41 protein-coding genes (2 of these 41 cut by a window edge) are annotated in these 57,671 nt (G+C 67.7%); 36 read left to right on the top strand and 5 right to left on the bottom strand.

Features of this window, described 5'->3' with window-relative positions; all coding sequences use genetic code 11:
• A protein-coding gene (topA, locus tag KTC28_RS16445; protein WP_216709912.1) for a type I DNA topoisomerase crosses the window boundary here: on the bottom strand, positions 1-1,544 show its 5' portion. The gene continues 1,057 nt to the left of window position 1, outside the view; only the first 1,544 of its 2,601 coding nucleotides appear in the window; it begins with the start codon at positions 1,542-1,544; the stop codon falls past the left edge of the window.
• A gap of 390 nt (positions 1,545-1,934) precedes the next feature.
• On the opposite strand from topA, the gene KTC28_RS16440 reads away from it, so the two are divergent.
• Positions 1,935-2,207 carry a ribbon-helix-helix domain-containing protein gene (locus tag KTC28_RS16440; RefSeq protein WP_216709911.1) on the top strand — a complete coding sequence of 91 codons (273 nt, stop codon included), beginning with the start codon at positions 1,935-1,937 and terminating at the stop codon, positions 2,205-2,207.
• A gap of 143 nt (positions 2,208-2,350) precedes the next feature.
• Positions 2,351-2,509 carry a type II toxin-antitoxin system RelE/ParE family toxin gene (locus KTC28_RS23315; RefSeq protein WP_216709910.1) on the top strand — a complete coding sequence of 53 codons (159 nt, stop codon included), beginning with the start codon at positions 2,351-2,353 and terminating at the stop codon, positions 2,507-2,509.
• On the opposite strand, the gene dprA is transcribed toward KTC28_RS23315, so the two are convergent.
• Together dprA and plsY are read right to left on the bottom strand one after the other, a co-directional pair.
• The gene (gene dprA, locus KTC28_RS16430; protein WP_216709909.1) at positions 2,506-3,591 is read right to left on the bottom strand and encodes a DNA-processing protein DprA; all 1,086 of its coding nucleotides are present in this window, start codon (positions 3,589-3,591) and stop codon (positions 2,506-2,508) included. The two genes, KTC28_RS23315 and dprA, sit on opposite strands and share 4 nt — an antisense overlap.
• The gene (gene plsY / locus KTC28_RS16425; protein ID WP_216709908.1) at positions 3,588-4,268 is read right to left on the bottom strand and encodes a glycerol-3-phosphate 1-O-acyltransferase PlsY; all 681 of its coding nucleotides are present in this window, start codon (positions 4,266-4,268) and stop codon (positions 3,588-3,590) included. The genes dprA and plsY overlap by 4 nt, the downstream gene beginning before the upstream one ends.
• Positions 4,269-4,429: 161 nt before the next feature.
• On the opposite strand from plsY, the gene KTC28_RS16420 reads away from it, so the two are divergent.
• The 12 genes from KTC28_RS16420 to thiL all read left to right on the top strand — a co-directional run bounded on the left by KTC28_RS16420 (position 4,430) and on the right by thiL (position 15,368).
• Positions 4,430-5,428 (top strand): catalase family peroxidase, encoded by a 999-nt coding sequence (locus KTC28_RS16420; RefSeq protein ID WP_255602103.1) that lies wholly within the window; start codon positions 4,430-4,432, stop codon positions 5,426-5,428.
• A gap of 56 nt (positions 5,429-5,484) precedes the next feature.
• Positions 5,485-7,140 carry an NAD+ synthase gene (locus KTC28_RS16415; protein WP_216709907.1) on the top strand — a complete coding sequence of 552 codons (1,656 nt, stop codon included), beginning with the start codon at positions 5,485-5,487 and terminating at the stop codon, positions 7,138-7,140.
• A gap of 200 nt (positions 7,141-7,340) precedes the next feature.
• The gene (locus KTC28_RS16410; RefSeq protein WP_216709906.1) at positions 7,341-8,693 is read left to right on the top strand and encodes a glutamate--tRNA ligase; all 1,353 of its coding nucleotides are present in this window, start codon (positions 7,341-7,343) and stop codon (positions 8,691-8,693) included.
• A 6-nt stretch (positions 8,694-8,699) separates the two neighbouring features.
• Complete coding sequence (locus tag KTC28_RS16405) at positions 8,700-9,266, top strand: hypothetical protein (RefSeq protein ID WP_216709905.1); 567 nt, start codon at positions 8,700-8,702, stop codon at positions 9,264-9,266.
• On the top strand, positions 9,266-10,261 hold the full coding sequence (gene ribD, locus KTC28_RS16400; protein WP_216709973.1) for a bifunctional diaminohydroxyphosphoribosylaminopyrimidine deaminase/5-amino-6-(5-phosphoribosylamino)uracil reductase RibD: 996 nt from the start codon (positions 9,266-9,268) through the stop codon (positions 10,259-10,261). Before KTC28_RS16405 ends, ribD begins: the two co-directional genes overlap by 1 nt.
• 9 nt (positions 10,262-10,270) lie before the next feature.
• Complete coding sequence (locus KTC28_RS16395; protein ID WP_216709904.1) at positions 10,271-10,879, top strand: riboflavin synthase; 609 nt, start codon at positions 10,271-10,273, stop codon at positions 10,877-10,879.
• A gap of 40 nt (positions 10,880-10,919) precedes the next feature.
• A complete protein-coding gene (ribB, locus tag KTC28_RS16390; protein WP_216709903.1) occupies positions 10,920-12,194 on the top strand; it encodes a 3,4-dihydroxy-2-butanone-4-phosphate synthase in 1,275 nt (424 codons plus the stop codon).
• Positions 12,195-12,343: 149 nt separating this feature from the next.
• Positions 12,344-12,760, top strand: a complete 417-nt coding sequence (ribH, locus tag KTC28_RS16385; protein WP_216709902.1) for a 6,7-dimethyl-8-ribityllumazine synthase — start codon at positions 12,344-12,346, stop codon at positions 12,758-12,760.
• 42 nt (positions 12,761-12,802) lie between these two features.
• Complete coding sequence (locus tag KTC28_RS16380) at positions 12,803-13,723, top strand: aspartyl protease family protein (protein WP_216709901.1); 921 nt, start codon at positions 12,803-12,805, stop codon at positions 13,721-13,723.
• On the top strand, positions 13,720-13,938 hold the full coding sequence (locus KTC28_RS16375) for a hypothetical protein (RefSeq protein ID WP_216709900.1): 219 nt from the start codon (positions 13,720-13,722) through the stop codon (positions 13,936-13,938). The genes KTC28_RS16380 and KTC28_RS16375 overlap by 4 nt, the downstream gene beginning before the upstream one ends.
• Before the next feature lie 31 nt (positions 13,939-13,969).
• Positions 13,970-14,455: a transcription antitermination factor NusB gene (gene nusB, locus KTC28_RS16370; protein ID WP_216709899.1), complete on the top strand. Its 486-nt coding sequence runs from the start codon at positions 13,970-13,972 to the stop codon at positions 14,453-14,455.
• Positions 14,448-15,368, top strand: coding sequence for a thiamine-phosphate kinase (gene thiL, locus KTC28_RS16365; RefSeq protein WP_216709898.1), 921 nt, complete (start codon positions 14,448-14,450; stop codon positions 15,366-15,368). Before nusB ends, thiL begins: the two co-directional genes overlap by 8 nt.
• Before the next feature lies 1 nt (position 15,369).
• Here thiL and KTC28_RS16360 read toward each other — a convergent pair whose 3' ends face one another.
• A complete protein-coding gene (locus tag KTC28_RS16360; RefSeq protein WP_216709897.1) occupies positions 15,370-15,861 on the bottom strand; it encodes an outer membrane protein assembly factor BamE in 492 nt (163 codons plus the stop codon).
• A gap of 92 nt (positions 15,862-15,953) precedes the next feature.
• Between KTC28_RS16360 and KTC28_RS16355 the strand changes: the two genes are divergently transcribed.
• From KTC28_RS16355 to KTC28_RS16250, 22 genes are all read left to right on the top strand, one after another.
• The gene (locus tag KTC28_RS16355; protein WP_216709896.1) at positions 15,954-16,469 is read left to right on the top strand and encodes a ubiquinol-cytochrome C chaperone family protein; all 516 of its coding nucleotides are present in this window, start codon (positions 15,954-15,956) and stop codon (positions 16,467-16,469) included.
• Positions 16,466-16,999 carry a YceD family protein gene (locus tag KTC28_RS16350; protein WP_216709895.1) on the top strand — a complete coding sequence of 178 codons (534 nt, stop codon included), beginning with the start codon at positions 16,466-16,468 and terminating at the stop codon, positions 16,997-16,999. The genes KTC28_RS16355 and KTC28_RS16350 overlap by 4 nt, the downstream gene beginning before the upstream one ends.
• Before the next feature lie 9 nt (positions 17,000-17,008).
• A complete protein-coding gene (locus tag KTC28_RS16345) occupies positions 17,009-17,632 on the top strand; it encodes a YjbE family putative metal transport protein (RefSeq protein ID WP_216709894.1) in 624 nt (207 codons plus the stop codon).
• A gap of 188 nt (positions 17,633-17,820) precedes the next feature.
• Positions 17,821-18,396: an OmpA family protein gene (locus KTC28_RS16340; protein WP_216709893.1), complete on the top strand. Its 576-nt coding sequence runs from the start codon at positions 17,821-17,823 to the stop codon at positions 18,394-18,396.
• A gap of 195 nt (positions 18,397-18,591) precedes the next feature.
• Positions 18,592-20,400, top strand: a complete 1,809-nt coding sequence (locus KTC28_RS16335; protein WP_216709892.1) for a ShlB/FhaC/HecB family hemolysin secretion/activation protein — start codon at positions 18,592-18,594, stop codon at positions 20,398-20,400.
• A 12-nt stretch (positions 20,401-20,412) separates the two neighbouring features.
• The gene (locus tag KTC28_RS16330; protein ID WP_216709891.1) at positions 20,413-34,089 is read left to right on the top strand and encodes a beta strand repeat-containing protein; all 13,677 of its coding nucleotides are present in this window, start codon (positions 20,413-20,415) and stop codon (positions 34,087-34,089) included.
• Positions 34,086-37,241, top strand: a complete 3,156-nt coding sequence (locus KTC28_RS16325) for a CHAT domain-containing protein (protein WP_216709890.1) — start codon at positions 34,086-34,088, stop codon at positions 37,239-37,241. The genes KTC28_RS16330 and KTC28_RS16325 overlap by 4 nt, the downstream gene beginning before the upstream one ends.
• A gap of 15 nt (positions 37,242-37,256) precedes the next feature.
• Entirely contained in the window at positions 37,257-38,453 is a 1,197-nt protein-coding gene (locus KTC28_RS16320) for a type VI secretion system protein TssA (RefSeq protein WP_216709889.1), read from the top strand.
• A gap of 70 nt (positions 38,454-38,523) precedes the next feature.
• Positions 38,524-39,033, top strand: a complete 510-nt coding sequence (gene tssB, locus KTC28_RS16315; protein WP_216709888.1) for a type VI secretion system contractile sheath small subunit — start codon at positions 38,524-38,526, stop codon at positions 39,031-39,033.
• 16 nt (positions 39,034-39,049) lie between these two features.
• Entirely contained in the window at positions 39,050-40,546 is a 1,497-nt protein-coding gene (tssC, locus tag KTC28_RS16310) for a type VI secretion system contractile sheath large subunit (protein WP_216709887.1), read from the top strand.
• 48 nt (positions 40,547-40,594) lie between these two features.
• Positions 40,595-41,080 (top strand): Hcp family type VI secretion system effector, encoded by a 486-nt coding sequence (locus KTC28_RS16305; protein WP_216709886.1) that lies wholly within the window; start codon positions 40,595-40,597, stop codon positions 41,078-41,080.
• A 24-nt stretch (positions 41,081-41,104) separates the two neighbouring features.
• Positions 41,105-41,884 (top strand): type VI secretion system accessory protein TagJ, encoded by a 780-nt coding sequence (locus KTC28_RS16300; protein ID WP_216709885.1) that lies wholly within the window; start codon positions 41,105-41,107, stop codon positions 41,882-41,884.
• A gap of 154 nt (positions 41,885-42,038) precedes the next feature.
• Positions 42,039-42,398: a type VI secretion system baseplate subunit TssE gene (locus KTC28_RS16295; protein ID WP_223132257.1), complete on the top strand. Its 360-nt coding sequence runs from the start codon at positions 42,039-42,041 to the stop codon at positions 42,396-42,398.
• A complete protein-coding gene (gene tssF / locus KTC28_RS16290; protein WP_216709883.1) occupies positions 42,395-44,254 on the top strand; it encodes a type VI secretion system baseplate subunit TssF in 1,860 nt (619 codons plus the stop codon). Before KTC28_RS16295 ends, tssF begins: the two co-directional genes overlap by 4 nt.
• On the top strand, positions 44,227-45,270 hold the full coding sequence (gene tssG, locus KTC28_RS16285) for a type VI secretion system baseplate subunit TssG (RefSeq protein WP_216709882.1): 1,044 nt from the start codon (positions 44,227-44,229) through the stop codon (positions 45,268-45,270). The genes tssF and tssG overlap by 28 nt, the downstream gene beginning before the upstream one ends.
• A gap of 13 nt (positions 45,271-45,283) precedes the next feature.
• Positions 45,284-47,995, top strand: a complete 2,712-nt coding sequence (gene tssH / locus KTC28_RS16280; RefSeq protein ID WP_216709881.1) for a type VI secretion system ATPase TssH — start codon at positions 45,284-45,286, stop codon at positions 47,993-47,995.
• 30 nt (positions 47,996-48,025) lie between these two features.
• Positions 48,026-49,360 carry a type VI secretion system baseplate subunit TssK gene (tssK, locus tag KTC28_RS16275; RefSeq protein ID WP_216709880.1) on the top strand — a complete coding sequence of 445 codons (1,335 nt, stop codon included), beginning with the start codon at positions 48,026-48,028 and terminating at the stop codon, positions 49,358-49,360.
• Positions 49,357-50,799, top strand: a complete 1,443-nt coding sequence (gene icmH, locus KTC28_RS16270) for a type IVB secretion system protein IcmH/DotU (RefSeq protein WP_216709879.1) — start codon at positions 49,357-49,359, stop codon at positions 50,797-50,799. Before tssK ends, icmH begins: the two co-directional genes overlap by 4 nt.
• The gene (tssM, locus tag KTC28_RS16265; protein WP_216709878.1) at positions 50,799-54,245 is read left to right on the top strand and encodes a type VI secretion system membrane subunit TssM; all 3,447 of its coding nucleotides are present in this window, start codon (positions 50,799-50,801) and stop codon (positions 54,243-54,245) included. The genes icmH and tssM overlap by 1 nt, the downstream gene beginning before the upstream one ends.
• Positions 54,242-54,817: a type VI secretion system-associated protein TagF gene (gene tagF / locus KTC28_RS16260; RefSeq protein ID WP_216709877.1), complete on the top strand. Its 576-nt coding sequence runs from the start codon at positions 54,242-54,244 to the stop codon at positions 54,815-54,817. Before tssM ends, tagF begins: the two co-directional genes overlap by 4 nt.
• On the top strand, positions 54,814-55,554 hold the full coding sequence (locus tag KTC28_RS16255) for a PP2C family protein-serine/threonine phosphatase (protein ID WP_216709876.1): 741 nt from the start codon (positions 54,814-54,816) through the stop codon (positions 55,552-55,554). The genes tagF and KTC28_RS16255 overlap by 4 nt, the downstream gene beginning before the upstream one ends.
• Positions 55,551-57,545 (top strand): serine/threonine protein kinase, encoded by a 1,995-nt coding sequence (locus KTC28_RS16250; RefSeq protein ID WP_216709875.1) that lies wholly within the window; start codon positions 55,551-55,553, stop codon positions 57,543-57,545. Before KTC28_RS16255 ends, KTC28_RS16250 begins: the two co-directional genes overlap by 4 nt.
• A 24-nt stretch (positions 57,546-57,569) precedes the next feature.
• Here KTC28_RS16250 and KTC28_RS16245 read toward each other — a convergent pair whose 3' ends face one another.
• Positions 57,570-57,671, bottom strand: the 3' end of a protein-coding gene (locus KTC28_RS16245) for a PAAR domain-containing protein (protein WP_216709874.1). It continues 186 nt past the right edge of the window; the window shows 102 of its 288 coding nt (coding positions 187-288); its start codon lies off the right edge, out of view — the gene reads right to left on this strand; the stop codon is at positions 57,570-57,572.

Here is a 57,671-nt window from a genome sequence, read left to right as displayed (position 1 = left end):
GTCACCAGCCGCCCCTTTTCCTCGGCGAAGAAGCGGTTCTTCTCCATCCGGACATACAGCCGGTCGCGCAGCGTCTGGAGGATCGAGGCATAGGTCGACGGGCGGCCGATCCCGAGTTCTTCGAGGCGCTTAACCAGCGAGGCTTCCGAATAACGCGGGGGCGGCTCGGTGAAGTGCTGGTCGGCGCGCGCGGCGGTGACCTGCGGCTTCTCGCCCTGCACCAATTTGGGCAGGCGGCGCGTGTCGTCGGCGTCCTCACCGTCGACCGGGGCGTCGTCGCGGTCCTCGGTGTAGACCGCGAGGAAGCCGGGGTGGAGGATGACCTGCCCGCTCGCACGCAGCGTCGCCTTGCCCGCGGCGTCGGTCAGGTCGACCGCGGTCCGCTCCATCTTCGCCGACGCCATCTGCGACGCGATCGTCCGCTTCCAGATCAGCGCGTACAGCTTGCCATTGTCGCCCGAGATGCCGCTGCCCGGACGCCGGGTCAGGTCGGTCGGGCGGATCGCCTCATGCGCTTCCTGCGCGTTCTTTGCCTTGGTCGCATAGTGGCGCGGCTTGGCGGGCAGAACGTTCTCACCGCCGCCGAAATCCTCGGCGATGACTGCCCGCGCCTGCTCGATCGCCTCGCCTGCGACCTGGACGCCATCGGTCCGCATATAGGTGATGTGGCCGTCCTCGTAGAGCGACTGGGCGACGCGCATCGTGTGGCTGGCGGTGAAGCCGAGCTTGCGCGACGCCTCCTGCTGGAGCGTCGAGGTGGTGAACGGCGGGTAGGGGTTGCGCGTCGCGGGCTTGGTCTCGACCGCGCTGATGGTGAACTTGCCCGCCTCGACATCGGCGCGCGCCTGCTGCGCGGCGACGACTTCGGACAGGTCGAAACGGTCGAGCTTCTTGCCGTTCCAGTGCGTCAGCCGGGCGACGAACGATGCCCCGGCAACCGTCGCGAGGCTGGCCTCGACGGTCCAGTATTCGCGGTTGACGAAGGTCTCGATCTCGCGCTCGCGGTCGACGACGATGCGCAGCGCGACCGACTGGACACGGCCGGCGGACTTCGCGCCGGGCAGCTTGCGCCAGAGGACGGGGGAGAGGTTGAAGCCGACGAGGTAGTCGAGGGCGCGGCGGGCGCGGTAGGCATCGACGAGGTCGCCGTCGACTTCGCGCGGTCGGCCCATCGCGGCGAGGATCGCGGTCTTGGTGATCTCGTTGAAGGTGACGCGCGTCGCGCCGCCCTTCGGCATCAGGCCCTTCTTGCCCTTGATCCATTCGAGCAGGTGCCATGCGATCGCCTCGCCCTCGCGGTCGGGGTCGGTCGCGAGGATGACGTGGTCGGCCTTCTTGACCTCGTCCGAGATCGCCTTGAGCTGCTTGGCCTTGTCGCCGTACAACTCCCAGTGCATCGCGAAGCCATTCTCGGTTTCGACCGACCCGTCGCGCGGCGGCAGGTCGCGGACATGGCCATAGCTCGCGAGGACGACGTAGTTCGACCCGAGGTACTTGTTGATCGTTTTGGCCTTCGCGGGTGACTCGACGATCACGACGTCCATGCAATGTTCTCCCGGGCCAAACGCGGCGGCCCCTACGCGCTATATGGGGGCGGTGGCAAGGGGAGCGTACAATTACGGACATGATCTTTCGGTAAAGATTTTATTAACGGTCTGGTCGGTCGGCGCGAAAGGTCACACGAAGTTCACGGTTTTGAACATTGAAATCGCGATGACCAGCGTTTCGGGAACGATGTGGATAACGTCTGCACGGGGTGCGACCGTGGGGAGGCAGATGGCTGACGATGAGAAAGAGCGCGACCGCCGCCCGGTGGCGACTCGAAGGCTCGATCATATGCTGAACGTCGGGGTGTAGGACAGCAATGGTGATCGCCGCGTTGAGGCAGGGGCACTTACGATCTATGTTGGATCTTCGATCCGGAGGATGGCGCAATGGCAACCCAGGAATTCATCATCACGCTACCCAACGAGTTGGCGGAGAAGGTTCGCAACAAGGTCGCGACTGGGGAATACGATAGCCCGGGTGATGTCATCCTGGACGGTCTCGAAGTGTTGATGGGGCCAGATCTGCGGGTCGAGAGGTGGCTGCGCGAGAAGGTCGTCCCGGCGTGTGAGGCATGGCAGGCCGATCCGACGCACGTCTATACGTCCGAAGAGGTTCTCGCACATATCGCCGAACGGCACGCCGTCGCCGATCGGACGTGACGCATCGCGTCGTCTACACGGCCGCCGCTCTGGCCGATCTGGCCGCGTTATCGAGCTACATCGCCGACGAAAGCTCGCTGGCAATTGCCGCCCGTTTTATCAAGTGAATCGTCGCACGGTGCGACAGCCTCGAGGACTTTCCCATGCGGGGCACGAAGCGCGACGACATTCTGCCGGCGCTTCGCATATTGGCATATCGGAAACGGACGTTGATTGCTTTCACGGTCGGCCGAAACGAAGTCACGATAATGGCCGTCGTGCATGGTGCACAGGATTACGGCGCGCTGCTTCAGCAGAGCTAGGCCCGCGCCACACGTCCTCCCGCGTGCCGAACCAGCCCCCCGCACAGCTCCAGATCGAGCAACACCCCTGCGACCGTCGCCGCCGCGCAGCCGCTCTGGCGGACCAGTTCGTCGATCGCGACCGGGGTCGGCGACAGCAGTCCGATGATGTGGTCGCGCGTGATGTCGTCGGCGTCGAGCGCAACCGGGCCGGGGTCCCACGCGGTGCCGGGCGAGAGCAGGCGGCCGCCGATCTGGCCGCCGACGGTGCCGAGCGCTTCGAGGACGTCGGCGGCGGTCTGGATCAGCGTCGCGCCCTCGCGGATCAACTGGTTGCACCCCTGTGCGCGCGGGTCGAGCGGCGAGCCCGGCACCGCCATCACCTCGCGCCCGGCCTCGGCGGCGATCCGCGCGGTGATCAGCGACCCCGACTTCAATGCGCCCTCGACGACGATCGTTCCGGCGCACAGCCCTGCAATGATGCGGTTGCGGCGGGGGAAGTGGCGCGCCTGCGGGCTCGTGCCCAGCGGCTGTTCGGCCACAACCAGCCCCGAAGCCCCGATCGACGCCTGCAGGCTGGCGTTCTCGGGCGGATAGACATTGTCGAGCCCCCCGGCGATGACCCCGATCGTGCCGCCGTCGAGCGCCCCCTGATGTGCCGCCGAGTCGATCCCGCGTGCGAGCCCCGATACGACGACGAGGTCGGCTTGCGATAATTCAGTGGCGAGTTCGCGGGCGAAGCGCACCGCCGCCGCGCTTGAATTGCGCGCGCCGACCATTGCCACGCACGGGCGTTCGAGCAGGCCGAGGTCGCCCTTGACCGCGAGCGCAGGGGGCGCGGTTTCGGTCTGGGCGAGGAGCCACGGGTAGAGGCCGGTGCCGATGAAGACGAACTGCCCGCCGAATTTGGCGACCGCCGCGAGTTCGGTTTCGGCATCGGCGGCGGTCGCGATCCGCGCCGCTCCGCCACCACGGCGGACGAGGTCGGGGAGGGCGTCGAGGGCGGCTTGCGGGGTGCTGAAGCGTCGAAGAAGCTGTCGGTAGGTGACCGGGCCGACGTTGTCGCTGCGGATCAGGCGGAGGCGCGCGACGTCGTCGCTCACCGGGTGCCGTGGGTATCGTCGAGCGCTGGACCGCCGTTGTGGCCAAGCGGCGGGTCAGGGTCGCCCGGCGGACTCTTCGCGCCGATCTTGCTCTCGGTCCCCGCGCGCAAACGCCGGATATTGTCGCCGTGCTTGAGCATCAGCAGCGCCGTCATCGCCCATGCCGTAAGCGTCCATGTCGCATCGAGCGGCACCGTCGTCCGGGCGACGGTGAACAGGACCGCGCTCGCGACCGCCGCCATCATCCCGCCGACCGAGGAATAACGCGTCACGACCGCGCCGATCAGCCAAACCAGCAGCGCCGCGACCCCGGCAGGCCACCAGCCGGCGAGGCTGACGCCGAGCATCGTCGCCACCCCCTTGCCGCCGCGAAAGTTGAGCCAGACCGGAAACAAATGCCCGCCGAACGCGGCGAAGCCAGCGATCGCGGCGATATGCTCACTGCCGGTGAAGTGCCGCGTCAGCAGAACCGCCGCCGCGCCCTTGCCGCCATCGAGCAGCAGCGTCGCCGCCGCCAACCCCTTGCGCCCGGTCCGCAGCACGTTGGTCGCGCCGATATTGCCCGAACCGATCGCGCGGAGGTCGCCCGCGCCGAATACGCGGGTCAGCAACAGCCCGAAGGGGATCGCCCCGAGGACATAGCCGATCAGCGCGCAGATGATCGGTGTCGGCCCCATTTAGAGGCTCGTAGCGGGTTCGGTTAACCGCGTCACCAGCTTGATCCAACCATCTCGGTGCTGATTGCCATTCTGGAGCAATGTCGACGGGCAGATAGTAATCGAACGGTAATCGACGTCGGCTATGGTGTCAGCTTATCGATACGCTGGGGGGCGCAAAGATGTTTGAAGATCGGTCGATCAATCGCCGCTGGTTTCTTAGCAGCCGGTGGATGCTCGGTGCGCTCGCTGCACTGGTGGTGTCGCCTGCCACGGCGCAGGATGACTTGCCCGCCAAGTTGGTCAGCGACTTGCACAGTGCATTCGGCGAGCATCATGCGCGCGCGGTCCACGCCAAGGGCATCGTCCTGACGGGCAACTTCACCCCCGATGCTGGCGCGCGCAGCTTGAGCAAGGCCGCGATCTTCACCCGGCCGATCGCGGTGACCGTACGCTTTTCCGACTTTACCGGCATCCCCAACATCCCCGACGCCGACCCCAATGCCAGTCCGCGCGGCATGGCGATCAAGTTCGGGCCGGCCGACGACGCAACGATGGACATCGTCGCGCACGGCTTCAACGGCTTCCCGGTCAAGACGGCGGCCGAGTTCGGCGAACTGTTCCACGCCGTCGGGACGAGCGGTCCCGGGGTGGCGAAGCCGACATCGCTCGACCGCTTCCTCGGTGCGCATCCGATCGCCGCGACGTTCCTGACGACGCAGAAGCCCGCACCCGAAAGCTATGCGACCAACGCCTATTTCGGGGTCAACGCGTTCAGCTTCACCGACGCCAAGGGGCATGCGACGGCCGTCCGCTACCGCTTCGTCCCCGCGGCGGGCGAGCATTACCTCGATGCCGCCGCACTCAAGCAGCGCGCCCCCGGCTATCTCGCGACCGAGATCGCCAAGCGGGTCAAAGCCGGGCCGATTCGCTTCGACTGGTTCGCGCAGATCGCCGCGCCCGGCGACAGGATCGACGATCCATCGATCGCGTGGCCCAACACAAGGCGGCTGGTCAAACTCGGGACGATCACGATCACCAAATTGTCGGCGGATCAGGCCGGGGACGACAAGCGGCTGATCTTCTTGCCGAACAACGTCCCCTCCGGGATCGCTCCCGCCGACCCGATGATCGCGGTGCGGTCGGCGGCGTATCCGATTTCGTTCGGCGAGCGGCAATAGCGACGTGACGTCGAGGCGGGGATGACGCATCCCCGGTCTTCGCCTACATCCCGGGCATGACCGATACGCTGACGATCGCCCTCCACCAATCGAACGCGAGCGTCGGCGACTTGCGCGGCAACGCCGACGCGATGCTTGGCGCGCGAGTGGCGGCGAGCGGAGCCGACCTGCTCGTGACGCCCGAACTGTCGCTGATCGGTTACCCGCCCGAGGACCTCGTGCTCAAGCCCGCGGCGGTCGAGCGTTGCGCGGTCGAACTCGACCGGCTTGCAGCGGCGACCGGGGATGGCGGCCCGGGGATGCTCGTCGGGCTGCCGTGGGTCGAGGACGGGCGGCTTTTCAACGCGATGGCGCTGCTCGACGGCGGCAAGATCGTCGCGGTGACGCGCAAGCACGACCTGCCCAATTACGGCACCTTCGACGAGAAGCGTGTCTTCGCCAGCGCACCGCTGCCGGGGCCGCTGGCGTTCCGCGGGGTCCGGCTCGGGGTGCCGATCTGCGAGGATATCTGGACCCCCGAGGTCACCGAATGCCTCGCCGAGACCGGGGCGGAAATGCTGATCGTCCCCAACGGCTCGCCGTTTGAGGTCGGCAAGGACGACCGGCGGCTATCGCTGAGCGTCTCGCGCGTCGTCGAGACCGGGCTGCCGCTCACCTATCTCAACCGCGTCGGCGGGCAGGACGAACTCGTGTTCGACGGCGCAAGCTTCATCCTCAATGCCGACCGCTCGACCGCATGGCAGTTTCCCAACTGGGACGAGGCGCTGGTGACGACGCGGTGGACGCGCGGCGCGGCGGGATGGTCGTGCGCGCGCGGGACGCTGAGCGTCCTCGATGACGACCTTCCCGGCATCTATCACGCGATGGTTGTCGGCCTGCGCGATTATGTGAACCGCAACCGCTTTCCCGGGGTCGTCCTCGGCCTGTCGGGCGGGATCGACAGCGCGCTGTCGGCGGCGGTCGCGGTCGATGCGCTCGGGGCCGACCGCGTGTGGTGCGTGATGCTGCCGTCGCGCTTCACCGTCGGTGACAGCCTCGAGGACGCCGCCGAGTGCGCGCGGCTGCTCGGCTGCCGCCTCGACACCGTGCCGATCCTGCCGGCGATGACGGCGTTCGACGATATGCTCGCGCCATTGTTCGATGGGCGGTCGCGCGATATCGCCGAGGAGAATATCCAGTCGCGGATTCGCGGGTTGAGCCTGATGGCGCTGTCGAACAAGTTCGGGCCGATGCTGCTGACGACAGGCAACAAGAGCGAGATGTCGACCGGCTATGCGACGATCTACGGCGACATGGCGGGCGGCTATTCGGTCCTCAAGGACGTCTACAAGACGACGGTGTTCAAGCTGTGCGAGTGGCGTAACGCGAACCATCCGCGCCTCGGGCTCGGCCCAAAGGGTCCGGTGATGCCGCAGCGGGTGATCGACAAGCCGCCGACCGCCGAACTGCGCGACAACCAGCGCGACGACGACAGCCTGCCGCCGTACGATATCCTCGACCGCATCCTGATCGGCCTGGTCGAGAACGAGCAGTCGGTCGCCGACCTTGCCGCGACCGGGCTCGATACGGCGCTCGTGGCGAAGATCGAACGCCTGCTCTACGTCGCCGAATACAAGCGCCGCCAAGCCCCGCCGGGGGTGAAGATCGGGCGGCGCAATTTTGGGCGGGACCGGCGGTATCCGATCACGAATGCATTCCGGACGAGCAGTTAGCGCTGGTCCGATCCCATTTTTCATCCTGTCGTCGCCGAGGCATGCTAGACTCCCGACGTGTTGACCCTCGCCACCCTCCGCCGGACCACAAATCATTTTCCCACCCAGTTCGAGGGCGAAAGCATCGATGGCCGTCCGGTCTATCTTCGCTGCAAGCAAGAACCCGACATCCTGATGCGTCGGCAGCCGGGGTTACGCCCATGACAGTCACCCGCTTCGCCCCATCCCCGACCGGCAGCCTCCACGCCGGAAACATCCGCACTGCGCTGGTCAACTGGCTGTACGCGCGGCAGCAGGGCGGGCGGTTCGTGCTGCGGCTCGACGATACCGACCTGGCGCGGTCGTCGGAGGCGTCGGCGCAGGCAATTCGTGACGACCTCGACTGGCTTGGGCTGACTCCCGATGCCGAGGTGCGCCAGTCGGACCGGTTCGCGCTGTACGAGGCGGCGCTTGCGCGGCTGGCGGCGGCGGGGCGGGCGTATCGCGCGTACGACACGCCCGAGCAGCTCGACCTCAAGCGACGGGTGCAGGCGTCGCGCGGGCTGCCGCCGGTGTACGATCGCACCGCGCTCGCGTTGACCGACGCCGATCACGACGACTTCGCCGCTCGGGGCATCGCGCCGCACTGGCGCTTCCGGCTCGACACCGCTGCGCCGGTCGTCTGGCACGATCTGGTTCGTGGCGCGTGTCACATCGATCCTGCGTCGCTGTCCGATCCGGTCGTCCGCCGCGCCGATGGGTCGTGGCTGTATATGCTGCCGTCGGTGGTCGACGATATCGATCTCGGCATCACGACGATCGTGCGCGGCGAGGATCACGTCACCAATTCGGGGGTCCAGCTCCAGATGTTGGCGGCGCTCGGGGCAGCGCCGCCCGCGCTCGCGCATCTGCCGCTGCTGACCGGGGCCGACGCGGCGTTGTCGAAGCGGCTCGGGTCCGCCGGGGGCGCCGAATGGCGCGACGCGGGGATCGAGCCGGGGGCGGTGCGCGCGTTCCTCGCCCGGCTCGGCACCAGCGTGGCGACCGAACCCGCCGACGACGCGGCATTGATTGCCGGATTCGACTTCGCCGCGTTCGGTCGGTCGACGGTGCGCTTCGATCCGGCTGAACTGGCGCAGCTCAATGCGCGGACGATCCACGGCCTCGACTTTGCCGCAGCCGCTGACCGGCTGCCGCCCGCGATGACCCTGCAGGCTTGGGATGCGGTGCGCGGCAACCTGTCGACGGTCGCCGAGGCGGCCGATTGGTGGGGCGTGATCGCCGGGCCGGTCGTCGCGCCGCCCGAGGCCGAGGACAGGGATTACATCGATGCGGCGCGCTCCACGCTGGCCGGCCTCGACTGGAGCGACGATATCTGGAGCCGCTGGACGACGGCGCTCAAGGCAGCGTCGGGGCGCAAGGGGCGGGGGCTGTTCCACCCGCTGCGCCACGCGCTGACCGGGCGCGACCGCGGTCCCGAGATGGCGGCGCTGCTGCCGCTGATCGGGCGCGATGCGTCGCTCGCACGACTGGCGGCGGCTGCTGCGCCCGACTATATCAGTGGGGTGGAGTAACCGCCGATGAAGATGTTTTCGCCGTTGCCGCCCCCGCGACTGTTGCCGTCGAAGGCGTCCGAACCCCAGGCCCGGCGCGTGGCGCGGACTCCGCTCGAGATGGCCCGGCGGGCGTGGCGGCCGGATGCCGGATTCTCCCCGCCGTCGTCGCCGTCGCCGGGATCGTTGGTCGAGCGGATGCGCGACATACCGCGATCGCGGCTGATCATCGGCGGGCTGGCCCTGCTGATCGTCGGCGCGATCATGGCGTTGTTCCTGCTCGAATCCCGCTGGGGCTATTCGGGCAAAGTCGTGCCGGTGGTGTTCGTCAAGAGCTGGCCCGCGACCCGCAGCGACGCCGACATCCAGCGCGAGCGCTCGGCCGAGGAGGCCGCCGCGCACGCCGATGCGGCCGCTTCGCGCGCGTATATCGCGACGCTGCAGGGGCCGGCGCGCGTCAAGGCGCAGAACCAGTACGATGCGTACGTTTCGGCGCAGCCGAAGAACCTCCAACCCGAGGGCTATGTCGCGCCGGCGCCTCCCGCGCCGCCCCCGTCTGCAGCCGCCACCGCCGCCGCCAAACCCAAGGCGTGATCGACGCTCGCGACGCACGATGGCTGGGGGCGGCGCTCGCCCTCGCCGAGCGTGGTGTCGGACGGACCAGCCCCAATCCGAGCGTCGGCTGCATCATCGTCGCCGATAATCGCGTCGTCGCGCGCGGCTGGACGCAACCCGGCGGCCGTCCGCATGCCGAGGCGATGGCGCTCGCGGCGGCGGGCGACGCTGCGCGCGGAGCGACCGCTTACGTCACGCTCGAACCCTGCGCGCATATCTCCACGCGGGGCCCGGCGTGCAGCGACCTGTTGATCGCCGCCCGGGTCGCCCGCGTCGTCACCAGCGGCATCGATCCCGATCCGCGCACCGCCGGAGCCGGGGTCGCCCGTTTGCGCGCGGCGGGGATCGTTGTCGATGTCGCGGCCCCGGCGCTCGCGACAGCTGCCGAGCGGGTCAACCCGGGCTTCTTCACGCGGCAGCGGCATGGCCGCGCGCACATCACGCTCAAGCTTGCGGTCTCGCTCGACGGCTGCATCGCGCTTGCCGACGGGACGAGCCGCTGGATCACCGGCCCGGCAGCACGACGCCACGCGCATCTCGAACGCGCGCGCTGCGACCTCATCGTCGTCGGCGGCGGGACGCTGGTCGCCGACGATCCGATGCTCGATGTCCGTCTCGACGGGCTCGAGGATCGCGCCCCACAACGGGCGGTGCTGAGCGCGACGCTCGAGGCGATCCCGGCGGAAGCGCGGATCGGCGGCGCGCGCCTCCTTCGCGACCTGTCCGACCTCGACGTCGATCCGCGCATCCTGACCGTGCTTGTCGAGGGCGGCGCGGGGGTGGCGACTTCGCTGCTTACCGCCGATCGCGTCGACCGGCTGCTGATCTACCGCGCGCCCATCATCCTCGGCGGGCGGCGCGGTATCGGCGATCTCGGCCTGACCGACCTCAGCAGCGCGCACGGCCGGTGGCGGCTTGCCGCGGCACTGACGCTCGGCCCCGACCGGGTTGAGGAATACGACCGGGTCCGATAGGCAGGGTTCATGTTTACCGGCATCATCACCGACATCGGCACCGTCACCGCGGTCGAGCCGCGCGGCGACCTTCGCGTCCGCATCGCCACCGGATACGATACCGCCGGCATTGCGCTCGGCGCGTCGATTTCGTGCTCGGGGGTGTGCCTGACCGTCGTCGACAAGGCACCCGGCGAATTCGCCGTCGACGTCAGCGGCGAGACGCTCCGCCACAGCGCTGCGGCGCAATGGACGGCTGGTGCGCGGCTCAACCTCGAACGCGCGTTGAAGGTCGGCGATGAGCTCGGCGGCCACATCGTCACCGGTCATGTCGACGCCGTCGGGCGGGTCGCCGCGCTCGACCGCGAGGGCGGCTCGATCAAGCTGACGATCGAAGCGCCCGCGTCGGTCGCGCCGTTCATCGCGGCCAAGGGGTCGGTCGCGCTTAGCGGCGTGTCGCTGACGGTCAACGGCGTCGGTCCGGGAGCCGACGGCGGGGTCCGCTTCGACCTGAATATCATCCCGCACACGGGTGAATGGACGACCTTCGGCGGGCTGGCTGTCGGCGACGAGGTCAACGTCGAGATCGATGTGCTCGCGCGTTATCTCGGCCGCATGCGCGACGTGTTGACATTGTGATGTGATCGGCGCTTGCATGGTTCACATTGAGGTGTGAAGCATGACAACGATCGATCGAATTCGGATGCTGGTCGGCGACAGTAATGAGAGCCGCTCGGGCCTCGCCCGCGCCGCTGGGCTCCACGCCAACTCGCTGCGCAATCTCGACGAGCCCGACTGGAATCCGACGAGCGACACGCTGCGCAAGCTAGAAACCTATCTCACCCGGCGGAGCTCGCCGCGCGCGCTGGTCGGGATTGAGGAGATCATCGACGAAGCGAAGAACGGCCGGATGTTCATCCTCGTCGACGACGAGGACCGCGAGAACGAGGGCGACCTGATTATCCCGGCGCAGATGGCGACCCCGGCGGCGATCAATTTCATGGCGAAGCACGGCCGCGGGCTGATCTGCCTCGCGCTCGCCGCCGACCGGGTCAAGTCGCTCGGCCTGCCGCTGATGGCGCGGCACAACGGCACCCGCCACGAGACCGCCTTCACTGTGTCGATCGAGGCGCGCGACGGCGTCACCACAGGGATCAGCGCCGCCGACCGTGCGCGAACCGTCGCGGTGGCGATCGACGCTTCGAAGGACGCGAGCCACATCGTCACCCCGGGCCACGTCTTCCCGCTCGTCGCGCGCGACGGCGGCGTGCTCGTCCGCGCCGGGCATACCGAGGCGGCGGTCGACGTCTCGCGCCTCGCCGGGCTCAACCCGTCGGGGGTGATCTGCGAGATCATGAACGACGATGGGACGATGGCGCGGTTGGATGATTTGCTCGGCTTTGCCGCGGAGCACGATCTCAAGATCGGCACGATCCGCGACTTGATCGCCTATCGGATGAAGCACGATAACCTCGTCGCCTGCCTCGCTGAAACCCCGCTCGACAGCCGCCACGGCGGGCGCTGGACCGCGAAGGCCTACGTCAACAAGGCCGAGGGGACTGAGCACATGGTCCTGCAGAAGGGCCATATCGACCCGGCCAAGCCGACGCTGGTGCGGATGCACACGATGTCGATGTTCACCGACCTGTTCGCCGAGGACGACAGCCGCTCGGGCCAGTTGCAGCGCGCGATGGACATCATCGGCGACGAGGGCGCGGGGATCGTCGTCATCATCCGCGACGGGCGGTCCGACGCGATCTCGACGCAGATGCTGGCGCGCGGGCATGGTGAGTCGGTCGCGCTCCGCGATTATGGCATCGGCGCGCAGATTCTCGTCGATCTTGGGGTGACCGACATGGTCCTGCTGACCAATTCGCACCGGACGATCGTTGGCCTGACCGGCTATGGCTTGACCGTCGTCGGCGAGCGGCCGATCCCCGGCGCAACGGATTAGCGGCTACCCCTTCCCTTCAGGGGAGGGGCGAGAGACGACGCGATTGCGTCGGCCCGGGGGTGGGGAGCCACGGGCGATGCAGCTCGCGGTGACTCCCCCACCCCCAACCCCTCCCCTAAAGGGGAGGGGAGCAGAAAGGACTTTCGACCATGCCGCACATCCTGATCGTCGAAGCACGCTTCTACGATGCGCTCGCCGACGCGCTGCTCGATGGGGCGCGGGCAACGCTCGACGCCGCGGGCGCCACCCACGAGACGATCACGGTTCCGGGCGCGCTCGAAATCCCGGCGGCGATCGGGCTGGCGTCGGATGTGTTCGACGGTTTCGTCGCGCTCGGCACCGTCATCCGCGGCGAGACGTATCACTTCGAGGTCGTCGCGTCCGAGAGCGCGCGCGGGATCATGGCTCTAACCCTCGACGGCCTGGCGATTGGCAACGGCATCCTGACCGTCGAGAACGAGGCGCAGGCGTGGGCGCGCGCGCGGAAGTCAGAGAAGGACAAGGGCGGGGAGGCGGCGACGGCGGCGCTGGCGATGATAGCGCTGCGCGAGCGCTTCGCCGCCTAGGCGCCGCTTGCGGATCGTCCTCAAACGGACCAATGCGGCAGCATGAGTATCGCGATGCTCGCCGCGCTCGCGGCCCTTTCGACCAATGCCGCGCCGCCGATCCTGCCGACGATCCCGCCGGCAACGATCGACGAGACGCTTGAAATCACCGGTGACGCCGTCGCCGCCGAGCAATCGAAGACGCGGATGTTCATTCCCGTCGAGGTCAACGGCAAGGGGCCGTACCGCTTCCTCGTCGACTCGGGGGCCGACCGCTCGGTGATCGGATCGGGTCTCGCGGCGCAACTCGCGCTGCCTGCCGGGAACATCGTCAAGCTCCAGGGGATGGCCGGAGCCTCGCGTGTCGGCACCGTCCGGATCGAGACGATCAAGCTCGGCCAGAGCGTGATCGACAACATTGCCGCGCCGGCGCTGCCTGAACGCTATCTCGGCGCACAGGGCCTCGTCGGGATCGACGCGCTCGCCGACCAGCGGCTGATGCTCGATTTCGATAAGAAGACGATCACCGTCCAGGATTCGCGCAAGCCCGAGATGGTCAGTGGCGGCGACGAGATCGTCGTCACCGCGCGCCGCCGCAACGGCCAGCTGATCCTCACCGCGGCGCGCGTCGGCAATATCCCGATCTACGCGGTGATCGATACCGGGTCGGAGATCACGATGGGTAATCTCGCGCTGGAGTCGCGCGTGTTCGGGACACGGCGGCCGCCGGTGCCGGTGCCCGTGATCCTGACAAGCGTGACCGGCCAGACGCTGACCGCGAACCTCGCGACGGTGGCGAATATCCACCTCGGCGGCATCGACCTTGCTAACGTGCGGGTCGCCTTTGCCGATGCGCCGCCGTTCCGCCTGTTCGGGCTGGAGCATCAGCCGGCGTTGCTGCTCGGCACCGATGTGCTGGAGGCGTTCCGCCGCGTCGCCCTCGACTTCCGCGCGCGGCGGGTCCGGTTTACCCTACGCCGATGACACAGCAATCATTAACAACCCAGCCACATTTTCTCTCGGTTCCCCAGCGTGCCGAGGCGAGCCTGCGCCTCGGGCGCGGGGTGCGGCTGCGCGCACGGGTCGAGACGACTCCGGCGGGGCTGCTGGCAATCGGCGGCCTCGTCGCCGCGATCCTCCTCTCGACGGCGCGCATCGTCGATGCGGCGCGGAGACCGCGACAGCTCCCGCGAGGGTGACATATCGGCCCTGCGCCGCTACATCGCCGCCATGGCACAGACGAAGATGAAGAAGGCGCGGGTCGGTAACGCCCGTTCGGCGGCGCGATTGGCGGCAGTGCAGGCGCTTTATCAGCGCGATATGACCGGCGGGACGGTGCCGGGCCTCCTGACCGAATTCCACAATTACCGGCTCGGTGCGACGATCGGCGACGAGCAATATCGTCCTGCGGATTCGGCGTTCTTCGACGACCTGGTCGCCGGCGCGACTGTCCGCGGGAGCGAGATCGACGCGCTGATTTCAGCGAACCTCGCCGACGGCTGGGCGCTCGACCGCCTCGACAAGCCGATGCGCGGGCTGCTCCGCGCCGGGGTCTATGAGCTGATCGCGCGCATCGACGTTCCGGTGGCGACGATCATCGACGAATATATGGACGTCGCCCACGCCTTCTACGATCCGCGCGAGGCGAAGTTCGTCAACGGCTTGCTCGACGCGGTTGCGCGGTCGGTGCGGTCCTCCGCGACGACGGGTGCGTGAGCGCGACCTGATTGCGCGGCTGCTCGCGCCGCTGGCGACGAGCAGCACAGCGCGCGGTCTCGCCGACGACGCGGCGGTATTCAGTCCGCCGATCGGGCGCGACCTCGTCTTCACCCACGATATCCTCGCGAGCGGGGTTCACTATCTTCCCGGCGACAATTCCAGCGACGTCGCGTGGAAGCTGCTCGCGGTAAATCTGTCCGACCTCGCGGCGATGGGCGCGCGCCCGGCGGGGGTGCTGCTCGGCCTCGGGCTGAGCGCGGCAGAGGACGAGGCGTGGGTCACTGGATTCGCCGCCGGGCTGAAGCGGGCGATGGACCGCTGGGGCGTTCCCTTGTGGGGCGGCGACACGGTGTCGGGGCTCGCGGCGGCAGTGCTCGGGCTGACCGCCATCGGGCAGGTCGAGCCGGGGCAGGCTTTGGCGCGCAGCGGTGCTAATCCGGGCGATACCTTGTGGGTTAGCGGGACGATCGGCGACGCCGGACTCGGGCTAGCGATCGCCACGGGCGAGGCGGCTCCCGATAAGTTTCTGCTCGACCGCTACCGCCGCCCCGAACCGAGGCTGGCGTTAGGCCAATTGCTGGTCGGGCAAGCGACGGCAGCGATGGATGTGTCCGATGGCCTGCTCATCGATGCCGAGCGCCTTGCGTCGGCCAGCGGCGTCGCAATCACTATCGACCTCGCGCTATTGCCGGTTTCTCCCGCCGCCGCCGCACGCACCGCCCGCGACGATGCCGGGCTAGCGGGGCTGGCGAGCGCGGGAGACGATTACGAGCTGCTGTTCACCCTGCCGCCGAGCTTGACGATGCCCGGTGCGACGCTCGTCGGGTCGGTCGGCGAAGGGGAGGGGCTGATCGTGCTCGGCCTCGACGGACAGCCGTATGTGCCGTCGAAGCTAGGCTACGAACACTAAGCTACTTCGGCCCGTCGCGTCCGGTCGAGGTACCGCCTGCCGAATCCGTCGGGGTGTTGGCGCTGCCGAACGCGCCGACGCCACCGAAGATATCCTCGAAGATGCCGGTGTTGCGCCCGAGGGTCGGGGTCTTCTCGCGGAGCGGGCGAACGTTGACGACCTCCTCGAGCCCGCGGCGCTCGATCTTGGTGACGTTGCCGCGTGGGTCGAAGCTAATCTTGATGATGCCCTGCGACTGCGCCTTTGGGTACAGGAACGCGATCTGGCGGGTGTTGCGCGAGATGTAATACCATTCGCCCGCGTCGAACTGCGCCGCAAAGGTCGGACGCCCGAGTGTCTTCTGCACCGAATCCTTATTGTCGACGCCCGGCTGGACCGACGTCACCAGCGCCTCGTCGACGATATAGCCTTGGTTCTGCTTGATCGTCGAACAGCCCGAAGTCACCAGCAACGCCGCGGCGATCGTGGCCGCGATCGGAAACGTGAAACGCATCGTTGAACTCCCGTGACGCCGCGGCACGTTGCGCCCGGCGTCGATCGCCTCAATATGCCGAAAGCCGCTATCCCGACAAGGCTTCGCCACAGATGACCTTTTTCGACCGCCTGTTTCGCTCTGCCCGCACCGCTCCGCCGGGCGACGCACTGTACCGCGCGATCGTCGCCGAGGCACGGTCCCCCGACTGGTATCTGGCCGGAGCTGTACCCGATACGGTCGACGGGCGCTTCGATGCGGTCGCACTTGGTCTGGCGTTGGTCCTGCTGCGGCTGGAGCGCGAGGGGGAGGGGCAAAGACAGTTTTCGGCCGATCTGACCGAGCGCTTCATCGCCGATATGGACGGGTCGCTGCGTGAGCTCGGCATCGGCGATCCGACCGTCGGCAAGCAGGTCGGCAAGATGGTGTCGGCGCTCGGCGGCCGGCTCGGAGCGTATCGCGATGCACTCGCCGGCGGCGAAGCGCTTGAAATTGCACTCGCACGCAACCTGTATCGCGGTGCCCCGGTCGATCCGGCGGCGGTCGACTGGGCGGGTCGACGGGTGCGGGCGCTGGCGGCGCGGATCGATGCAGTGCCGCTCGACGCGCTCGTCGGGGGCCGCCTGTGACCCCCGAATTCTCGCGGATCATCCGGGCGCACGACGTCGGCACAAGCCCGCGCCGCGAGGCGATCGAGGCGAAGCCGCTCGAGCGCATCGCGCTCGCCACCCGCTTCGACCTGCTGACGCTCGACCGGCTGACCGCCGACCTGACGATCGTCCGCGACGCCGGCGGCATCCGCGTCACCGGCAGCTTCGATGCGGCGGGCGAACAGGCGTGCGTCGTCTCGGCCGAGCCGGTCGCCTTCACGCTCGCCGAGCTGGTCGACCTCCGCTTCAGCGATGACGTCCCCGAAGGCGACGAGATCGAATTGGGCGACTCCGACCTCGACGTCGTCCCGCTCGACGGTGATCACCTCGATCTGGGCGAAGCGATCGCCCAGTCGCTTGGTCTCGCGCTCGATCCGTATCCGCGCGCGCCCGCCGAGATCCGCGCCGCTGCCGAGCGCCTGCTGACGACCGAGGCCGAGGCCGAGGCGATCGCGGCGGCGGACAAGGCGCGCGCCAACCCGTTTGCCATGTTGCGTCCGCCCAAGTAATCCTCGGGAATGGAATTCTTCGCCGACGTCTTCACCGCCGGCGGGCTCGCCGCACTCGGCCAGGTCATCATGATCGACCTGATGCTGGCGGGCGACAATGTCGTGATCCTCGGCACGCTCGCAGCGGGGCTTCCCGCCGCCGAACGCAAGCGCGTCCTCACGCTCGGCGTCGGCATCGCGCTCGTCTGCCTCGTTGGGTTCGCCTTTCTTGCAGTGCGGCTGCTCGACGTCGTCGGGTTGCGGCTGGCGGGCGGACTGCTGTTGCTCTGGGTCGGGTGGAAGCTGTTTCGCGAACTTCGCGGCGAGCGGGCTCCCGCCGCAGCGGAGACTGGCGCCGTCGCGGTCAAGCCCGCGAAAAGCTTTGCCCGCGCCGCAATCCAGGTTGCGATCGCCGACCTGTCGATGAGCCTCGACAATGTCCTCGCGGTCGCAGGTGCGGCGCGCAATCATCCCGCAGTGCTGTTCTTCGGCCTTGCCCTGTCGGTGACGCTGATGGCGGTTGCGGCGAACTACATTGCGCGCATCATCGAGCGTCATCACTGGATCGCCTATGCCGGGCTCGCGGTGATTGTTTATGTCGCGGGCTCGATGATCGTCGACGGCGGCCGTCAAATGATGCCGCTGATTGGCTAAGAGGCAAAAATCGGCACTTACTATGGTTATTGTAACGTTACCGTAACGTCATTGTTCGACTTTTCGTTTCTGTCGCGAATCAGGCGTTTCGGCAGTCGGGACGCACAATTTAATTGACGAAACACTTGCGACCATCTTACACGGCACCCGCGCTGATATTGCGCGGGGCAATCGTGTTAGGATAGATCGTGCGGACGTTTCTCGCATTCGCCGCTGCCGGCCTGATGGGCTTGGGCGCGGTTTCCGTTCACGCGCAGGATGTCGAAGGCCTGGCCAAGAGCCTCGCCGCAAAGCCGAAGCCCGAAGAGCCGACTTGCCCGAAAAAGCTTCCCGACGGCTCGTGCCCCGATACGGTCGAGACTCGCCAGATGCGCCTGCCGGGCGCAGCCTCGGCCGGCACCGCGATGTCGAACGCCGCGAGCAGCATGTCACGCGCGATCCGCGCCGATATCAGCATGACCTTCGTCAAGGGCTCGGCCGATCTCACCGCCGCCGCCAAGGCGACGCTCGATCGTTTCGCCAAGAGCCTTGTTGCCGTCGGCAGCTACCGCCCGTTCACCGTCGAAGGCCACACCGACAGCTCGGGCCCGCACGACGTCAACATGGCGCTCAGCCAGGCGCGCGCGCAATCGGTCGTCAACTATCTGTCGAGCAATGGCGTCGACAAAGGCCGCATGACCGCGAAGGGCTTTGGCTCCGACAAGACGCTCAAGGGCCATTCGCCCGAAGACGCCGCCAATCGCCGAGTCGAAGTTAGCGCTTAGTATTTCGGGGTTCGTATTTTCGAGCTTGGCAGTCCGGGCCTTGTAAACTGGGCCTTTTAACTCTGATCGCTACTGCGACGCCAGAATCGCGGGATCGAACATCATAACTGTGTAGGATCTAGTCAGCCGTCGGATGCGGCCAGACGGGGGAATTTGCGAATGTTGGGGGGCGTGCAGCGTCACGGGCGAGGCCCGGTGTCGGCCATCGCGGCCGGTGCGATGCTCGTGGCTCCCTTCGTCACCGCTCTGCCGCTATCCGCCCAGATCATCGGCTCGGGCGGAGCGATGCCAGCCCCCGGACTGATCAACGGCGGGCTGCCGACCTCGCAGGAAGTCCGTCGCCAACCCGAAACGCCGCCCCCCGCTGCCGCGGCGGTCACCGTCCGCGCCCGGGGTGCGGTCGCCGCCGGGCCGTGCCCCACTGCGATTGCAACATCGGCGCTGTCGGCCCCGCTGGTCGCGATCGATTTTACCGGACCGGGTAGCGCCGAGCTCGACCCTCGAGTCCGTGCCGCGCTCGGCGGGGTCGGCAGCGGGCTCGACGGTAGCCCGCGACCGATCCGGGCGATCTGCGATATTCGCGATGCGGCAAACGCCGCGCTTGCCCGCGCGCACTTTGTCGCGACGGTCCGCGTTCCCGAACAGACGATCGCCGGGCACCTCCACCTCGAGGTCATCACCGCAAAGATCGTTGCCCTGCGCGTGCGCGGCGATCCGGGCCGGTCGGCGAAGCGGATCGCGGCGCTGCTCGAGCGGCTGCAAAAGCTCGATCCGCTCAACGAGATCGATGCCGAACGCATCCTGCTCCTCGCCGGTGACATCCCCGGCGTCGCGGTCACCCTCGAACTGCGGCCCGCGCCGTCGGGCAAACTCGGCGAGGTCGTCGGGGAGGTCGCGGTCGAACGCACGCGTGGGGCGCTGTTCTTCAATGCGCAGAACTATGGGTCGACGCAGATCGGGCGCTATTCGGGGCTGGTTCGCGGCGAGCTTTACGGGCTGACCGGGCTGGCCGACCGGACCTTCCTCGGCGTGTTCACCACCGGCGACTTCAAGGAGCAGCAGGTCGTTCAGGTCGGGCACGACTTCGAGCCGTTCGCCAAGTCGCCGCTGCGGATCGGCGGCCAGTTCACCTATGCGTGGACCAAGCCGACGCTGGCGAGCTCGGGGGTCGGTCTCAACCTTGAATCGCGATCGTTGCTCGGGACGCTGTCGGGATCGTATCCGCTGATCCGTCGCGCCAATCGTAATCTCCGCGTCGACGGCGGTTTCGACTTCATCGAACAGCGGACCCGGTCGAACGGCAGCCCGATCAACACCGATAAACTTCGCGAGCTGTATCTCCAGGCCAATGGCGACGCCGTGGCGCGGTCGACCGGCGGTCTAGCTCCGCTCTGGCGCATCGCGGGCGGCGTCGAGGTTCGCAAGGACATCAACGTCTTCGGCGCGACCCGGCTCGGTCAGACATCGGGCGGCGCGATTCCGACGCGTTTCGAAGGTGATCCGCAGGCATTCATCGCTCGCGCCAATGCGGTGATCGAGGGCCGGATCCGCTTCTGCCCGCAGTCGCCATTCGCCGCGACGGTGTCGGTCGATGCGCGCGGCCAATACGCCGACCACCCATTGCTCGCGTTCGACGAGCTCGCGGTCGGTAATCTGACAATCGGGCGCGGCTATGATCCCGGCGCGACTTCGGGCGACCGGGCTTACGGGGCGGCGACCGAATTCCGCATCGGCAAGCCGCAGCCGCTGTCGCGCAACGATCTCGCGTACGAGGCGGTCGGCTTCTACGACGTCATCCACATCCGCAACCTCGATTCGAACCAGTTCGAGGCGAATCGCACGCTTCACAGCGTCGGCGGCGGGGTCCGCGCGACCTGGGGCAGTCATGGCCGGGTCGATGTGCTGTACGCCAAGCCGCTCGACAAGGGGCTGGCGATCGACACGGTCAAGCCGCCCGCGCGCGTGCTCGTGTCGCTGACCATCCGCGCGCTCCCATGGCGTTGAGGAGCTAGGATCGTGACCAGCCTGCGCAGCCGCCTGTTCCATGGGACCGCCGTCGCCGCGCTGGCGTTCCTGCCGAACGCGGCGCAGGCTGCGGGCGCGTTGCCGAACAACGGGACGATCGCGAGCGGTAATGTAGCGGCGGCGATCGGGAGCGCAAACACCTCGACACTGACCACCGCCGGCGGTGGCACGGGGGCGACGATCGTCCTCGGCGGCACGATCGGAACCGCCGACACGCTCGCGCTTACCGTCGGCACCGGAACCGCCGGCCAGAGCGCAGTCGTCAACTGGGGCAACTTCGACATCGGCGCAGGCAACGCCGTGACCTTCAAGGGGGCCGGCGACGCCGCCTTCTCCGTGCTCAATCGCGTCACCGGCACTCTCAGTCCGTCGACGATCGCGGGGACGCTGCAGGGCAATTCTTCCGCCGTGGCAGGGAGCCGGGGAACGATTTTCGTCGTCAACGAGGGCGGCATCTCGTTTGCCAATTCGGCGACCGTGACCAACCTGACCGGCTTCGTCGCCAGTTCACTCGGCGTAACCGATACCGACTTCGCCAATTTTGCCAGCGGAGCGACGCGCTTTACAGGTACCGGTGCCAATGCGGTGTCGGTCGATGCCGACGCCGGCTCAGTCAAGGCAACGATTGCGCCCGACAGCGTGTTGCTCCTCGTCGCACCCAGGCTCGACATTCAGGGTGGCGTGCTGTCGGCGGCGGGCGGTGACGCGGCTCTCGTTCTCGCCAGCGATGCGACTGTCGCGCTCAATTCGACGAGCATCATCTCGATCAAGATCGACGCGGGCACCTCGGTCGCAACCGCACAGACGCTGGCTGGCACCGTCAACGGCCAGCGCGTGCTCGTCGCTGCCGCGACCTCGGCGGACCTGATCGGGACGCTGCTCAACGTTACCGGTGACCTGACCACGACCACCGCAACCGCGACCGACAAGGGCATCGTAATCGCCATCGGCCGCGATGCGCCGATCGACGGCGGCGGCAACGCGATCACCTTCAGCGGGCCTGCGCAGTTCGGCGGCGACCTCGCAGTGACCGGGACGCTGACGAGCAGCGGGCGGATCGACACCGTGATCAAAGGCGCGACGAGCATCGCGGGCGTTGCCGCAACCGGTGGCGCCAGCTTTGCGACCGGCGGCGCGCTAAATTTTACCGGTAACGTCTACGCGGGCGGCGACCTGACCGGAGCGGGAACGAGCATCGTCCTCGGCGTCGACGGCGCGGCGCATAATTTCACCTCGACCGCTGGGGCGCTCGGGCTGATCGCCAGCGGCGGCACGATCACGACACTCGGCGACTTCACCATCTCGGGCAGCAGCGCGGTCACCTTCGAATCGGCGGCGGGAGTCGCGGCGAACGTCAGCCAGGACGGCTCACTGGCGATCGGCGGGTCGAGCATCTTCGCCGGGAATATCGCGAGCAACCCGGCCGGCACGCTTGCCGGGACCGGCGATGTCGTCCTCACCGCCAGCAGCGCGATTACCGCAGGAACCGTCGCTGCACAGGGCGCGGTCACGGCATCTGCCGCCGCCGGGGCGGTGACGCTCGCCGGGGCGACCTCGGGCAGCGCCGGTTCGGCAGGGCATGCCATCACTGTCTCTGCAACGGGGCTGGCGACGGTGTCGGGTGCCGTGACGTCGACCGGGAATTATACTGTCAAAGGCGGTGCTGTTTCGCTCGGCGGGGCGCAATCCGCCGCGGGCGATGTTCTGATCAAATCGACGACCGGCGACATCAGCACGACCGGAGTCCTGACCGCCGACAGCGGCGGCGCGGGCGACCGCAAGCTTGTCCTCGACAGCGCCGCGGCGATCAGTGGTGGCGGCAGTCTTGCCAGCGGCACCGCGCGCCAGTCGGACATCCTCATCGCGGCGGCGGGCGACATCACGCTCGGAAACGTCGCCGCGCGATCGCTGGCAGGTACGGCGACCATCGCAAATCCCGCAGCGGCGACCGATTACAGCGCGACGACCGACGACACGCTCGCGACTGCCAACGCCATCTTGTTCGGCTCCGTCACGACGACACACGACAACTCCATCGGCTCGACCGGCACCACGCCCGGCCACCGCGACGTCACCATCGGCGGCGACACGAGCACGCTCGGCGCGCTCAACATCGGGGCGTCGAACGGCGACGTGACGCTGACGGGACCAATTTCGGCGAAGACGTTCGCAATGCTCCACGCCGATATCGGCAAGCTATCGGTCGGCGACGTCAGCGCGTTCGGCGGCAATGCGACGCTGACCGGCAAGACCGCGATTGCCGGATCGAACGGGACGCATGTGATCGCCGCATCGGGCGGTGTCGCGCTAAAGTCGGACGGCGTCATTGCGGTCGACGCGGTCCGCGCAGGCACGACGATCACCGTTGGCGGTTCGAGCGGAGCCAACGCCGCGTCGCTGACCGGCGACAGCCTGCGTAGCGGTGGCGCGGTCACGGTCAACACCGGCGGTGCGATCACTTTGGCGGGGCTGAACGCCACGTCGGCCCAATCGATCGGCAAGGCGCTCGACCCGACGCTCGCGACGTTCACCGGCGGGGCGGTCGCTGCGGCCGACGTGACCCTGACGGGCGGTGGCGTGGTCACGCTCAACGATGTCGCCTCGACCGCGAACATCACCGGCACCGGCACGACCTTCACCCTCGGCACCGCGAGCGCGACGCATTCGCTCGCCGCCGCCGGTGCGGTGACGCTGACCGCAAGCGATACCGGCGCTGCGGCGATCACCGCGCTCGGCAATTATACGATTTCCGGCGGAGGCGCGGTCGCGCTCCAGCGCTCGGCTGGGGTCGGGGCGAACGTCACCCACGACGACACGCTGACGATCACCGGCGCGAACATCTTCGTCGGCGACATCGCGCTCGCCACGACGCTGCCGCCGCTGGTCGGGACGGGCAACGTCGCCATCAACGCGAACGATGATGTCACCGCCGGCGTCGTTACCGCGCGCAACGCGGTCAGCGTGAGCTCCGCGAACGGCGCGGTCCTCCTCGGCGGCGCGACTTCGGGGGGCACGGGAGCGGTCACGGTCACCGCGACAACAAGCTCGGCCAACGTGACCGGCGCGGTGTCGTCGGCGGGCGACTATACGGTAAAAGCGCAAAGCGTGACGTTGGCACCCGGTGGCGCGACGCAGTCGGCGGTGGGAAATATTCTCGCCCAGGCGGACGCCAATATCTTCGCCAGCGGGACGCTCATTGCGGACAGCGCGGGTTCGGGGGGCAAGCGTCTCGTCCTTGATGCGCCGGGCACCCTGTTTACTACGGGCGGTCCGCTCACCTTGATCGCGGGCGCTGGCGCAACGGCGACGGCGGCGAACCGGTCGGACGTGCTGCTGAGCATCGGCGGCGGGCCCACCGGCCTCGTGCTCGGTTCGGTCGATGCCAACGTCTTCAGCACCGCGACCGCCGGCGCCGGAGCGGCGACCGTCGCCGACTACACACCTGACGTTCAGGCGGGCACGCTGATCCCGACGTTGCTCCTCAATCGCGCGATCTCGAGCACGGGCACGATCAAGACGATTCAGTCGATCATCATCGGCTCGACCGGACTTCCCCCGGGTAACCGGGAAGTGTCGCTTGCCGGGGTGACGAGCGCGACCGGGAGCGTCGAGGTGTCCGCGACACACGGCACCGTCGCCGTGACCGGCCCCGTGTCGGCCGCGACCTTCACAAAACTGCATGCCGACGCCGCGACGCTGACCGTCGGCGACGTCAGCGCGTTCGGCGGCGACGCCACGCTGACCGGGACCGCGATCGCCAAGGCCAGCGGCGCGCACGCGATCGCCGCGCTCGGCAATGTCCTGCTCGCCTCGTCGGGTGCGGTGACGGTCGACGTGGTCCGTGCCGGGGGCAGTGCGACGGTGCGCGGCCCGACGGTTGGAAGCAGCGCCGCGTTGCTTACCGGCACAAGCATCGCCGCGAACGGCGGGGTCGCGGTCTCGACGGTCGCGGCGATCAACCTCACCGGCGCGGGCTTCACCGTCGCGACGCCGCGCCAGGCGATCGACGCGAATCTCGCTGGCTTCACCCGCCCGGCCACCGTCCCCGATGCCAATATCGCGCTGACCTCGACCGGCAGCGGGGTGACAATCGGCGCGATCGCGGCAACGGGCAATATCCTCCTCACCGCCGCGACGACCGCAACGGTATCGGGCAACGCCGAGGCGGGCTTCGGCGGTGGCAGCGGCGACTACGTCATCAAGGGTGCGACGGTGTCGCTCGGCGGCGCGGGAACGACGCAGAAGGCGACCGGCAACGTCTGGATCCGCGCCACTGGCACCGGCGGCATCGGCGCGGCGGGAACGATCATCGCCGACGACAATGGCTTCGGCGGACAACGCCTCGTCCTCGACAGCGCGGGGTCGATCAGCGGCGGCGCGAACCTGATCGCTGGGGCAGGGGTCGGCCCCACGACGGGGAACCGCTCGGCGATCCTGATCGCGCTCGGCAACACCGCGCAGCCGGTGACGCTGGGCAGCATCGACGGCCTCAGCCTGTCGCTCGCCAATCCCGGCGCGGCAACGTCGGTCGCGAGCTACACCCCGATCGTCGCCAACCGCTTCGAAACCACGGGCGCGGTGTCGCTCGGCGCGGTCTCGACCGTTACGGCGAACATCATCGGCACGACCGGGACTGCCGTCGGGCAGCGCGATGTCGCCCTTGGCGGCGACACAAGTGTCACCGGCAGCGTCGAAGTCCGTTCGGCGGCGGGTGCCGTCACCGTGGGGCCGGTCGCCGCCGCGACGGGGGTCAACCTCCACGCCGACTTCACGCCCGTAGGCAGCGATCCGACGCAGGGACTGCTGACCGTAAGCAACATTACGGCAGCCGGTGGCGACGCGACACTGACCGGTGGCAGCGCAATCAGGACGGCGTCGACCGCAAACCTGATCGCCGCAACCGGCAACGTGCTGCTCGCCTCACCCGGGTCGATCGGCATCGGGTCGGTGCAGGCGGGGGGCACCGTCACCGCGCGCGGGCTGACGACCGGGACGAGCGCGGGCTCGCTGAGCGGGGTCGGCTTCCAGGCGAATGGCGCGATCACCGCGACGACGACCGGCGCGATCACGCTCACCGGAACCGGGCCGCAGGCGACCGCGACGCGGCGCGGAGCCTATACGATCGCGAGCGGATTCGCCGGGGCGAGCGTCGCCGACGCCGACGTCACGCTGACCTCGACCGGGAGCACCGTGACGCTCGCCGACGCCGCATCGACCGGCAATTTGTCGATCGTCGCGAGCGACCTCGCGGGGGTAACCGGCACCGTCACTGTAGGCGACGCCTTCACAGCGGGTGGCAGCGGCAACTATTCCGTGACTGGTAACAGCATCACGCTCGGCGGAACCGGCGTCGTCCAGAGCGCCACCGGAGCCGTCGCGCTGTCGTCGCCCGGAACGGTTATCGTCGACACGCTGCAGTCAGGCAAGACGATCACTGTCGGCGGTCTGACGGCAGGCAGCAGCGCCGGATCGTTCGCCGGCACCGCGCTGCAGGCAAACGGCGCGATCACCGTTCTGACAGGCGGCACGATCTCGCTTACGGGGACCGGCGCGGCGAGAACCGCGACCGAGCGCGCGCTGTTCGACCCGACGCTGCGCACGTTCACCGGCGCAACGACCGCCGCTGATGCCGATGTCACCCTGACCTCGACCGGCAGCACGGTTACGATCGCCGACGCGGCGACGACCGGCAATCTATCTATCTCTGCGGCGGACGCGGTCGGCGTCACCGGTACGGTTGCTGCGGGCGACGGCGCGACGGCCGCCGGGCATGGCACGTACACCGTCGCGGGCTCGAGCATCGCGCTCGGCGGCGGGGTCGCGGGACAGGCGGCGCTCGGCGATATCCTGCTCAAGACGCCGGGCACGATTACCCTGACCGCGCTCCGCAGCGGCGGGACGATCACCGCGCGCGGCCCGACTTCGGGGAGCAACGCGGCGTCGCTGACCGGCGACAGCATCCAGGCGAACGGCGCGATCGACGTCGCGACGAACGGGCTGATTTCGCTCGCCGGGGTCAACGCGACGAGCATCGCGACCCAGCGCAAGACGATCGACGCCGACCTCGGCGGATTCAACGGCGCTGCAACCGTGCCCGACGCAGGGATCATCCTGACGACAGCGGCTGGGTCGATCGGCGTCAATAACGGCAGTTCGATCGGCTCGACGACGCTCACTGCCGGTACCGGCGGCGTGTCGGGCGGAATCACGGCGATGGGTATCCTCACCGCGGGCGACGTTGCCACGATCACCCCGCTCGCCGACCTCGTGCTCGACGCCCGCGACTCCGCCACGCTCGCGAACGGCACCGCAACGCACAACATTGGCGTCACCAGCCATGCCGGCGACGCGACAATCACTGCCGCGACTGCGGGAACGAACACCGCCGTCGGCGGCACGATCACCGCGCAGAGCCTCGCCGCTGGCCACACTGCGACGATCGTCTCGGGCACGACGACGCGCGGCGACGTCAGGGCGCTGGCAACGGCGGCGGGCGGCATCGCACTGATCGCTTCCGGCACCGCGACGGTTGGCGACATCCTCGCCGACGGCGACGCCAGCGCAACGATCACCAACGGGACGACGCTCGGCGCGGTCTCGACCGGCAACGTCACCGCGCATAGCCTGTCGGGCGATGCGACCGTCACCACCGGACGCGCGCGCGGCTCGATTCTCGCCGATGCATTCAACGCAGCGCTCGTCAGCGACGGCGTGTCGGTCGCCGCCGACATTGGCGCGACGAGCCGCTCGACGACCGGCGGCAGCGCGACGATCACGCTGGCCGACGCGCACAACATCACCGCCGACGCGCAATTCGGCCCGGCGAGCGTCGTCAGCGGCCAGTCGCTGGTGTCGGGCAATATCACCGCGACGGTCCACACCGGCGGCAACCTCGCCTCGATCGGGACCGCCACCGCGAACGGCGGCAACATCGCCGCGACGCAGTCTGGCAGCGGCAACGCGACGATCGGCACCGCGACGGCGAGCGGTAACGTCACCGCGACGGCGGGAGGGCTCGCCGATGTCACCACCGGCACCGCGGGCGGGAACGTCGTCGCGACGGGGGCGACCGCGCACGTCGCGACGGGCCACGCGACCGGCAGCGTCCGCGCACTAGCGAGCGGCGGGACGGCTGTGGTCGATTCCGGGACCGCCGATACCGGCAATGTCGACGCGCTCGCGAGTACGGCCGCGACGATCACCTCGGGCACAGCGACGCTCGGCAACGTCCGCGCGACCTCGACCGGCGGCGGACTGGCGACGATCGCGACCGGCATTGCCGGGACATCGGTCGTCGCGACCGGCGGCAGCGCGACGATCGGCACTGCGACCGCCGGCGACGATATCATCGCCTCGGCGACCTCCGGCGCGGTCACCGCGACAACGCTGACTGTCACCGGGCTCGGGGCTGACACCGCCGCGACAGACGCCAGCGGTACCCTGCTGACCGGCGTGCTGACCGGGCTCGGCGGGTCGAACGCCATCATCCGCGCGACGACCAATGCGACGATCGGCGGAGTCGTATCGATCGCGCAGGCGAACGCCGCGAAAACCGCGAACTTCGATGTTGGCGCGGGGTCGGTCACGCTCGGCACCGCCGCGACGTCGTTCGACCAGCACGCCGCCGGCCGCGTCGGCATCGTCGCGACCGGCGGCGGCGTCACCTTCGCCGGAAGCGGCGGCACGCTCCAGTCGAACGTCGGTGGAGCGCGGACCGCCAACGCGGTCGCCGACGCATCGACCGCTGGCGGCGGCCTGTCGATCAGCGCGGCGATCAGCATCGACGGTGCAACGACCGATCTCGTCGCCAACGCCAAGACCCTTGGCGGCGGCTTCGATACGCAGGCGCGCCAGCCGGGCATCGTCCTTGCGGCGGCGGCAGGCGGCGGCGGGTCGGTCCGGTTTGCGACGCTGACCGGCGGCGCGGTGACCGTCACCGCACCCGGCACGATCGCCATTCCGACGATCACCGCGACGGGCAACGTCGCGCTCACCGGCATTGCGGCGAGCGGCAACGATACGGCGACGATCAGCCCGGTGGCGATCACGATCGACGGCCTTGACAGCGGCTATGGCCGGGTCGATGTCACCGCCGCCGGCGGGGCGGGGGCCGAGGTCGCCTCGCTCGCCGTCGCAAATGGCGGGCAGGTTGGCGCGCTCCAGATCCTCAGCGCCACCGGCGCGGCGACGCTCCGTGCGACGCCGTCCGACCCGACGAAGATCAATTCCATCCTTGTCGGATCGCAGACCGGTGCAGCGAGCATCCTCAATACGGCGGGCGGCGCAGCCAGCATCGCTAACCCGGACACCGTCGCCGCGCAGACGATCGTGTTGCGTGGGCGCCAAGCCGGGTCGAGCGTGCTCGCCACCGGCCCCTTGCTCGCGACCGGATCGATCCTCGCGACCGGACCGAGCGTCACGCTCGGCACGGTCGTCGTCGCGGGCACCGCCGCCGACGGAACGGGCGACATCTCGATTGCCGCGACGAACGCCGCGTCGCTTGCCGCGGGAGCGACCGAGACCGCAGTGGCGCGGCGCTCGATCATTGTCACCGGTGGCACCGCGCTGCTCGGCGACGGCACCGCGACGGGTGGCACCCTCGCGGTGTCCGGAACGAGCGTCGTGGTGACTCGGAGCGCGGTCGCGGGTGACGACATCCTGCTGACCAGCGGCGGCGCAATCACTGCGACCAACGCTACGATCATGACGACCGGAAGCGCCGACTTGCAAGCGGGCGACGACACCGCGGGCATCGGGCTCATCTCGACCGGCGCGGACGCCGGAACCGGTTACGGGGCGGGTCATACGGTCATCACCGACGCAATCGTCGCCGGAACCGATGCGACGACGAACGGCGCGCTGACCCGGCTTGCAGGAGCGAATATCGTCGCGACCGCCGCTGGCAACATCGACTTTAGCGCGGCGACGCTCAGCGCCGCCTCGGGTCTCGGCCGCGACATCCACGTCGAGTCGAACGGCGCCGTCGCCCTCGCCGGTGCAACCGCAGCCCGCGGGATCGTCGTCGCCAGTATCGGCCTGCTCGCCCCGACCGGCACGTTGACCGCCGGCGACGACCTCGTTCTCGTCTCGACTGGCGCAATCGACGTTCGCGGCGCGACCTTGCGGACCGTCGGATCGCCGAGCGATCTCACCGATGCACGCCGGGCCGACGGCTTACTGTTGACCAATGTCGCTGGCGGCGGCGCGTTGACCGCACTCGGCGGGAGCAACATCGCGCTCGCGGCAGGCGGCACGATCGATCTCGGGCTCGTCGAGACCATGGGCGCATCTCCGTCGTCGCTTCGCGCGTTCTCGGCGGCGGGGATCACCGCCGCGCAGGCGATTACGACGAGCGGCAGCATCGTCCTCGTCGGCGCCACCGTCACCGCGCCATTCGCGCTAACCGCCGGAGACGACATCGTCGCGGTCGCGCGAGGCGGCTCGGCCACGCTCGACGGCGTCCTGACGACAACCGGAACCAGCGTGAGCAACGCCGGCCTGACCGATCTTGCGGGCAACGGCGTTGCGCTTCCGGGTGAGACCGCGCTTGGCCGCACCGACGGCGCGAGCATCCTCGTCGCCGCGACCGGGCTATCGACGGTGTCGGCTGATGCCGCCAGCGCGGGACGCTACAGTGTCTACGGCCGCGGCGGCATTGTCCTCGGGACGGACGCGACGGCGGCGCCCGGAACGACGCAGAACGCGGCGCGCGATATCCTGCTTGAGGCGTCGATCGGGACTGCTCCGCTGCCCGCATCGATTTCGCTCGCGAACAACATGGTGCTGACCGCCAATAGCGACGGCGTCGAAACTGCGTCGGGGAGCGGCTTCATCGCCGACTCGCTCGTCGTCCGCCTCGGCAACGGCGACCTCAATGCCGGGGGCGCGACATTGCGCGCGCTGCGGACGCCCGCCGCTTCGCTCGGCGACCAGGCGACGGTTCAGGTCCAGCCGGTCGTGACCGACGGCGTCAAGTCGATCACCATCGCGACCCTCAACAGCGCCAGCGCCGATCTTCGCGCGCTGAACGACGTGACGATCGGCAGCGCGACGGTCGACGGTGGCCTGACACTCGCATCGACCGCCGGGGCGGTTTCGCTCGCGACGCTGACGGTCAGCACGGGAACGCCGCTGATGACGTCGGCGCAGGTCGCAGCGATTGACCTCAAGCTTAGCGGCGCAACCGGGGCGACGCTCGGAACCGTCGCCGCTGCCACGAACCAGCTTCGCGACATCACCGTCGCAGCGAGCAGCGGTACTGCGAGCATCACCGGTGCGGCGTCCGCGCGCGATGATATCGTCGTGGCCTCCACCACAGGCACGGCGAGCGCTTCCGAGCTCAGCTTCGTCGGCACCGCCTCCGACTCCGAGGCCGGGGTCACGACCGTCGCGGCGACGGATGCCAACGGCGTTGCGCTCGCCGATGCGTATCAGGTCAGCGGCCCGACGATCACCGGGCTCGCCGGTCGGAACATCGTCATCTCGGGGGCGACCGGGGCAAGCCTCGGCACCGTGACGACCAATGCGAGCGATTCCCTCGGCGACGTTCGCGTCGTGACGGCGGCTGGGCTGGCGACGCTCGATACGGTCACGAGCGGCGGCGCCGGGCTGCCGGCGCGCGTCATCGTCGCGACGCGCAACGGCGCAGCGACCGGAACCACGCTCAACGCCAGCGGCGACATCATCGTCGACGCGACGCAGGGCAGCGCGACGCTGACGACCGGAAATGCCGGACGCGACGCGATCGTCGTCGGACCGTCGGTGTCGATCGGGACGATCACCGCGGGCGACGACATCGTTGCGGTGGCGACGGCGGGGTCGCTCACCGCCGGGGCGCTGACCTCGACCGGCGCGAACAGTGGCGACGCAGTCGCGACGATCTTCCGCGCTGATGGCTCGTCGATCGTCGATCCGGTCGAGGGTGGCGTGGTCGGCGGCCTGACCGGCGGAAATGTCGTCGCACTCGCCAGCGGCAACCTTGCCGTTAACGCCGCGACCGCTCCGGGTCTGGTGCGGCTTGCTTCGCTCAACGGGACGACGACGGTCACGACGATCACCGGGGGCGATGTCTTCCTGACCGGCTTTGGCGTCACCGCCGGGACGGTGACCGCTGGGCGTGACGCGACCGTGGTTTCGACGGGCGGCGATATCGCAATTGCGACCATTGCCGCGGCGCGCGACCTCATCCTCAACAGCGCGAACGACATCGCCGTTTCCGGCCTGTCATCGGCGGGGGGTAATGCGACGCTGACGGCAGTACGCGATATCAACCTGGGCGCAACCGCCGCCGGCGACGCGCTCGATGCCACCGGCAACATTACCTTGACCAGCGGCCGCGATATCATCGTCGTGCAACGGACCAACGCGGGCGCTGCGCTTACCGCGACAGCCGGGGGCGCAGCGACATTTGCCGAGACGGTGTCAGGCGGCGCGACATCGCTCGCGGCACAGAGCGATTTGATCCTCACCGCCGATGTGACGGCGAGCGGGAAACTGACCCTCGCAAGCACAGCCGGCTCGATTACCGCGCCGAACGTGTCGGGCAACGGCATCACCCTGACCGCTGCGAACGCGGGTACGATAACAGGTGCGGCCACGTCGACCGGAGCCTTGACCGCAACCGCCGAAAGCCTCGCGTTCGGTTCGATCACGGCTGCATTCGACGCGACGCTCCATGCGGCGGGCGCGATCACGGTAACCGGCGCGACCACCACGGGCGGCGCGCTCACGGCAACGTCGGATAGCGCCACGATCCACACGGGCGCAGTGACGACCGGCGGACCGGCGGCGATCACCGCCAACAACGGCGCTATCGTCGTCGCGAGCCTCGCCGCGACCGGAGCGGCGACGCTCGGCGCCAGCCAGTCGATCGAGGTCACCGGTGCCGCAACCACGACCGGCGCGCTGAACGCGACCGCAACGACTGGCAATCTCCAGTTCGGCTCGATTGCGGCTGGCGGAGCGGCGACCCTCCGCGCCAGAACCGCGCTCACCGTTGTCGGACTGGTGAAGTCGGGAGCCGCGCTCGATGCCTTGTCTAGCTCGGGCGCACTAAGCCTCGGTTCGACGCAAGCCGCGACGACGGTGATGCTGCGTGGCGCGACCGGAGTTGCGATTGCTGGCGGGATGACGGCGGGCGGCGCGGCGACTATAACCGCCGACACCGGGCCGATCGCGACGGGCGACATCAATGCCGGGGGCGATGCGCTTGTGACCGCAAGCACCGGCAGCGCGACGCTCGCCGCGGTCAGCCGCGCGGCCAAGCTGACCGTCACCGCCGCGACGGACGCGACGATTTCAGGGGCGGTGACGACCACGGGTGATACGTCGATCACCGCAACGAACGGCTCGGCAACGATCGGCGGTGCGGTTAGGACGGCGAACTACACTGTCAAGGCGAACAACGGCACGATCACACTCGGCGGGGCGACGCAGGCAAGCAGCGGCACGATGACGCTCGACTCGCAGCGGCTGTCGATCGGGACGGGGACCACGCTTGTCGCCGCGACGCGGATCCAGCTCGACGTCACCGGTAACGCTGCCGGCGTGTCGCTCGGCGATGGTGCCGGGGCGGCGGCGGGAGCGACGAAATACACGCTGTCGAAGGCCGACCTTCGCAAATTCCAGACGCCGGTCCTCGAAATCGCCGCCGTCGCGCGTCCGGTCGATATCGGCGACGTCGACCTCGACGGCGTCACTGCGGTGAGCGGGGGGCTTGCGGGAGTCACCGGTGCCTTCGGCATTCGCACCACCGGCGATATTCGCATTGCCGACCGCCTGACATTCACCAGTGCGGCGGCTGCGACGACGCCGCGGGTGCTGACGCTCGGAGGTGCCGCGGGCGGTGCCGATCTCGACAAGACGACGACGACGGCGAACGCAATCAAGGTCCTCGCAGTGTCGGGTCTCGACAATTCGGTGACCGGCACCGGCGGCCAGATCAACGCCGCGGGATCGACCGTTCAGCTCCGCGCGACCTATGTCGCGCTCGGCGAAACCCCGTCTCCCGCAGCCGGGCGGCCGTTCATCGACGAGCTGCTGCCGGCGTCGGGAGCACCGCTGAACGCCGCCGAGGCGCGGACCCAGTTCGTCAACAATTCCGCTTCCTCGCTGTACCTTGCGACCCCGCCGTATTCGAAGCAGGCTCCCGCGCCGCAGGCCTTGGTCAAGGCGGGGACGCTCGTCCTTGCGCCGGGCCAATGGGCGCTGATCCAGAATACCGGTCCGACGGCGACGCCCGGCGGCGGGATCGAGGCGGGGACTCTCAAATTCAACAAGGTCGCTGGGGCGACGTCGGCGGATCCGGTCATCGCGGTATTCGGTTCGATCGCCGGCAAGACCGGTATCGCCTCGGCGATCAGCATCAATGCCGATAATCTCGACGGGATCAGTCCGAATAATATCCGGGTCAATGGCTGTGTCGCGCTATCGACGTCGGGCTGCATCCAGTCGGCGGTCTCGATCCCGCTGATCAATCTCGCCGATCCAGGCCGTACGCTGCTGATCTCGAGCGCGCCCGACCTCGCGCTGTCGATTGAGCTGATCACCGGCGCAACCAACGAGGCGCTCTGGCGCGAGGACGACGACGATTGCGCGCCGGGGACCGGTGCAGCGCGCTGCGCTGTGACGCCCACCCAGACTCGTTCGCGAGGGGAGAGCCGGCCATGATGCGCATCGTGCGGTTAATCGGGCTCGCGGTCGCGCTTATGGCGGATATTTCAGCTTCGGCGGCGCTGCCCGACACGATCGATCTTGGGCGCGGACCGCAGGGCGAGCTTTGCCGTGCCGAGCGGACGTGGAGCGATCCTGCCGCGCCCGGCCTGTTCGACACCAGCTTCAACGTTCGCTGTCGGGGTTGGACCGAGACCGCTTCGGTTGGTCGGTATCACGTCGTTGCCGCGACCGCCGACGCGACGGCGCTGCTCGATAAATCACGCGATGCCCGGCTAGCGTGCGGCGCGCCCATCGCGGTGACTGTTGCCGGACTCGGCGTGGGCACCGCGCGGCGCTGCGTCGCGCGTGAGGCGGGATATGAGGCGATTGCGGTTCAGGTCGCGCATGGCGGCAAGATCTACGCAGTCGATGGCCTGAAGCGTTTCGCCGACAATCTTGCAACCGGCCTGCGCTCGGTGGGCGGGGCGAAGATTGGCGCCAAGGGGGCCGGCAAAGGCGATGCGCTCGTTCCCGCAGACGCGCCGCCACCGCCCGCGGGTGTCGCACTCGCTGCGGTGATCGCCGACGAGTCGGCGCTTGGCGACCAGCGGACCGAGGTGCTCGACTATTCGATCCGCGGGCAGCACGGCGAGGCTCGCGAGATCGTGACGCGTTATCTCGCCAAGCTGCCGCTCGAAGCGTCGCGCTCGGACCGGATAAATCTGACGCTCGATGCGGCGCTGTCGGAATCGAACCTCGGCTACCGCGACGTCGCCAAGGTCTATCTCGACCAGGCAGCGGCGTTGCTCGATGCCGCCGAAGCGCCTCGCGGCCTGTCGGGCGATCGGTTGCGGAGCAAATTGCAGGTCTATCGCGCCATCGACGCGCTCAATCGTCGCGACTATCCCGCCGCCGCAACGCTGTCACAGGCCGCGCTCGCCGAAGATCGTGATCCGGTTCGCCTTGCATCGCTCGACAACGCGCCGCTGCGCGACCCCGCTGTCCTGCGCCAACTCAACACCAACGGTGCGTCGCGCGGACTTGGGTCGCGCGACCTTAGCTGGATCGGGCCAGTGGTCCTCCAGGCCGAGGCGCTATATGTTCGTTCGGCCGCGCTGGTCGCAACCGGAGCCTTCGCTGAAGCCTCGGTCGTGCTGGCGCAGGATGAGAAACTGCTGTCGCGCTTCGATAACGCGAACTTGGAAACGTCGAACCTGTTGTGGCTCCGCAGCGCGGTTGCGGCCGAGCGCGGACGGATCGCGACGCATCTCGGTGACTTCGCGACTGCTCGCAAGGCCTATGCCGAGTCGACCGATCGCCTCGATCGTTCGACGATCTACACCGATACGCCGCTCGTGGCGCAGCGTCGGCTAGACTATGCCGGCTTCCTTGCGCGTCAAGGCGACCGAAAGGAGGCGCGGGTCCAATATGAGCGCGCACTCGACGTCCTCAAGCGGGCTGGTCCATCGACGTCGTCGGGTGTCTCGGGGCTCGAGGGCTATTTCGGAGTCCTCGCGGCTGATATTGCGGCGGGCGGCACCGGGGCAGATTCGGCACGCGCGCAATTCTTCCTCGCCTCGCAATTCATCGCGCCCCCCGCGGTTGCTGCGCAGATCGCCCAGATCGAGAAGATTTTCGAGAGCGGATCGAGCGACGCGGCGGTGCGCGCGAAGGCGCTGCAGGATCTCGACAGGGAATCACGCGTGCTTGCAACGCGTCTCGCCAGCCTGCCCGAGACGGCAGCCAAGGACCGCGCCGCCGTCCGCGCCGAGCTGGACGTCGCCGAGGCGCGCGCGGTCCAGGTCCGCACCGAACTCGCCGGCGACCAGCAATATCAGCAGGCGAGCGATACGATCGCCACGCTTGGGGAGCTTCAAGCCGCGCTCAAGCCGGGAGAGGCCTATGTCAAGCTCCTGACACTGCCGGCGACAACATATGTCATCGTCGCCACCCACGGCGCGTCGGCGGTTTATCCGGCCGGGCTGCCGACCGCAGAATTGGCCAAACTCGCAGTCGATGTGCGGTCGTCGATCGACGGCAATATCGCCGCCGACGGCCGGGTCATCCCGCTGGTTTTCGACATTCCCGGCGCGTTCAAGTTGCACGAGGCGTTACTCGGGCCCGGGCGTGATCTGCTCGCCGGTGTCACGACGCTCATCACCGAGCCGACCGGGGCGATGACCCAGCTTCCGTTCGGTGTCCTCGTCGTCGATCAGGCGAGCGTCGATGGATTTGCAATTTCGGTGATGAAAAACTCGCGCGACTATAGCCAGGTGAAGTTCCTTGCGAGCACTGTCGACCTCGATACGACGGTGTCCCCGCGGTCCTTCCTCGTCGCTCGGACGCAAAAGGCATCAGGCGCAACGCTGCCGTATCTCGGCTTCGGCTATCACGCGGTGCCGAATGCGACCGAACTCGCTGCGGTCCCCAATCGGGGCTCGTTCGCCGGACGCTGCGCCGGCCGCGCCGACGCGCTCCGCCAGGGTTTCGCCTCGCTCCGCCCGATCGGCGCGAAGGAACTGGCGGCGGCGGCGGCGGTGATGGGGCCAGGAAGCAAGCTTGTCGAAGGCGCGGACTTTTCCGATTCAGCGCTCACCGCGAACAATGCGTCGACCAAGGCGTATCGCGATTACGCCGTGATCCACTTCGCCACGCACGGGCTCAAGGAAGGCGAACTCGATTGCGACAGTCCGCCGGCGCTGGTCACGTCGATCTCCGACTCGCCGAATTCTGACGGGCTGCTGAGCTTCGAGGAAATTGCCAACCTCGGGCTCGACGCCAATCTCGTGGTGCTGTCCGCGTGCAACACCGCCGCCGAGACGACCGCGTCGCGCGCGAGCGGGTCGGGCATCCGGGTCCGGCAGGGGCAGGCGCAAACTCTGAACGGCCTCGTCCGCGCATTCCTCGTCGCAGGCAGCCGCGCCGTCTTGACGACGCACTGGGCGATTCCCGACGGGTTCAAGACCCGCGATGGGCGGCAGGTCGCGGCATCGACCCAGCTGGTCGAAACGCTGTTCAAGTCCGGCGCGACCAAGTCGATCGGCGATTCGCTTCGCGCCGCGCAGTCGCAGATGATCCGTAACCCTGACACATCGCATCCGTATTATTGGGGTGCATTCGCACTTGTCGGCGACGGCGCCAAGTCGATGCTCGCTCGCGCGTCTTGAACGAAAGAGAATCAGTTGCCCTTTGATTTCAACAAGCTCAGCGCCCCGATCAGCGAAGATGCGCCGGTTGGGCCATACCTCCGCGATGATCCCGCGTTCCGCGATATCGAGGATGCTCCTGGCGAATTTGCCAACCAGTCTGCCGGCGACCTGCGCAAGGTCGTCAACAGGTGCGTCGAATTTCTCGAAAAGACCAAGGATCAGACTCCCGCGATCGTTGCGGTCCAGGCCTCGGTTCGCGCGGGCGATTTCGCTGTAGCCAACGCCGCGCTCGAACTGATCAAGAGCTTTGCGGAATTATACTGGGAGGATTTTCACCCCGGTCCGGCCGAAGAGATGGCGATCGGACGGGTCAACGAATTATCGTCGCTGTCGCGCCCGGCGGCGCTGATTCTCCCCCTTCAGCGCGCCGCAATCGCCCGGTTGCCGGCACCGTCGACCGTCGAATTCACCTCGGCGATGCTGGTCCAGGCGTCCGGCACGGTCCTCGAATGGACCAACAATGACGATACTTCGCTTGCAGCAAAGATTACAAGCGGCGCGATTAGCGCGGTCGCGGCGAAGACTGGCAAGTCGACTCATGAAGGCGCGCGACTACTTCGGGTAATCATGCGCTCGATCGCTCCAGAGGCCGCCGCCGCCGATGCTACTGCCGAAGCTGCGGCTGGATCGAGCAATACGGTCGAGGGCATCGACAGCGCGCAGGCGTCGGCAATCGCATTGGGGATAAGGGCGCAAGTGACCACGGCCGCGCCGCCGCTGCGGGCGATGGCGGACATTCTCTATGACATCATGGCGATCTATGACGGGCATTCGGTCGATTCGCCGAGCTTTGGCCCGGTCATCGCCCAGCTCAAATCGATGGATGCCGCTGTCGAAGGTTTTTTGGTGAGTTTTCCCGATCCGAACGCCGTGGTCGAGGTCGAGGATGGTGAAACTGTCATGGAAACCGCGCTAGTGCCCGGTGACACGACCGCGTCGGCTAAACCCCGCGCGTTCTCGGCGGACCCGCCGCGGACCCGCGCCGACGTCCTCGCCGCGATCGATGCAATTTGTCGTTACTATGCCGACAATGAGCCTACGAGCCCGGTTCCACTTATGCTGAAGCGCATTCGTTCATGGGTCGATAAGGATTTCATGGAACTTATTCGAGAAATCGCGCCAAACGGTGCCGATGAGGTGACTCGTCTATTGGCAATCAAGAGCGAGTAGAGCAAAGTCGGAATGACGGCGCGACTCCAATGGGGTCGGCCAAGCACGAACAAAGCAGGGGGATGTCGACATGGCGCAGGACGGTCAAAAATTCATCAAGCGCAACCGTGCACCGCGGGTCCACATCGAGTATGAAGTCGCGACCTACGGTTCGGTCGAAAAAGTCTCGTTGCCGTTCGTCATGGGCATCATGTCCGATCTTTCCGGCAAGTCCGAGAAAGACAAGAAGGCGATGGCGGAGCGCGACTTTTCCAACGTCGACATGGATAATTTCGGCGAATTCCAGAAATCGATCGCGCCGCGCGCGGCCTTCTTCGTCGAAAACAAGTTGACCGGCGAAGGAAAGCTCGCAGTCGACCTGACCTTCAACACGATGGATGATTTCACGCCGGGTCGCGTTGCGGAGCAAGTTCCCGCGACGGCCAAGTTGCTCGAGGCGCGTCGCCAGCTGTCCGATCTGCTCGCCTATATGGACGGCAAGGACAAGGCTGAGGGCGTCATCGACCAGCTGCTCAAGAACCCGGAATTGCTGTCGACGCTGGCAGCCGAATCCAAGGGCCGCTCGGCGGCCGACGCTTAAGTCTTAGGGGGTATATATGGCGACTGATCCAGCATCCTTGGCGCAATCTGGCGCGCCGGCTGCCGCCGAAATCACGACCGACGATTTTTCGGCGCTGCTCCAGAAGGAGTTCAAGCCGCGTACCGACGAGGCGAAGAGCCGTGTCGAGATGGCGGTCCGGACTCTTGCCGAGCAGGCGCTGGCGGGTTCGAACGTCATGCCCGGCGATGTCATCGGCACGATCGAGAGCATGATTTCGGCGCTCGACCGGACGCTGACCGAGCAGGTCAACGTGATCATTCACAACGAAGAGTTTCAGGCGCTCGAGTCGGCGTGGCGGGGGCTGCAGTATACCGTCTTCAATACCGAGACATCGACCGATCTCAAGATCAAGGTGATGAACGTCTCGAAGGACGAGCTGCGCAAAATGTTCAGCAGCTATCGCGGCGCATCTTGGGACCAGAGCCCATTGTTCAAGAAGGTCTACGAGCAGGAGTTCGGTCAGCTTGGCGGCCAGCCGTACGGCTGTCTCATGGGCGATTATTACTTCAGCCAGAGCCCGACCGATGTCGAAGTCCTCGAGGGCATGGCCAAGGTGTCGAGCGCATCGCACGCGCCGTTCATCTCGGGTACCTCGCCGGCGCTGTTCGGCATGGACAGCTGGCAGGACCTGACCAAGCCGCGCGACCTCGCGAAGATTTTCGACACGCCTGAATATGCTGCGTGGCGGTCACTGCGTGCGAAGGACGATTCGCGTTACATCGCACTCACGATGCCGCGCGTTCTCGCCCGCAAACCGTATGGCGCAACGTCGGAGCCGGTCGAACAGTTTGCGTTCGAGGAGGATACCGGCGGCGATCACGACAAGTATAACTGGATGAACGCCGCGCACGCGATGGCGGTCCGCATCACTGCCGCGCACAAGGAGTTCGGCTGGTGCACGCGCATTCGCGGCGTGCAGTCGGGCGGCACGGTCGAGGGGCTGCCGACGGCGATGTTCCCGACCGACGATGGTGATACTGCAGTCAAGTGCCCGACCGAAGTTGCGATCAGCGACCGTCGCGAGGGCGAATTGTCGGCGGCGGGACTGATCGGCCTGATCCACCGCAAGAACACCGACCAGGCGACCTTCATCGGCGGTCAGACGCTGCACATGCCGAAGGAATATGCCGATAAGGGAGCAACTGCGAATGCGCGCCTGTCGGCACGCCTGCCGTATCTGTTCACCAGTGCTCGTTTTGCGCATTACCTGAAGTGCATGGTTCGCGACTGGGTTGGCGGAACGCCTACAGTCACCCAGCTCCAACGGCGGTTGCAGGACTGGGTCCAGCTCTACGTTGACGGCATGCCCGATATGTCGAGCGAGGCGCAAAAAGCGCGGCAGCCGCTTAAGGCGGCGCAGATCGACTTGTCGGAAGACGAGGAGAATCCTGGCTATTACCGCGCCAGCTTCCAGTTCGTGCCGCACTTCCAGATGGAAGGCATGGATATTTCCCTGAGTATGACTTCGTCGCTGCGCCAGGCAGGGGGATAAACCTCGGCGCAACGATAATCATTTCATTCCCCCAACAGGAGAAGTTTTATGGCCGTCGACATGTTCATCAAGATCCCCGGCGCCGATGGCGAGTCCATCGGCCACGGGCATACCGCTTCGATCGATGTTCTTGCCTGGTCGTGGGGCATGTCCCAGAGCGGCTCGATGCACGTTGCCAAGGGCGGCGGATCGGGCAAAGCGAATGTTCAGGACATTTCGTTCACCAAGTATGTCGACAAGGCGTCGCCGAAGCTTCAGCTGCTTTGCCTTAACGGCAAGAACACGCTTGGTGATGCTGTCTTGACTGTCCAGAAGGCCGGCGAAGTTCCCGTTCCTTACGTCAAGATCACCTTCACCGATTTCATCATCGCGTCGGTCAGCACCGGCGGTTCGGGCGGCGAAGATCGTCTTACCGAGAACGTGACGATCAACTTCGCCACGGTGAAATTCGAGTATACGCCGCAGAAGCCCGACGGTACTGCCGATACCGCTGTTCCGTACACGTGGAAGATCGCGGAGAACGTTGCCGGTTAATCCGGTTTTTTAGGGGGACGGAGCATGGACGCACAAGAACTGCTCCGTTCCGGCGACCTGCCGGGCGCGCGCGCGATGTTGGCGGAGGAGCTTCGGCGCACTCCCGGCGACTCGCGTGCGCGTCAGTTTTTTTGGCAGTTGATTGCGGTTGCCGGTGATTGGGATAAGGCGTCGACGCAAATTCGCGCGCTCGCCGCGGCCGATCCGAAAGCGATGATGATGGCCAACGTCTATGGCCAAGCGCTTGGCGCAATGAAGACGCGCGACGCAGTCTTCGCGGGAAAAGAAAAGCCGACGTCGCTCGTCGGCCAGGAGCCTTGGGTCGTGGGGCTGCTCGATGCACTTCACTCTTATACTATCCTTGCCCCCGACGCCGCCGCTCGTAGCGAAGCCGCGCTCGCCGAGGCGCCCGCTACTCCCGGTAGTCTGAACGGTGAACGTTTCGAATGGATCGCGGACGCCGACACGCGCTTTGGGCCGATGCTCGAGGTCATTGTCGGCGACGCGTACGGCTTTGTCCCATTCGCCGCGGTAACGCGGGTCAAGGCTGCCGAGCCGGTCGACTTGCGCGATTTTGTTTTGCATGCGGTCGAAATCGAACTCAAGTCGGGGCAGACCTCGATGGCGATGATTCCGGTCGTCTATCCGGGCACGCACAAGCACAATAAGCCGCAACTCAATCTCGCTCGCGCGACCGAATGGGTCGACGACGGCGGCGGCGAGATCGGTATCGGCCAACGCATCTTCACCACCGATGGCCCCGAGGTCGAATTCCTGGCGCTGCGCGACCTTCGACTGGATTGAAATGGCGCGGGAAACGCGACCTCTCAAGCCGTCGGTTCTCGACAAGCTGATCGGCGGCATGGCGCGGACCAAGGGAGACGGGTCACGTGATATCGCCCCATGTTATATTGCCGCGCTCGACCGATTCAATGAGGCCGAGCTCCGCAGCTGCGTCATGCGCGATATCGCCTGGATTTTAAACGACATCCATTTTGCGGCGGCAGTGCCGCTTGATGACTTCCCCGAAGTGCGCAGTTCGGTGCTCAATCAGGGCGTACCAGATCTGACGTCGATGACGGTCAACCGGATGACATTCGAGCAGCGCGCGCGCGACCTGACCGATGCGGTGCGCACTTTTGAGCCGCGGCTGGTGTCGCAGTCGATCAATGTCTCGTTCGACAAAGCGACAACCGACGAGGACAACAAGTTGCGCTTCACCATCCAGGGCGAACTGAAAGGCGCGCTCGACGACCGCTATATCGAGTTCAAGACATCGGTCGCGTTGGAAACCGGCGAAGTGCTGGTGTCGTCATGAGCGCCATCGATCCGCGGCTTCTCGGCCATTATAATCGCGAATTGAGTTATCTCAGGCGGCGCGCGGGAGAGTTTGCCGAAGATCACCGCCAGGTTGCGGGCTTCCTCGGGCTCGACGCCCCGACCGACCCCGATCCGCACGTCGAGCGGTTGATGGAAGGGGTCGCTTATCTGAACGCGCGTGTCCGCTTGAAAATGGACGAGCAGTTCCCGGTCTTCACCCAATACCTGCTCGATTCGCTCTATCCGCATTATCTCGCAACCACGCCGGCGATGGGGATCGTCGCCATCACACCCAAGGACGATCCCGGGATCAAGACCGGCGCACTTCATCCGCGAGGATCGGCGCTGATTGCGTCGTTGACCGGCGACACGACGTTGCCGGTGCAGTTTCGGACCGGCTTCGACGTTACGCTCTGGCCGATAAAGCTGGCGGGAGTCGAATATCTTCCGACGCGCGCGGCTGTGGCGGCGGCAACCGACGGCGCACCGGGGGACGCAGCGTTGCGGCTTCGGATCGACGCGAGCTCGGCGGCGACGATCTCCGAGATGGGAATTGATGCGTTGCCGCTGTTTTTCGACGGCGGTGGCGACACACCTAACCTTGTCCACCAGCAAATGCTGAGCGAGTGCATCGGCGTTCGTGTCGTTGCGCCTGAGCGTGGGCGCCGTTCCGCTTGGATCGAAGTGGCAGGCCCGGTCGAAGCGGTTGGTTTCGGTGAGGATGAAGCATTATTGCCGAACGAGGCGCGGTCGTTCCGCGGCTATCGCTTGCTTGCCGAGTATTTTGCACTGCCGGAGAAATTCCGGTTTGCCCGGCTGACGGGTCTCAAGGCAGGAATGGCACGCGCCGAGCGGGCGGTCGATATCGTTATCCTGTTCCGCAGGTCGATCCCGGCGCTCGCGTCTGCCGTGTCGAACGACACCGTCGTGCTGTTCGCGACGCCGGTCATCAATCTGTTCGAGAAGCGCTTCGACCGCGCGATCGTCGACAAGCGGACACATGAACACATCATTCTGCCGGATCGTGCTGCAGCGCTCGATTATGAAGTCTATCGGCTCGATGCCGTGACCGCCTTTGCCAAGGGTGACGCCGTCGGCATCCCGGCGCTGCCGTTGTACGCACGACGAGCGCAACGCGGGGTGAGGCCGTTATTCTACTCGCTGCGGCGCAAGTTACGGCGCTTGTCGGAAGCGGAAACACGAAAGCGGCGTGAGAACGACTATATCGGCTCTGAGACATGGATCAGCCTGTCGTCGCCGGGTGAGCCTGGGCTCGCGGCAGGGATCACCGAGCTCGGGCTGCGTGGCCTTGTGACGAACCGGGCGCTGTCGACGCGGTTGCGGCCGGGCGCCGCCTCGCTCGATCTTTCGCTGACCGACACCAAGGGCGTCGCGGGGATCGCAATCCTGCGCGGCCCGACACGGCCGCAGCCGCCGATGGGGATGGTCGATGGCGGCTGGCGGATCGTTAGCCATCTTGCACCGGGGCATGACGGGTTCGTCCGTGACGATGGAGCGCCCGACCTGCTCGCCGACCATTTGTCGTTGTATGTCCGCGACGAGGCTCCGGCACTGCGTCGTGAAATCCAGGGCATCGTTGGGCTGACCGCGACGAACGTTACCCGCCGGGTTGCGGGCGACATGCGCGTCGCGTTCCAGCGCGGCCAAAAGTTGACGCTGCAGGTCGCGATGGGCAGCTACGAAGCAGCCAGCGCCTATCTGTTCACTAGCGTCGTCGCGCGATTCCTCGCGGAGTTCGCCACGATTAACAGCTTCGCCGAATGCGAAGTACGCGCCGACAACGGACTGACTTGGGGGTGGGGGGCATGGCAAGGACGCCGACCGACCATCTGACCGCTCTGCTTGCCGAGGTCGAGGCCGACCCGACGCGATGGGGCGCGTTCGCTTTCTGGCGCGGGATCGACGCGTCGACGCCGGATGGCCCGCGGATCGGCGAAGCGCTCGACCCATCGCGCGAGACGGTCGATCTCGCGCAGCAGCCATCGCAAGACTTTCCGCGGACGACGCTTGCCGCGTTCGTGCCTGGCAAACGGCGGCCGACAGTGCGGTCCCAGCATCTCGGTCTCACTGGCCCGATGGGAGCGTTGCCGATCCACTTGACTGAATTGGCGATTTTCGAGCGGCGCAAAAAAGGGGTCACGCCGTTTGCGGATTTCCTCGACCTGATTTCGGCCCGTGCGCTACAGCGGTTTTATCGCGCCTGGGCGGAGGCGGACCGTTGCGCGCAGGCAGATCGGCCGGCCGACGACCGGTTCGCCGGCTATATCGGCGCGACGAGCGGTGCCGCCGACCTCAGCTTCGTCGATGCGGCGATGCGGCCGGAACCCGACAAGACCGGCGATGCCTTCGATGGTTGGCGGCGGCTGCCGTACGCGGGCCACCTTGCCGGGCTGCGTTCGGCGGCGGCGGTCGGCGACCTGTTGAGCCATTTGCTCGAACGCCCGGTCAAGGTCGTTGAAGCCGTCGGGCGCTGGCGAACGATTCCGAGCGACGCACGAACGACGATCGGCAAAGCGCACGCCGGGCTAGGCCGCGGCGCAACGCTCGGCGGGCGTTTCTATGGGGTCGAATTCGACGTCGCGTTCGAGATCGGGGTGACGACGATGGCGGGTCTCGAGGATATGCTCCCGGGCGGGCATGCCAACCGGCTACTTGGCGAGGCGGCGCGGACGGCGCTGCCGAAGCATCTCGACTGGCGGGCACGGGTTACGATCGCCGAACGGGCGATCGAACCGGCAAGGCTGGGCAAGACTCGATTGGGCTGGACGAGTTGGGTCGCGCCGCGCGGGACTGCCCGGACGCGTCGCGATCTGGCATTAAGGGACAACGCCGCGACGCGCGCGGCCTAGAGGGGGACACGACATGGCCGAGATCAGCAGAAGCGCGTTGTTTGGACGGCTGGCACCGTCGGCGCTCAAGAGCATCGAAACCGCGTTCGGCTTCACCAAGCTGCGCGGCAATCCCTACGTCGAGCTGGTCCACTGGCTGCACACGCTCAACGCCGACGCCAACGGCGACTTTGCCGCGATCAAGCGCCACTTCAACCTCGACGACGGCGCGCTCGGGCGCGATACGGTCGCGGCGCTCGATGGCCTGCCGCGCGGGGCAAGCTCGGTCGACCTGTCGGTCCAGGTCGAGGAAGCCGTTGAAAAGGGCTGGCTTTACGGCTCGCTGATGTTCAGCGCCAACAAGGTCCGCAGCGGCCATCTGCTCTATGGCATCCTCAAGACGCCCAATCTCAAGAACGTCCTGTTCGGCGTTTCGAAAGAATATCGTAAGATCGACGCCGACAAGCTCGGTGACGGTTTTGCGACGATCCTCGGCGCATCGAGCGAGGCGAGCGAAAGCGGACGCCTCGGGTCGGGCAGTGTTGCCGGCGGCGGCGGCGCGGATGCCGAGGGTGACGGCGAGCCGAGCGGCGACAGCGCGCTGGCGAAGTTCTCGGTCGACCTGACCGCCAAGGCGCGGTCGGGCGAAATCGACAAGATCGTCGGGCGCGATGCAGAGATCCGCCAGTGCATCGACATCCTGCTGCGCCGCCGCCAGAACAATCCGATCCTGACCGGCGAGGCCGGCGTCGGCAAGACTGCGGTCGTCGAGGGCTTTGCCCGGCGCATTGCCGACGGGGACGTGCCGCCGGTCCTGCGCGATGTCACACTGCGCTCGCTCGACATCGGGCTGCTGTCTGCTGGCGCGAGCGTCAAGGGCGAGTTCGAGAAGCGGTTGCGTGCGGTGATCGACGAGGTCGAGGCGTCGCCGAAGCCGGTCATCCTGTTCATCGACGAGGCGCATACGCTGATCGGCGCGGGCGGGGCGGCCGGCACCGGTGACGCAGCGAACCTGCTTAAGCCGGCGCTCGCGCGCGGTAAGCTGCGGACGATTGCGGCGACGACGTGGGCCGAATATCGCCAGTATTTCGAGAAGGACCCGGCGCTGACCCGGCGCTTCCAAACGGTCAACGTCGGCGAGCCCGAGACCGACAAGGCGATCGCGATGCTGCGCTCGGTCGCCGACGCGATGGTCAAGCACCATAAGGTCATTGTCCTCGACGAGGCGCTCGAGGCAGCGGTCAAGCTCAGCCAGCGCTACATCCCGGCGCGCCAGCTACCCGACAAGGCGGTCAGCCTGCTCGACACCGCCTGCGCGCGCGTCGCGGTCAGCCAGCACGCCACGCCGGCTCCCGTAGAGGACCGCGTGCGCCGCGTCGAACTGCTTGAAGTCGAACGTGAAATCTCGGTCCGCGAGGCGGCGTCGGCGATGGGTGACCCGAAGCGGACTGCCGAAGTCGACGGCCAGCTCGAAAGCGCGCGCGCGTCGCTCGATGCTGTCCGGCTCAAGTGGGACGCTGAAAAGGCCGCGGTTGCGGCGGTGATTACCACCCGCGCCGCGCGTTCCGAGGCGAGCGAAGCGGGCGGCGACACGACCGAGCTCGACAAGCAGCTCCACACCGCGATGGACGATCTCCACGCGGCGCAGGGCGACAATCCGATGGTCTTCGCACAGGTCGACGCCAATGCGGTGGCGAGCGTCGTCGGCGATTGGACCGGGGTACCGGTCGGGCGGATGGTCAAGGACGAGATCGCCGGGGTCCTCCAGATCGCGACCAATCTCAAGAAGCGCGTGATCGGCCAGGACCATGCGATGGAGGCGATCGCCAAGCGGATGCAGACCAGCCGCGCCAAGCTTGACAATCCGAACAAGCCGGTCGGGGTGTTCATGCTGTGCGGCCCGTCGGGTGTCGGCAAGACCGAGACCGCGCACGCGCTCGCCGAGCTGCTGTACGCGGGCGACGATTCGATGATCGTCATCAACATGAGCGAGTTCCAGGAGGCGCACACCGTCTCGACGCTCAAGGGCGCTCCGGCGGGCTATGTCGGCTACGGCCAGGGCGGCGTCCTGACCGAGGCGGTGCGGCGGCGGCCCTACTCGATCGTCCTGCTCGACGAGGTCGAGAAGGCGCACCCCGACGTCCACGAGATGTTCTTCCAGGTGTTCGACAAGGGCTACATGGACGACAGCGAGGGCCGCTACATCGACTTCAAGAACTGCCTGATACTTTTGACGTCGAACGCCGGGACCGAGCTGATCACCGAACTCGGGAGCGACCCCGAGACCGCGCCCGACCCCGAGGCACTCGCGACCGCGCTGCGTCCCGACCTTCTTAAGGTCTTTCCGCCGGCGCTTCTCGGACGATTGATCGTCCTGCCGTACTTCCCTTTATCGCCCGAAATGCTCGGCGGGATCGTCAAGCTCCAGCTCAACCGCATCGTCAAGCGCGTCGCCGAGAACCACAAGATCGTGCTGAGCTACGACCAGTCGGTGATCGACCACGTCGTCAGCCGCTGCACCGAAGTAGCGAGCGGCGGGCGCATGATCGACAACATCCTGACCAACGCGATGCTGCCGACGCTATCGACCGAATTGCTCGGGCGGATGGCCGAGGGGCGGGCGGTCGCGGCGATCAACATCACGACTGCGGGTGAGGAACTGGCGTATGAATTCGTCGAGCCTGCGAATGACGATGCGGTGCCTCTCGACCTCGACACGTCACCCATCGAGGTCGCGGCGGAATAGTCGGGTCAATAACGAAAAGAATTGCGTTCAATGAGTTCACCCGTTTGGTCCGAAGGCCTTTTCCTCCGTCCGCAACATTTGCAGGCGGAGGGACTTGCGCAGACCGCGGCGTTGCATGCCCGTCTCGGGGGTGCGGCGGCGTACCCGTGGGGACTGGTCGAGCTGCAGCTTGATGAGGACGCGGCGAGCGGCGCGAAGGTCGGGGTCAAGCGGCTCGTCGCGGTGATGCCCGATGGCGAGGTCGTCGACATTCCCGGCGGGCTCGCGCCGCCGCTGGCGTTCGACGTCGACGATCAGGTGCGCGGCGAGATCGTGTATCTGACGCTCCCGGCGCGCGCCGCGGGGGCGGTCGCTTATGCCTACCCGCAGTCGCGCGACGCGAGCATCGCGCGCTATCTCATTGGCGAGACAGAGGCAGTCGACATTGCCGACGCCGACCGCGCGACCGAAACGATCGAGATCGCGCTGCCGAACCTGCGCTTCGGCATCGAGGAAGCCGATCTTGCCGGGCGGACCAGGCTCGGGATCGCGCGGATTCGCGAGCTCAGTTCGAAGCGCGTGATCTGGGATGATGCTTATATTCCGCCGCTGCTTGATATCCGGGCATCGCCGACGATGGCGGGCTTTCTCGTTGATATCCTTGGGCGTCTCGAGAGCCGGCAGGAGGAATTGTCGCTGCGGGCGGTGGAGGGGACCGAGGGCGGGACCGAGACTTTCGCGGCTTATCTATTGCTTCAGTTGCTCAACCGCTGGCAGCCGCTGTTGCGCCACCTGCAGCGGCTCGAACGCGTTCACCCCGAGCGATTGTTCAGCGATTTCATCGCGATGGCGGGGGAGTTGGCAACCTTCACCCGCGCCGACCGGCGGCCCGAACGCTTCCCGGACTATGATCACGAAGACCTCGAGATGACGTTCCGGCCGGTGATCGAGGCGTTGCGTGCCGGATTGTCGACCGAGTTCAGCCGCTCGGCGGTCCAGTTGGAGCTCAAGATGATCCAGCCGGGGGCGTATGTTTCGACGATTACCGATCGCTCGTTATACGACCAAGGCCGATTTTATCTCGCGGTTTCAACGCGTAAGCCCGGCGACGAGGTGCGGCGCTCGCTCCCGTCTGTGGTCAAGATCGGTTCGGTCGCCAAGATGCAACAACTCGTGCAAGCGGCGTTGCCCGGCGTTCCACTCGCGGCAATCGTCGCGCCGCCGTCGCAAATACGGACGATGCCGAATTACATCTATTTCGAGCTCGACCGGTCGCATCCCGACTGGCGTGACTTCGCGACTGCACCAGCACTCGGCTTGTATATTGCCGGTGACTGGCCCGACCTGGCGCTCGAGCTCTGGTGTGTTAGGAGGCAATCGCGATGAGCGACGGTAAACCGCCGGTTCCGGGGCAGAAGACGGTTTTCCGGCCGTCGCCACTGGCCGCTGCGCAAGGCGCACCAGCACCCGCACAAGGCGCACCCTTACCCGCACACGGCCAAACCCCGCCGTCACCGGGGGCGACTGGCGAACGCACGACTTTCCAGCCGTTTCCCGGTCAAGCTGCCGCGCCGGAGCCGCAGCGGGTCAATGCCGGTATGGCGGCGCGCGGCTTCAGCGACGACGACGTTCCCCCGATCGACGCGCCGATGCGCGTGCGCAACCCGCTGATGGCGGCGTCGGCGCGGCTGCTCGCGCTCGCGGCGGCGGTCCAGGCCGACCGGCAGATCGCCGATGTCGCGCGGCTGCGGACCCGCGCCGACGGCGAGGCGAAGGCATTCGAAAAGACGTTGAGCGGCCTCGGCCTGTCGGCGGAGGATAACGCCCGCGCGCGTTATGCCGTGCTCGCGACGGTCGACGACATCGTCCAGAACCTGCCCGGCGGCGCGAATAGCGACTGGCCGCGGCGCAGCCTCGTCGTCGTCAGCTTCGGCCAGGCGTTCGGCGGCGACCAGTTTTTCACCATCCTCGACACGATGCTCGCGCGGCCCGCGGCGCATGTCGAGATGCTCGAACTCTATCACGCCTGCCTCGCGGTCGGTTTTCAGGGACGGCTGCGGACGCTCCCCGACGGCAATTCGCAGGTCAGCAGCCGGATGGGGGCGATATACAACACGCTCGGCGGTATCCGCGCGCGGCCCGAGACCGATCTGTCGCCGATGTGGCACGGCGTGCCGACGCCGATGCCGCGCCTCGGCTGGCTCGTCCGCGCGGCGATCGTCGCGGCGGCGGTGCTCGCGTTCCTCCTCCTCGTCTTCCTCGGTGGCAAATTGCTGCTCGACAGCCGCGATCATCCGGCGTGGCTCGCGCTGCGCCAGCTGCCGCCGGTCAACCCGGCGGCGATCGACCGCGTCGGCGGCGATATCGTCAAGCCGTCGGGGCAGCTCGAACGCGTTCGCGCGCGGCTGACGAGCAAGTGCATCGAAGCGAAGGACGACGGCGCGACGATCCGGCTCGTGATCTCGGCGTGTCCGGGGCTGCCGCCGAGCATGTTCGACAAGGGTGCCGCCGATGTCGCCAGCGCGTACGCGCCGTTGATCAGCGAGGCTGGAGCGGCGTTAAAGCCGGAGCCGGGGTCGATCGCGGTCGTCGCGCACACCGATTCCGACCCGATCAAGGGTGCGTTGGCGGCAACCTACGCCGACAACATGGCGCTATCCCAGGCGCGCGCGGCGTCGGTCGAGGCGGTGCTGGTGTCGACGCTCGATAGGTCGCGGATGTCGGCGCAGGGCCGGGGTGACCGCGAGCCGGTCGATCGCGGCGACACTGCCGAGGCCAAGGCGAAAAACCGCCGCGTCGAACTCATCTTGCCGCGGAGCGAATAATGGCCGCCGTCAAACGCTTCTTTGGGAACTGGTGGACGCTCGCGATCGGCGCGACGCTGCTCGTTACGCTGATCCTGTTCTTCCTCTGCGGTCCCTTGGTCGGCGTCCTGCTCCCCGCGCGCTGGTGGGCGATCGGCCTCGTCTGGCTGATCTTCGCCGTCGTCGCGGGCGTTCGCTGGTTCCGCAAGCGCGCCGCCGAAAAGGCGCTCGCCGAGGCGATGGCGGGTCCCGCCGATCTCGAGGGCGAGGCCGTGTCGGCCAAGATGAAGGCAGCGCTCGACCGCGCCAAGGCGGGGGGGAAGGGCTCGCTCTACGCCTCGCCGTGGTACGTCATCATCGGCCCGCCGGGCGCGGGCAAGACGACGCTGATCCAGAAATCGGGGCTGCGGTTGCTCAACGACGAGGCCGCGGCGGGCGTCGGCGGGACGCGCAACTGCGATTGGTGGTTCGCCGACGAGGCGGTGCTGATCGACACCGCTGGGCGCTACACCAGCCAGGATTCGAGCGCCGACGCCGATGCCAAGGGCTGGACCAGCTTCCTCGGCTCGCTGAAGAAAGCGCGCCCGATGCAGCCGTTGAACGGCATCATCGTCGCGATGGGGCTCGACGAAATCGCGCGCGTCTCGGCCGACGGCCTCGACAAGCATATCGTCGCGATCCGCGGACGGATCGCCGAACTCGGGCGCGAGCTCGGCCTCGAACTCCCCGTCTACGTCCTGTTCACCAAGGCCGACCTCGTCGCCGGTTTCGTCGAGTTTTTCGACGACCTGTCGGTCGAGGGGCGGCGATCGGTCGTCGGCCATACGCTGCCGCTCGTCGCGGCGCGGCCCAGCGTCGCCGAGCTCGCGGGCGGGTATGACGACGTCGTCCAGGCGCTCGCCGACCGGCTGCCCGCACGGCTCCAGGCCGAGACCGATCCGATCCGTCGCGGCGCGGCGCTGACCTTCCCGGCGCGCTTCATCGACCTGCGCGCGCGGATCATCCGCCTGCTCGACGGGGTCTTCGGCGCGGGCGCGGCGCAAGCGGGCGCAACCGCCGGCGCGAATGGCGCGCGGCTGCGCGGCTTCTATTTCACCAGCGGGGTCCAGCAGGGGACGCCGTTCGACCGGCTGCTCGGCGATCTCGCGGGGACGCTCGGCACGGGCACGCGCGCACGGCCGTCGAGCCCGCGCGCGTTCTTCGTCAACAAATTGCTCTCCGACGTCGTCATCGCCGAGGCCGGGCTTGCCGGGCCGAACGCGGCGCGGCGGCGTCGCGACCGGATGCTCAAGCTCGGCGTCGCGATCGCCGGCGGGTTGATCGCGCTGCTCCTCCTTGTCCTGCTGATCTGGAGCTACCTCGCAAATTCGAAGGGGCAGGACGCGACGCTAGCGACCGCGACGTCGCTCGGCGAGGGCAGCAAGGGGCTCGACGCGGGCGACAAGGTTTCGCTCGGGGCGTCGCCGGCCGAACCGCTCGACCTGCTCGATGCGCTGCGCGACAAGCTGCCGTACGGCGCGACCGCCGCCGAGCACAAGCCGTTCGGCGAGCGTCCGCTGTACCGGTCGAGCCTCGCCGACGAGTCGAGCCGGGCGTATTACGACGGCCTCCAGCGCTATCTGCTGCCGCGCCTGATCACGACCGCCGAGGCGGCGCTGACCGCCGCGGGGACCGACCCGGTTGCAGTCTACGAGCCGCTCAAGGTCTATCTGATGCTCGGCAACCGCGCTGGGGCGAAGCGCGACGACGCGTATATCCTGCGTTGGCTCGAGGACGATCTCGCGGCACGGGCGCTGCCGGGCGAGGAGAATGCGGCGACGCGGGCGCGGATCATCGGGCATGCGAAAGCGCTGCTTGCCGACCAGGGGAGCTTCGGGCGGCAATTGACCGGACCGCTGCTCGATGCGTCGCTGGTCGAACGCGGACAGGCGACGATGGCGGCGATGTCGCCCGCCGAACGCGCGCTCGCGCTGATGAAGCAGCAGGTTTCGGGCGACGACTGGCGGCTGGTCGGCGACGGCATCCTCAAGGGTGAGGCCGATGCGTTCGCCAACCCGGGCGAGCTCGCCGGGATCAAGGTGCCGTATCTGTTCACCAAAAAGGGCTTCCTCGCCGGGTTCATTCCCAACGTCGCCGGGATCGGCAAGGCGCTCGACGCCGACCGCTGGATGCTCGGCGCGAGCGCGGCAGCGCAAGCCCCGCTCGACACCAGCGAGCTCGGGCAGCTGTACGCTGCCGAATATACCAAGCGCTGGACTGCGGTCCTCGCCGCGCCGCAGCCGGGTGATTACGCGCGTGACCCGATGGCGCTGGCGCGGCTGTCGAACCCCGCGTCGTCGCCGCTCAAGAAGCTGACCGATGCGATCGTGGCGAACACGACCGCGCTACTGCCGAACATCAAGGCACCGGCGCTGCCCGGCGGGGCGCTCGGCAAGCTCGCGGGCGATCTGGCGGGCAAGGAGATGAAGGGCTCGGCGTCACAGATCGCGGCGAAGACGATCGAGGACAATTTCGCGGGCATGAAGGAATATACCGCGGGCGACTCCGCACCGCTCAAGCAATTACTTGGGGCGCTGGGCAAGTATCAGCTCGCGTTGGCGCAGGCCAAGGTCGGCGGTGGTGGCGGTGCAGGCGGCGGCGGTGGCGGTGGGTCTGCCGGCGGCGGCGGCGGTTCGGGCGCGATCGCGGCGGCGGCTGCTGAGCTGTCGGTCGCGGCGGCGAACGCCGGGGCCGCAGTTCCGGCGCTATCGGACTTCGTTGCGCATGTCGCGGGCGGATCGAGCAAGGCCGCCGAGACCCAGCGGACGACCGAATTGCGCGACGCCTATGCGCAGAAGATCCTACCCGATTGCGGCCGCATCTTCGGCGCGGGCTATCCGTTCGGCGACGGGGCCGACCTCGCTCCTGCCGACGTCACGCGGGTCGCAGGGTTGGTCGCAGGCTTCGGGCGCGACAGCCTGCAGCCGTATCTGAAGAAGGACGGCGACCCGAAGAAGGGCTGGACGTGGACCAGCGAGCCGACGGTCAAGGGATTCCAGGCGGGATCGGCGGCGGCTTTCCAGCGCGCGGCCGACACCGAGGGGCTGATGGGGGGCAACCTCGTGCTGCGCCTCGCTGCGGCGCCGACCAACAAGGGCGGGTTGCGCCTCCGCGCCGGGGGCGTGCCGATGGACCTGATGCCGCAATCGCCGGCGGAGCGCTTCAGCTGGTCGAGCGGCGGCAGCCAGGTCGCCGAATACGCGCAGACCGGCTTGCCCGCCGGGACTACTGCCGCGCCGCCGCTACGCGAGGAAGGGCCGTGGGCGCTGTTCCGCGTCCTCGGTCACGCCAAGAAAACCCAGCTCGGGCCGGGCAAGTATCGCTTCGCTTTCACTCCCGACAGCGCGCTCGACGTCGAGGTCGCGGGCGGCCCTGATCCGTTTACGCCGACGGGTCCGTTCGCGCTCCGCTGTCCGGCGAAGCTGTGACGCCGGGGCTCTACGGCAAGCTCCCCGCGCATGGCGACTTCGTCGCGCGTGGATGGGAAGGGCCGCAGGTCGCCGCGCTCGACGCGTGGCTGACGAGCGGGTTGGCGGCGATCCGCGACGGGCTCGACGACGACGCCTTCGCCGCGCGCCTGACCGCCGCCCCGCTGTGGCGCGGCTATATCCCGCCCGGCGCGTGCGGGGCAGCGGCGATGCACCTTGCGCTCGCGCCATCGATCGACTCGGCGGGCCGGTATTTCTTCATCGCCGGCGGCGTCGTGGGAGCGGCTGAGCCGGTCTGGGCGGTCGCCAGCCAGTCGCCGGGATTTGCCGATGCTGTCGAGGCGGCAACGTACAACGCGCTTGGGGGCAGCCTCGACGCCGATAGCTACGCCGCCGCGATCACCGGCGCGATGCCCATACCCGACGCCCGCGGTGAATTTCTCGCTGGCGTGTCGCTGCCGCCGTCGAGTGCATGGTGGGTCGCCGACCCGGCCGAGGGCGACGCGATCGGGCTGCGCGCGGCGACGGTCGACGCCGCATTGCTGCAACGGCTCGTCGGGGGGACGGCATGAAGCTGCGCTATCGCACTGCGGTCCGGACGCACCCGGGGCTCGTCCGCGCGGTCAACGAGGATTCGGTGCTCTCGCGCGACGACGTCGCGCTGTGGGTCGTCGCCGACGGCATGGGCGGGCACGCCAATGGGCAATGGGCGTCGCAAACGCTCGTCGCGCAGTTCGCCACGGTCGACATGACCGGGACTGCCGAGGCGAAGGGCGCGGCGCTGGTCGCGGCAATGCAGTCGGGAAACACGGCGATCGTCGAGGCGGCGAAGGCGGCGGGGCAATCGATGGGCACGACTGCTGTGCTGATCCACCTCGACGGCACGAATTTGATGTGTCTGTGGGTCGGCGACAGCCGCGCCTACCGCTTCCGCCGCGGCGGGCTGACCCAGCTCAGCCGCGATCACAGCGTCGTCCAGGAACTCGTCGATCGCGGCAGCCTTGCGCCCGAGGATGCCGAGACGCATCCGATGGCGCACGTCCTGTCGCGCGCGGTCGGAGCCGAGGCCGAATGCCGCCCCGAAGGCATCACCGACACGGCGTTACCCGGCGACCATTACCTGATCTGCAGCGACGGGCTGACCAAGGTCGTGCCCGAGGAAGCGATCGGCCGCCTGCTGCGCCTGCCGAGCGTCAACGCCGCCGCCGATCGCATGATCGCCGAAACGTTGGCGAACGGTGCACCGGATAATGTTACGGTGGTCCTGATCTCGGTGGAGGAGGCGACCGAAGTGTCGATCGCATTGTGAGCGATCCCGAAGACGACGCGCCCGCGCCGCGCGGCGCCGAGCGAACGGTGATGGTCTCGGCGGCCGACCTCGCCGCGCTCCACGGCGACGGACCGCCGCCGCCCGATGCCGAGCCAGCCGCCGACCCGTTCGGCGCGGTCAGCCAGCCGCCGGTGTTCGCTCCGCCGCCGACGTTCGTGCCACCGCCGTCGGCCCCTCCCGCTGCGGTGTCGGCACCAGGTGGCGCCTTCGTTCACGGCACGCCGGGCGGCCTCGTCGGCATGACCCTCAACGACCTGTTCGAGATCGTCCGCTTCATCGCGCAGGGCGGCATGGGCGAGGTCTACGAGGGGCGCAACCTTGCGAGCGGCGAGAAGGTCGCGATCAAGGTCATCCTGCCGCAATACGCCGCCGACGACCAGTTCATGGCGCTGTTCCGCCGCGAAGCGAGCGCGCTTGAACGGATCGGCCACGACTCACTCGTGAAGTATCGCACGCTGGCGTTCGACCGGACCAACCGGATCAATTACCTCGCGATTGAATATGTCAGCGGCCCGTCGATGGCCGATATCCTGACCGGCGATCCTGCCGACCCGGCAAGCGTCCGCCGCGTGCTCAAGCGGCTCGCGACGGGGCTCGGCGCGGCGCACGAAGCCGGGGTCATTCATCGCGACCTCTCCCCCGACAACCTCCTCCTCCCCGACGGCAACGTCGACCGCTGCAAGATCATCGACTTCGGCATCGCCAAGGACACCAACCCGGGCGAGAAGAGCGTCGTCGGCGAGGCGTTCGCGGGCAAGTTCGGCTATGCCGCGCCCGAGATCTTCGGCAAGTTCAAGCGGCAGGTCGGGCCGTGGACCGACGTCTACAGCCTCGCGTTGGTGATGATCGCTTACGCCCGCGGCGCGCCGCTCGACATGGGGGTGACGATCGTCGACGCGCTCGAGGCGCGCGATACCGTCCCCGACCTGTCGTCGATCGCACCCGACATGCAAGCCATCTTCGCGAAGATGCTCGCGCCAGATCCCGCCGAGCGTTTCCGCTCGATGGAGGAGGTGATCGCCGCAATCGACGCCCCGCCGGGCAGCTTTGCCGCTGCTGCGTCGCCGTTCGGCGCGTCGACCACGCCCCCGCCACGGCAAACCACCGAGGCACCGGCATTCGTCCGCGCGACGACAGCGGCTCCGGTCGCTTCGTCGGAGCCGGCGAAAAAGAGCAGCCTGCCGCTGTATGGCGGGATCGCCGCCGCGATATTGGTCGTCGCAGGCGGAGGCTATGCAGTGCTCGGCGGCAAAGGCACGCCCGCGCCCGACGCGCCGACGTCGGCGAACGCGCCAGCCGCCGAGGTCCACACCCCGAGTTCGGCAACAGTGGCGACCGCTGCTGCCGAACCCGACTGGGCGACCGCACGGCCTGCCGTCCTGACCGCGCTCAACGCCGCAACCTGCAGCGATCTCCGGATCAGCGGCACGCCATCGGGCGGAACGGTCCGCCTCGAGGGCTGGCATCCTGCGGCGGCGACGATCCCGGCGACGGCGGGGGGATGGAAGCTCGATGCGTCGGCGACGGCGACGATCGCCCAGCCCGCGAGTGACACCTGCGCGCTGATCCGCAAGATTCGCGACGCCGCCCCCGCCGGGACCGACACCGGCTTCACTATGCCGGGCGAGCAGGTCGTCACGCTCGGTTCGGCGCGCAAGGGCCCCGACGGATCGGCGCTGGTCGACCTCAAGCCGGTCGGCGAGCCGGCCGGTCTGCCGCACCTGTTGATCGCCAACATCGACGATCAGGCCAGGTCGGCGAAGGAGCGCGTCGTGTCGGCCGATGTCGCCGGTGCCAAGCTCGATCTCGGGGCGCTGGCGTTCGACCCCAAGCCGGGGCGTTACCTCGCAGTCCTCGTCGCGGGGCGGAGTACGCTGCCGCCGGTCACCGCGACGGGAGCGGGTGCGCTGGGCGCGGCGTGCGGCAAGGCTTGCGCGATGACCAGCGGCTGGATCGAGATCGTCCGCTAAGCGACTGGGAGCAGCGTCGGCCCGTTATCCGCCGATGATGACCGTCGGGAAGCCGAGGACGATCGTGCCGCCGTGGGCTGTGAGGTCGCCGATCCGCGCGGCGGGCAACATCTGTACAAGGACGGT

The sequence above is a fragment of the Polymorphobacter megasporae genome, from assembly GCF_018982885.2.
GTDB classification, from domain to species: domain Bacteria; phylum Pseudomonadota; class Alphaproteobacteria; order Sphingomonadales; family Sphingomonadaceae; genus Polymorphobacter_B; species Polymorphobacter_B megasporae.
The sequence above is the reverse complement of the archived record's forward strand: the minus strand, read 5'-3'. Positions and strand labels throughout refer to the sequence as shown.

Coding starts and splice junctions, on each gene's coding strand:
- KTC28_RS16440 (WP_216709911.1), top strand. CDS start 1,935: ATGGCAACCCAGGAATTCATCATCACGCTACCCAACGAGTTGGCGGAG.
- KTC28_RS23315 (WP_216709910.1), top strand. CDS start 2,351: ATGCGGGGCACGAAGCGCGACGACATTCTGCCGGCGCTTCGCATATTG.
- plsY (WP_216709908.1), bottom strand. CDS start 4,268: ATGGGGCCGACACCGATCATCTGCGCGCTGATCGGCTATGTCCTCGGG.
- KTC28_RS16420 (WP_255602103.1), top strand. CDS start 4,430: ATGTTTGAAGATCGGTCGATCAATCGCCGCTGGTTTCTTAGCAGCCGG.
- KTC28_RS16415 (WP_216709907.1), top strand. CDS start 5,485: ATGACCGATACGCTGACGATCGCCCTCCACCAATCGAACGCGAGCGTC.
- KTC28_RS16410 (WP_216709906.1), top strand. CDS start 7,341: ATGACAGTCACCCGCTTCGCCCCATCCCCGACCGGCAGCCTCCACGCC.
- KTC28_RS16405 (WP_216709905.1), top strand. CDS start 8,700: ATGAAGATGTTTTCGCCGTTGCCGCCCCCGCGACTGTTGCCGTCGAAG.
- KTC28_RS16395 (WP_216709904.1), top strand. CDS start 10,271: ATGTTTACCGGCATCATCACCGACATCGGCACCGTCACCGCGGTCGAG.
- ribB (WP_216709903.1), top strand. CDS start 10,920: ATGACAACGATCGATCGAATTCGGATGCTGGTCGGCGACAGTAATGAG.
- ribH (WP_216709902.1), top strand. CDS start 12,344: ATGCCGCACATCCTGATCGTCGAAGCACGCTTCTACGATGCGCTCGCC.
- KTC28_RS16380 (WP_216709901.1), top strand. CDS start 12,803: ATGAGTATCGCGATGCTCGCCGCGCTCGCGGCCCTTTCGACCAATGCC.
- KTC28_RS16375 (WP_216709900.1), top strand. CDS start 13,720: ATGACACAGCAATCATTAACAACCCAGCCACATTTTCTCTCGGTTCCC.
- nusB (WP_216709899.1), top strand. CDS start 13,970: ATGGCACAGACGAAGATGAAGAAGGCGCGGGTCGGTAACGCCCGTTCG.
- KTC28_RS16360 (WP_216709897.1), bottom strand. CDS start 15,861: ATGCGTTTCACGTTTCCGATCGCGGCCACGATCGCCGCGGCGTTGCTG.
- KTC28_RS16355 (WP_216709896.1), top strand. CDS start 15,954: ATGACCTTTTTCGACCGCCTGTTTCGCTCTGCCCGCACCGCTCCGCCG.
- KTC28_RS16345 (WP_216709894.1), top strand. CDS start 17,009: ATGGAATTCTTCGCCGACGTCTTCACCGCCGGCGGGCTCGCCGCACTC.
- KTC28_RS16325 (WP_216709890.1), top strand. CDS start 34,086: ATGATGCGCATCGTGCGGTTAATCGGGCTCGCGGTCGCGCTTATGGCG.
- tssB (WP_216709888.1), top strand. CDS start 38,524: ATGGCGCAGGACGGTCAAAAATTCATCAAGCGCAACCGTGCACCGCGG.
- tssC (WP_216709887.1), top strand. CDS start 39,050: ATGGCGACTGATCCAGCATCCTTGGCGCAATCTGGCGCGCCGGCTGCC.
- KTC28_RS16305 (WP_216709886.1), top strand. CDS start 40,595: ATGGCCGTCGACATGTTCATCAAGATCCCCGGCGCCGATGGCGAGTCC.
- KTC28_RS16300 (WP_216709885.1), top strand. CDS start 41,105: ATGGACGCACAAGAACTGCTCCGTTCCGGCGACCTGCCGGGCGCGCGC.
- KTC28_RS16295 (WP_223132257.1), top strand. CDS start 42,039: ATGCGCGATATCGCCTGGATTTTAAACGACATCCATTTTGCGGCGGCA.
- tssF (WP_216709883.1), top strand. CDS start 42,395: ATGAGCGCCATCGATCCGCGGCTTCTCGGCCATTATAATCGCGAATTG.
- tssG (WP_216709882.1), top strand. CDS start 44,227: ATGGCAAGGACGCCGACCGACCATCTGACCGCTCTGCTTGCCGAGGTC.
- tssH (WP_216709881.1), top strand. CDS start 45,284: ATGGCCGAGATCAGCAGAAGCGCGTTGTTTGGACGGCTGGCACCGTCG.
- tssK (WP_216709880.1), top strand. CDS start 48,026: ATGAGTTCACCCGTTTGGTCCGAAGGCCTTTTCCTCCGTCCGCAACAT.
- icmH (WP_216709879.1), top strand. CDS start 49,357: ATGAGCGACGGTAAACCGCCGGTTCCGGGGCAGAAGACGGTTTTCCGG.
- tssM (WP_216709878.1), top strand. CDS start 50,799: ATGGCCGCCGTCAAACGCTTCTTTGGGAACTGGTGGACGCTCGCGATC.
- KTC28_RS16255 (WP_216709876.1), top strand. CDS start 54,814: ATGAAGCTGCGCTATCGCACTGCGGTCCGGACGCACCCGGGGCTCGTC.